A 56,465-nucleotide genomic window follows, 5' to 3' on the forward strand; every position below is an offset into this window, starting at 1 on the left:
AGGCCCGCGCCCGCCCCGTAGACCTCGGGGTGGTGCATCGCCAGCTTCAGCGCGCAGTAGCCGCCCGTGGAATTGCCTATGACGCCCCAGCTCCCGGGCCCCGTGTTCACCCTGTAGCGGGCCGCCACGGCCGCGGGCAGGTCCTCGGCGAAGAAGGACTCGGTCTGCGGCCCCCCGGGGACGTCCACGCACTCCGTGTCCCGCGGCGGGGCCACCGTCGGCCGCATCATCACCAGGATCATCGGCTGCGTGCGGCCGTCCTCGGCGAGCTCGCGCGCGGTGCGCGGGTAGTCCAGCTTGCCCAGGAGGGCCTCCGCCGTGCCCGGGTAGCCCGTGAGGACGACGACCGCCGGGAACGTGCGCGTGCTGTGCCGCGGGTCGAAGTACTCCGGCGGCAGGTACACGAAGGCGGACGAGGCGATGCGCGTGGTACGGCCGTCAACAGCGACCTCCTGGATCTGGCCGCCGAACTCCGGCCGCCCGCCGCCGCCCTCCACGCGCCGGGTGTCGACCACCCGCAGCGGCCCACCGCCCGCGTGGTCGACGACGACGCCCTGCTCGGTCTCCTGGCCGAACAGGTCCGCCCAACTGGCGTAGAACCCGAAGGCCTGGTTCGCGGCGAGCCCCACGGAGGCGAAGAGGGCCAGCTGGGTGGCCAGCAGCAGGGCGACGCGCGCGCCGACGGCCCGCCAGCCCCGCCCGGCCAACCGCGGCCACTGCCACACGGTGCCGGCGAACAGCAGTACGGCGGAGAGAACCGCCAGCGACAGCACGGTCGTGCTCGTGAGACCCATCGGTGTTCCTGCCTGCGCTCTCCGTCCGGGTTCCCGTGGCCCCCGCTCCCCGCGAGGGCTCGTCCCGGACTTTCCCTGGCCTTTCCGGCGGCTTTGAGGAGAGTGAGTGAACCTCTCCCCCCGAGACACCGTCCTAGAGGGCGCAATGTCGCCGGATGCCCGATCGGCACCGGATTTCAAGGTCTCTCGCGGAACTACGGGATGCGATGTCTGTCAGGGAAGATGAGGAAATGTCGGTCGGGGTTCCGAAACGGGCGGGCCGGGTCCGGCGGTTGGTCAAGGGGCCGCGCCCCGAGGCCGTGCCCCTCCTCGTCGGCCGGGCCTGCGCCCTGGTGGGTCTGCTGGACGTCGCCGCCGGAGTCTTCCCGCGGTTCCGCCACAGCCGTATGCACACCATGGCCGAGGTGCTCCCCGGTGCGCTCGGCCCGTTCGCCGCGGCGCTGTCGCTGAGCGCCGGCGTCCTGCTGCTGCTCCTCGCACACGGCCTCAGGCGCGGCAAGCGGCGGGCGTGGCGCGCGGCGGTCGCCCTCCTCCCGGCGGGCGCCGTCGCCCAGTTCACCTACCGGCACTCGCTCGTCGGCGCGCTGATCTCCGTCGCCCTCCTGGTACCGCTCCTGCGCCACCGCGACCAGTTCGCGGCCCTGCCCGACCCGCGCAGCCGCTGGCGGGCGCTGGCCAACTTCGTCCTCATGGGCGCCGGTTCCCTCGGTCTGGGCCTCGTCATCGTCAGCGCCCATCCGCGGCGCATGGTCGGCGACCCGAGCCTCGCCGACCGCATCACCCACGTCCTGTACGGCCTCTTCGGCTTCGAGGGCCCGGTCGACTACCAGGGCAACACCTCCTGGACGGTCGCCTTCTCCCTCGGTGCCCTCGGTCTGCTCACCGCCATCACCACCGTCTACCTCGCGTTCCGCCCGGAACACCCGGCCGCGCGCCTCACCGAGGAGGACGAGGTCCGGCTGCGCGCCCTGCTGGCCAAGCACGGCCGCCGGGACTCGCTCGGTCACTTCGCGCTGCGCCGCGACAAGGCCGTCGTCTTCTCCCCCAGCGGCAAGGCGGCCGTGACCTACCGTGTCGTCTCCGGCGTGATGCTCGCCAGCGGCGACCCCATCGGCGACGTCGAGGCCTGGCCCGGTGCCATCGAGCGCTTCATGGACGAGGCCAGGGCCCACTCCTGGACGCCCGCCGTCATGGGCTGCTCGGAGACCGGCGGCGAGGTGTGGACCCGCGAGACCGGACTGGACGCCCTGGAACTGGGTGACGAGGCGGTGGTGGACGTCGCGGATTTCTCGCTGGCCGGCCGCGCGATGCGCAACGTGCGCCAGATGGTCAAGCGCATCGAACGCGCCGGTTACGAGACCCGGGTCCGACGTGTCCGTGACCTCGGCGAAGGCGAACTGGAGCGGATCCGGCGCGCCGCCGAGGACTGGCGCGGCACCGACACCGAGCGCGGCTTCTCCATGGCACTCGGCCGCATCGGCGATCCCACCGACGGGGACTGCCTGATCGCCACCGCCCACAAGGCCGACGTCGAGCCGGGTCCCTACGGCGACCTCAAGGCGATCCTGCACTTCGTGCCCTGGGGACCGGACGGCGCCTCGCTGGACCTGATGCGACGCGACCGCTCGGCCGACCCGGGCATGAACGAACTCCTGATCGTCGCCGCCCTCCAGGCCGCCCCCAAGTTCGGCATCGCGCGCGTGTCGCTGAATTTCGCGATGTTCCGCTCGGCGCTGGCCCGCGGCGAGAAGATCGGCGCCGGCCCGGTACTGCGCGCCTGGCGCGGACTGCTGGTCTTCCTCTCCCGCTGGTTCCAGATCGAGTCGCTGTACAAGTTCAACGCCAAGTTCCAGCCCCGCTGGGAACCCCGGTTCGTCGTCTACCGCGCCTCCGCCGACCTGCCCCGCATCGGCTTCGCCGCCATGCAGGCGGAGGGCTTCGTCGACCTCGCCCTGCCCCTGCCGCGCTTCCTGCGCGGCCGTACGTCCGCGGCACGCGCGTGTGCCCACATGGTGGCCGAGCGCACGGTGGCCGAACGGGACGTACGGGCGGCGTAGGCGGACCTCCCGCGGGAGGACGCGAACCGGAAGACCCGTCGAGACCGGCCCGGGCGGCAGCCCCGCCCCCTCAGCCCTGGGGCTGCCGCCGGGCCACCCGGCATGGCGGTCCCCCGCTGGGCCTACGCTGAACGTATGAGCAAGCAGAGCGGACGAGGGCGCGTCGTCGGCCTTCCGGACTGGGACCGCTGCGCGGTCATGGGGGTCGTCAACGTGACCCCCGACTCCTTCTCCGACGGCGGCCGCTGGTTCGACACGACGGCCGCCGTCAAACACGGCCTCGCACTGGTCGCCGAGGGGGCCGACCTGGTCGACGTGGGCGGCGAGTCCACTCGTCCGGGCGCCACCCGCGTCGACGAGGCCGAGGAACTCCGGCGTGTCGTCCCCGTCGTCCGCGGCCTCGCCTCCGAGGGCGCCGTCGTCTCCGTCGACACCATGCGCGCCTCCGTCGCCGCCCAGGCCCTCGCCGCGGGCGCCGCCCTCGTCAACGACGTCAGCGGCGGCCTCGCCGACCCCGAGATGATCCCGGTCGTCGCCGACGCCGGAGCCCCCTTCGTCGTCATGCACTGGCGCGGCTTCCTGGAGGGCGGCAACGTCAAGGGCGTCTACGACGACGTCGTGCGCGAAGTCGTCGAGGAACTGCGCGAGCGCGTGGACGCCGTCCTGGCGGGCGGCATCGCCCCCGACCGGGTGGTCGTCGACCCGGGACTCGGCTTCTCCAAGGAGGCCGGCCACGACCTGTCCCTGCTCGCCCGCCTCGACCGGCTGCGCGGTCTGGGCCACCCCCTGCTCGTCGCCGCGTCCCGCAAGCGGTTCCTCGGCCGGGTGCTGGCGGGGCCGGAAGGCGCGCCCCCGCCCGCACGCGAGCGGGACGCCGCCACGGCCGCCGTCTCCGCGCTCGCGGCACAGGCCGGGGCGTGGGCGGTGCGCGTGCACGAGGTACGCGCGACGGCGGACGCGGTGCGCGTCGCGCGCGCCGTGGAAGGGGCCCGCGCGGACAGCGACGCGCCGGACGCGGTCGCGGTCGCTTCGGACCGGACGTCTCCCGCCACGTACGCACCCGCGACGCAGACGCCCGGCGCGGGCAGGGCAGAAGGGGCGCACGGGACGCCCGACGCGCCTGCCCCTCAGGACACGCGCCCCCCGCACACCTCCCACACCCCACATCCCCCGCACGGCGCAGAAGGAGCCCGGTGAACGCCCCCCACACGGACGTCGAGCAGGTCGAGGCCGCCAACACCTCCTTCTACGAGGCGCTCGAACGGGGCGACTTCGACACGGTGTCCTCGCTCTGGCTCACCCCCGCCGACCTGGGCGTCGACGAGGAGTTCCACGACCCGGCGGACGTGGGCGTGATCTCCTGCGTTCATCCGGGATGGCCGGTGCTCACCGGGCGCGGCGAGGTGCTGCGGTCGTACGCGCTGATCATGGCGAACACCGACTACATCCAGTTCTTCCTCACCGACGTGCACGTGTCCGTCACCGGCGACACGGCCCTGGTGACCTGCACCGAGAACATCCTCAGCGGTGGTCCCGCCCCGGAGGCCGGCGAGGAGCTGGGGCCTCTCGTGGGCCAGCTGGTGGTCGCCACGAACGTGTTCCGCCGCACCCCCGACGGCTGGAAGCTCTGGTCGCACCACGCGTCCCCGGTGCTGGCCGAGAACACCGAGGACGGCGAGGACACCGAGGACGGCGAGGACCCGGACGAGGAGAACCCCTCCTGAGCGGGTAGACGACAAGGGCGCCGGTGGACCACCGGGGCCGGGACGTGGTGGGGATCACGACGCCGGGGCGAGGCCGGCCACCAGCCCGTGAGCCACCGGGTTCCCCGGGGGAAACACCCGGTGAATCCTCCCGGCCCCGACCCGGCCGACGCCCCCGCGGCCCGGCCGTGTCGGTGCTCGCAGGTAGATTCGTCCGAGGCCGGTGTGCCGTCCGCACACGGTAGGGACCGGCCGTTCCCGACGATTGCAGGAGTGATTCGCGTGGATCGTGTCGCGCTGCGCGGCCTCAAGGCCCGCGGGTACCACGGTGTGTTCCCCCGGGAGCGCGAAGAGGGCCAGACCTTCATCGTGGACCTCGTCCTGGGCCTGGACACCCGACCGGCCGCGGCCGACGACGACCTGACGAAGACCGTGCACTACGGCATCGTGGCGGAGGAGGTCGTGGCCGTCGTCCAGGGCGAGCCGGTCGACCTCATCGAGACGCTCGCCGAGCGCATCGCCCAGGCCTGCCTGAAGCACGAAGAGGTCCAGGAGGTCGAGGTCTGCGTCCACAAGCCGGACGCACCGATCACGGTCCCCTTCGACGACGTGACCGTCACCATCACCCGGAGCCGAGTATGACCGCGTTCTTCACCGAGGGTCAGAGCGACCCGACCGTACAGCCGGTGCCCGCCTCCGTCGTCGAGCAGGTCGACGCCGCCGACACCACGCTCCACAACCCCAAGCGGGCCGTGATCTCCATCGGCTCCAACCTCGGCAACCGTCTGGAGACCCTCCAGGGCGCCATCGACGCCCTGGAGGACACCCCCGGCGTGCGCGTCAAGGCGGTCTCCCCTGTGTACGAGACGGAGCCGTGGGGCGTGGAGCCGGGCAGCCAGCCCTCGTACTTCAACGCGATCGTCGTCCTGAAGACCACGCTGCCCCCGTCGTCTCTCCTGGAGCGGGCGCACGCGGTCGAGGAGGCCTTCCACCGCGTCCGGGACGAGCGCTGGGGCGCGCGCACCCTGGACGTCGACATCGTCGCGTACGCCGACGTCGTCTCCGACGATCCGTCACTGACCCTGCCCCACCCGCGCGCCCACGAACGCGCCTTCGTGCTCGCCCCGTGGCACGACGTGGAGCCGGGCGCCCAGGTGCCCGGGCGCGGCGCGGTCGCCGAGCTGCTCGGCACCGTCACCCGCGAGGGAGTGGCCGCCCGCAAGGACCTGGAACTCCGGCTGCCCGAGTAGTCGTTAAGGTCGAGACGACGTAGTCGTTAAGGTCGAGACGACGACCGTCCACGGCCACGGGCCGTGGAACCCGGGGGAATCGAAGGGACACCGTGAGAGAGCTGCGCATCAGGATGCTGGCGGGCGTCTTCGTCGTCGCGGGCGTTCTGTCGTGGGCCGGCGCCCGCCTCTGGAACTCGATCGGGACCCTGCCGAGCGTTCCGCTGGCCGCCCCCGTCGTCCTCGCCGTGATCGCCGTGGTGCTGCTGGCCACAGCGCTCTCGATCCGCGCCCGTCTCAAGGCACAGCGCGAGCGCCGTCCCGAGGCGAAGGGCGTCGATCCGCTGATGGCGGCCCGCGCGGTCGTCTTCGGCCAGGCCAGCGCGCTGGTCGCCGCCCTCGTCGCCGGGATGTACGGCGGTGTCGGCATCTTCCTGCTGGAGTCCCTCGACATCCCCGCCCGCCGCGACCAGGCGATCTACGCCGGGTTCTCGGTCCTGGCGGGTATCGGTGTCATAGCGGCGGCCATCTTCCTGGAGCGCGTCTGCAAGCTCCCCGAGGACGACGACGACAACTCGGGAGCGGCCTCGGCGGCGTGAAGCCGGGCGTGGAGGCGCCGCCGATCGCCTCACCCGCCTCACCGCGTCCCAGCCCGCCTCGGCGGCCGTCGTGAACGGTCTCAGCGCGCCATGATCAGGCTCATCGCCTCGTTGCGCGTCGCCGCGTCCCGCAGCTGTCCGCGGACCGCCGACGTGAGGGTCTTGGCACCGGGCTTGCGGATCCCGCGCATGGACATGCACATGTGCTCGCACTCCACGACGACGATGACTCCGCGCGGCTCCAGGATGTCCATCAGGGAGTCCGCGATCTGCGTGGTGAGACGTTCCTGCACCTGGGGGCGCCGGGCGTAGACGTCCACCAGACGGGCCAGCTTCGACAGACCGGTGATCTTTCCACTGGTGGCCGGGATGTACCCGACGTGAGCGACACCGCGGAACGGCACCAGATGATGCTCACAGGTGCTGTAGACCTCGATGTCCTTCACGAGCACCATCTCGTCGTGCCCCAGGTCGAACGTCGTCGTCAGCACGTCCTCGGGCTGCTGCCACAGGCCCGCGAAGATCTCCCGGTAGGCGCGGGCCACCCGCCCGGGCGTCTCCCGCAGCCCTTCCCGGTCAGGGTTCTCGCCGACCGCGATCAGCAGTTCGCGTACGGCGTTCTCGGCCCGCTTCTCGTCGAACTCGCCGACGGGGCCCTCGCCGTCCAGCGTCACGGGGTCGGTCATCCTGGTGCCTCGTTCCTGTGCGGGTCGCGTGTGGTGGACGCGTGATGGTGCGGCCACAACCGAAATGCCGCGCCCCCCAGGCTAGAACCTGGGGGGCGCGGCATGCATTCCGGGCCTGGTGGGAGCACCGGGACCCGGAGCGTCAGCTCTCCGGACGCTCCTCGGGGGCCGGCTCGGCCACCGAGGCGGGGTCCACCACCGAGGACTTGGCGGTGCTGATCGCGGGCGTCGCGCCGTTGGCCCCGTTGGTCAGTGCCAGCTCCCGGGGGGAGAGCACCGGCGGACGGGTGGACGGCGTGCGCCGCGAGGAGCCGGTCCACGCGGGCCGTGCCGGGCGCTTGACGATGGCGGAGAAGATCTCGGCGATCTCCTCCTTGTTCAGCGTCTCCTTCTCCAGCAGCCGCAGCACCAGGTTGTCGAGGACGTCGCGGTTCTCGACCAGGATCTCCCAGGCCTCGTTGTGCGCGTTCTCGATGAGCTTCTTGACCTCTTCGTCGACCAGCGCGGCGACCTCTTCCGAGTAGTCGCGCTGGTGGGCCATCTCACGGCCGAGGAACGGCTCGGTGTTGTCGCCGCCGAACTTGATGGCGCCGAGACGCTCGGTCATGCCGTACTGGGTGACCATCGCGCGGGCCGTGGCAGTGGCCTTCTCGATGTCGTTCGCGGCACCGGTGGTCGGGTCGTGGAAGACCAGTTCCTCGGCAGCGCGACCGCCCAGCATGTAGGCGAGCTGGTCGAGCATCTCGTTACGGGTGGTCGAGTACTTGTCCTCGTCCGGGAGCACCATCGTGTAGCCGAGCGCGCGGCCGCGGGACAGGATGGTGATCTTGTGCACCGGGTCGGAGTTGGGGGAGGCCGCCGCGACCAGGGCGTGGCCGCCCTCGTGGTACGCGGTGATCTTCTTCTCCTTGTCCGACATGATCCGGGTCCGCTTCTGCGGGCCCGCGACCACACGGTCGATCGCCTCGTCCAGCATGTGGTTGTCGATCAGCTTCTTGTCCGAGCGGGCCGTGAGCAGCGCGGCCTCGTTCAGCACGTTGGAGAGATCGGCACCCGTGAAGCCGGGGGTGCGGCGGGCGACGGCGGCCAGGTCGACGTCGGGCGCGACCGGCTTGCCCTTCTGGTGGACCTTGAGGATCTCCAGACGGCCCTGCATGTCCGGGCGGTCGACCGCGATCTGACGGTCGAAGCGACCGGGGCGCAGCAGCGCCGGGTCGAGGATGTCGGGCCGGTTCGTGGCGGCGATGAGGATCACGCCACCCTTCACGTCGAAGCCGTCCATCTCGACGAGCAGCTGGTTCAGCGTCTGCTCACGCTCGTCGTGACCGCCGCCGAGGCCGGCGCCGCGATGGCGGCCGACCGCGTCGATCTCGTCGACGAAGACGATCGCAGGGGCGTTCGCCTTGGCCTGCTCGAAGAGGTCACGCACTCGGGAGGCACCGACACCGACGAACATCTCGACGAAGTCGGAACCGGAGATCGAGTAGAAGGGGACGCCCGCCTCGCCGGCGACGGCGCGCGCGAGCAGGGTCTTGCCGGTGCCGGGAGGCCCGTACAGGAGCACGCCCTTGGGAATCTTGGCGCCGACGGCCTGGAACTTCGCCGGTTCCTGGAGGAACTCCTTGATCTCGTGGAGCTCCTCGACGGCCTCGTCCGAGCCGGCGACGTCCGCGAACGTCGTCTTCGGCGTGTCCTTGGTGATGAGCTTCGCCTTGGACTTGCCGAAGTTCATGACCCGGGAGCCGCCGCCCTGCATCTGATTCATCAGGAACAGGAAGACGACGACGATGAGGACGAAGGGGAGCAGGGACAGCAGGATCCCGACGAAAGCGTTCTGCTTCGTCGGAGAGACCGTGTACCCGTCCGGAATCTGCTTGTCCTGGTACTTGGTCTGCAGCGTATTGGCGATGGTCACGCCCTGATCGCCGATGTAGCTCGCCTGGATCTTCGAGCTGCCCTCGACCTTTGTGCCGTCCTTGAGCGTGACCTTGATGGTCTGCTCGTCACCGGTGGTGAGCTTGGCCGACTCGACCTTGTTGTCGTTGATCGCTGCAACGACTTGGCCGGTGTCCACCGTCTTGTGGCCGCCGGACGAGCCGACGACCTGCATCAACACGACCACGGCAAGGACGGCCAGCACGATCCACATGACCGGCCCACGGAAGTATCGCTTCACGTCCATCCATACGGAGCGGTGCCGCCCCGTCCCTCCTGCCATAGTGAGTTTGATAAGACAGTTCTTCTGACGGTACCCCAGCATCGTCGCGCGAAGCCGCACGGGGAAGCCTGGCGAACCCGTCTGCATGCTTCAACGGCGCGGAACCCGCTGGGGTTCCCGATCGTCCTACAGAGGACGCTCTTGTGGCTCAGCCGCCGTAGACGTGGGGCGCGAGCGTACCGACGAACGGCAGGTTGCGGTACTTCTCGGCATAGTCGAGGCCGTACCCCACGACGAACTCGTTGGGGATGTCGAATCCGACCCACTCCACGTCGATCGCGACCTTGGCCGCCTCCGGCTTGCGCAGCAGCGTGCACACCTTGAGGGAGGCGGGCTCGCGCGAGCCGAGGTTGGACAGCAGCCAGGACAGGGTCAGCCCGGAGTCGATGATGTCCTCGACGATCAGGACGTGCTTGCCCTTGATGTCGGTGTCGAGGTCCTTGAGGATCCGCACCACACCGGAGGACTGGGTGCCCGCGCCGTAGGAGGACACGGCCATCCAGTCCATGGTGACGGGGGTGGACAGCGCCCGCGCGAGGTCGGCCATGACCATCACCGCGCCCTTGAGGACGCCGACGATGAGCAGGTCCTTGCCCGCGTACTCCGTGTCGATCTTCGCCGCCAGCTCCGCCAGCTTGGCGTCGATCTCTTCCTTGGTGATGAGCACCGTCTTGAGGTCGGCACCCATGTCTTTCGCGTCCACCCGCATCACTTTCGGTCGTCCTACCGGCCGCCGCCCCTCCGAATGGAGGGTCGGGATTCAGCCTTGCCGAATGACCAGTCTGCCACCCTGCCGCTGGGCGACGACTTTGCCGGGGAGGTTGATGGCTCCCTGGCCGCGCCAGCCGGTGATCAGCCGGTCGATCTCCTCGATGTGCCGGGCGAAGAGCGAACCGGCCGGGGCGCCCGCCTCGATGGCGGCGCGGCGCAGGATGCGGCGGCGGACGGCGGGCGGCAGGGCGTAGAGCTTGGCGCACTCCAGCAGACCGGCGTTGTCCCGGACGGCGGCCTCGGCCCGGCCGGCCCAGGCGTCGAGGGCGTCGGCGTCGTCGCGGGAGAGCTGGGCCGTACGGGCGAGGGCTTCGACGACGCCCTTGCCGAGGGCCTTCTCCAGGGCGGGCAGCCCCTCGTGGCGGAGCCGGGAACGGGTGTAGGCCGGGTCGGCGTTGTGCGGGTCGTCCCAGACGGGGAGGGACTGGACCATGCAGGCCTTGCGTGCGGTCTGCCGGTCGAGTTGGAGGAAGGGCCGGCGGTAGCGGCCGCCGGCCCCCGAGACCGCGGCCATTCCGGAGAGGGAGCGGATGCCCGAGCCGCGGGCGAGGCCGAGGAGAACCGTCTCGGCCTGGTCGTCTCGGGTGTGGCCGAGGAGGATCGCGGCGGCGCCGTGGCGGTCGGCGGCGGCGTCGAGGGCGGCGTAGCGGGCGTCACGGGCGGCGGCCTCGGGGCCGCCTTCGCGGCCGACGGTGACGGCGGCGGCCTCCACCGGGTCGAGGCCGAGTTCGCGCAGGCGCAGGACGACCTCGTCGGCGCGCAGGTCGGAGCCGGCCTGGAGGCCGTGGTCGACGGTGACGCCGCCGGCCCGGACGCCGAGCTTGGGAGCCTCGAAGGCGAGGGCCGAGGCGAGCGCCATGGAGTCGGCGCCGCCGGAGCAGGCCACGAGCACGAGCGGCGATGACGGACGCTCGCGTGCGAGGTCGTCAGGGGTGCTGTGGTGGTCGGTGAGGATGTCGTGGAGGACGCGGCGGACCGCCAGGCGTATCGCCGCGACCGCAGGATGGGGACCCATGTCCGGTTCCCTTCATGAAATTTTCGGGGTTTGAACCCGAGGTCGGTCACGCAGAGTGTGTAGATGGTGACAGAACCGGGCCGTTCCCCGAGCATTGCACGCCTGATGGGGACTCACGGTCCCTCGGACGGGTGATTGCGAAGGCATTCTCCTGCCGTCGGCCGATTTTCGGTTCCCGTCCGCCGTCGTGCTCACCACCGGCTCAGCGGTTCAGGAGTCCGCCTTGCGGTGCACCCGGGCGACCCAGTCCGCCGGTTTCGCGATCTCGGCCTTGGTGGGGAGGGTGTTCGGCGAGGTCCACACACGGTTGAAGCCGTCCATGCCGACCTGGTCGACGACGGCCCGCACGAAACGCTCACCGTCCTTGTACTGCCTGAGCTTGGCGTCCAGGCCGAGCAGCCTGCGCAGGGCCATGTCCAGCCGCGAGGCGCCCCTGGCGCGACGCTGCTGGAACTTCTCGCGGATCTCGGCGACGGTCGGCACGACCTCCGGGCCCACCCCGTCCATGACGAAGTCGGCGTGGCCCTCCAGGAGGGACATCACGGCGGTGAGCCGGGCGAGGATCTCCCGCTGGGCGGGGCTCTGGACCAGCTCGACCAGGGAACGGCCGCCGTCGTCCTCCTCCCCCTCGGGTCGTCCGCCGACGAGGGACTGGGCCGCTTCCCTGATCCGCTCCAGGAACGTCATGGGGTCGACGTCCGTCTCCGCCAAGAACGACTGGATCTCGCCCTCCAGGTGGTCGCGGAGCCAGGGCACCGCGGAGAACTGCGTGCGGTGCGTCTCCTCGTGCAGGCACACCCAGAGGCGGAAGTCGTGGGGGCTCACGTCGAGTTCGCGTTCGACGTGCACGATGTTCGGCGCGACGAGGAGCAGCCGCCCGCCGCCGTCGGCACCCGCGGGCAGCTCGCGGGTGGCGGGGGCGAAGGTCTCGTACTGGCCGAGGACGCGGGAGGACAGGAACGACAGCAGCATGCCGAGTTCGACGCCCGTGACCTTGCCGCCGACCGCGCCGAGGACCGCGTTGCCGCTGCGGCGTCCCTCCACCTTGTCGAGGAGGGGCTTGAGGAGCTCCCGGAAGCCGGCCACGTTCGCCCGGATCCAGCCGGGACGGTCGACGACCAGGACGGGGGTGTCGTGCATCTCCTCGGTGCCCAGACGAGTGAAGCCCCGGACGTGTCCTTCCGAGACCTTGGCGTGCCGGCGCAGTTCCGCGACGACGGCGCGGGCCTCGTCGCGACTCACCTCCGGGCCTGGCCGTACGAGGCGGGTCGCGGTCGCGACCGCGAGGTTCCAGTCGACCATCCCGGAAGAGGCACCACCGATGCTCGTCATGCGTCAACCGTACGTGAGGGGTGCCGTTGCGGGCAGGGCGTGGGGTGGGAGTGGGGGATGCCTCAGGGTCGGCGTCCGGGTCGGCGTGGCCCTCGGTCGGGGGCGGGCGGGCGGTGACCGGACGCCGGACGGGCCGGCTTCAGCCGCAGCCGCAGGCGGCCAGGGCCGTGGCGGCCCGGTCCAGGGCCGTCTGGGCCGCGGCCGGGTCGGTGGTGTTCGCGGTGAGGACGGCGAAGGCCAGGAGGTGGCCGTCGCGGTCGACGACCGTGCCGGCGAGGGTGTTGACGCCGGTCAGGGTGCCGGTCTTGGCGCGGACGACACCGGCCGCGCCGTCCGTGTAGCGGGTGCTGAGGGTGCCGGTGAAGCCGGCGACGGGCAGGCCGGTGAGGACGGGGCGGAGGTCGGGGCGCGCGGGGTCGCCGGCCTTGACGAGGAGCGCGGTCAGGAGGTTCGCGGTCAGTCTGTCGTTCCGGTCGAGGCCGCTGCCGTCCCTGAAGTCGACGCCGTCCAGCGGCAGTCCGAGCCGTCCCAGCTGGGTGCGGATCGCCTTGCCCGCGCCGGCGAAGTCGGCGCGCACCCCGGTCGCGAGGGCGGTCTGGCGGGCGAGCGCCTCGGCGATGTCGTTGTCGCTGTTGGTCAGCATCCGCTCGACGAGCGAGGCCAGCGGGGGCGAGGCGACCGTGGCCAGCGTCTGCGCACGGGCGGAGGCCTTCGACGGTCCGGGCGCGGACGTCTTGATCCCGTACGCCCCCAGGAAGTCCGCGAACTTCCTCGTCGCGTCCGCCGCCGGGTCGGGCACGCGGGTCGCCGGGCCGCTCGTCGAGCCGTCCGCGCGGCCCTCGTCGGCGGTCAGGGCGGTGACCCGGGCCAGGTTCGGGTTGACTCCGATCGGGTGAACTTCGGTGCCGGCGTACAGGGTGGTGTCGTACGACAGCGTCGCCCGGGTGATGCCGCGTTTCTTCAGGGCCGTGGCCGTGGAGGCGGCGAGGGTGTGCAGGTCGGCCCAGCCCTCGGGGGTCTCGCGGGCGGTGAGGGTGGGGTCGCCGCCGCCGACGAGGACGACCTCCCCGGTGCCGGGTTCCAGGGCGGTGCGGGTGGTGAGACGGTGGTCGGCGCCCAGCGCGGTGAGCGCGGCGACCGCGGTGGCGATCTTCGTGGTGGAGGCCGGGGTGAGCGCGTCGTCGGCTCCGCTGCCGTAGAGCCGCTTGCCGGTGGTCACGTCGACGACGGCGGCCGTACGACGGGTGCCGAGGGCCGGGTCGGCGAGGAGCGGGCCGAGGACGCGCGTGAGGGCGGCGGAGCCGGGGGCCGACTTCACGGCGGTCGTCGCGCCGCCGAGGCCGGCCAGGACGGACGCGGCGCTGGGTGCGGGCCTCGGCGCCCCGGCCGCCGTGCCGGACGTATCGGACGCTTCGGTCCCGCGGCCGTGATCTGCGCCACCCACCCGCTCCAGTGCGGCGGCCCGGTCCCGCTCGGCCGTACGCTGGCCGGAGGAGTCCCAGGGGCCGGCGGCGGTCGCCACGCCGACGGCCAGGGCCAGTCCGGCGGTCGTCGCACCCGCGGTGTACTGCCAGGTCCGGCCGGGCCTCGGCCTCGTGATCAGCGTGAGCTGCGGTTTCACCGCCTGCCTGAGCCGTGCGACCCGCGGCCCGGCGGCCGCCGCCGCGCGCGCGAGACGGGGCCGCACGGCCCCGGCGACCCGCGCCAGACGTGGTCGTACGGCGTCCGCGACCCGCACCACGTGCGGTCTCGCGGCCCGCCAAGGCCTCAGCTCGGGCACGATCACCAGCCCCTTTCGCGATCACACACCTGCGTGAGGGACACTTAACCACCAGAACTATGTGCTGATCATGGAGGAGCCACCGGTGGAGTTCGACGTCACGATCGAGATCCCGAAGGGTTCGCGGAACAAGTACGAGGTGGACCACGAGACCGGTCGGATCCGCCTGGACCGTCGACTCTTCACCTCGACCGCCTACCCGACCGACTACGGCTTCGTCGAGAACACTCTCGGCGAGGACGGTGACCCGCTGGACGCGCTGGTCATCCTGGACGAGCCGACCTTCCCGGGTTGCCTCATCCGCTGCCGCGCGATCGGCATGTTCCGCATGACCGACGAGGCCGGCGGCGACGACAAGCTGCTCTGCGTCCCGTCGACGGACCCGCGCGTGGAGCACCTGCGGGACATCCACCACGTGTCGGAGTTCGACCGGCTGGAGATCCAGCACTTCTTCGAGGTCTACAAGGACCTGGAGCCCGGCAAGTCCGTCGAGGGCGCCGACTGGGTGGGCCGCACCGACGCCGAGGCCGAGATCGAGCGGTCGTACAAGCGCTTCAAGGACCAGGGCGGTCACTGAGTCGTTCGGCCCCGAGGGGCCGTGGAGGGCCGCACGCACGCGTGCGGCCCTCCCGCGTGTCGGGCGCGGATGTCGGTAAGCGCGCGTTCCCGGGCATACGTCAGTCGCACCCGTGGGTACGCACATGTCGGTACGCGTACGTCGAGGCGTGTACGTCGGTGCTCATACCGAGGTCTACGGAATGTGTCGTTCAGGGAGCGTTGCCCAGTGACGGAGGCGGAGGACCGCAAGCCGCAGTCGGACGAGGCGAGGGGCACGTTCGATCCGGAGATCACCTCCGAGTTCGCGATCCCGCGGGGACTGGCCGTCCCCAGGGGCGGGGGCGAGTCGGAGACCACGTCGGAGTTCGCCGTTCCGGTCGGACTGGACGTCGCGCAGCCGGCCGGGGGTGAGTCCGAGGGGTCGGCGTTCAGCCCGCCGAGGACGTACAGCTCGCGGCACGCCCCGCCCGCCTTCACGCCCGCCGAGGGCTTTCCCGTGGTCAGTCTGACCAAGGACGTGCCCTGGCAGGACCGGATGCGGACGATGCTGCGCATGCCGGTGGCCGAGCGGCCCGCGCCGGAGCCGCCGCCCAAGGCGGAGGAGGGCGGCCCGGCCGTCCCGCGGGTGCTCGACCTGACGCTGCGCATCGGCGAGCTGCTGCTGGCGGGCGGGGAGGGCGCCGAGGACGTGGAGGCCGCGATGTTCGCGGTCTGCCGCTCCTACGGGCTCGACCGCTGCGAGCCGAACGTCACCTTCACCCTGCTGTCGATCTCGTACCAGCCCTCCCTGGTGGAGGACCCGGTGACGGCCTCACGGACCGTGCGGCGCCGGGGCACCGACTACACCCGGCTGGCGTCCGTCTTCCACCTCGTCGACGCCCTCAGCGACCCCGAGACGCACATCTCGCTGGAGGAGGCGTACCGGCGGCTCGCCGAGATGCGGCGCAACCGGCACCCGTATCCGACCTGGGTGCTGACCTCGGCGAGCGGGCTGCTGGCCGGCGCGGCCTCGGTGCTCGTCGGCGGCGACCTGACCGTGTTCGTGGCGGCGGCGATCGGCGCGATGCTCGGCGACCGGCTGGCGTGGCTGTGCGCCGGACGCGGGCTGCCGGAGTTCTACCAGTTCCTGGTGGCCGCGATGCCGCCCGCCGCGATAGGCATCGCGCTGACGCTCGGGCACGTCGACGTGAAGGCGTCCGCCGTCATCACCGGTGGGCTGTTCGCGCTGCTGCCCGGGCGGGCCCTCGTGGCGGGCGTCCAGGACGGTCTGACGGGCTTCTACATCACCGCCGCCGCCCGCCTGCTGGAGGTCATGTACTTCTTCGTCGGCATCGTCGTCGGCGTGCTGGTCATGCTCTACCTCGGCGTGCAGCTGGGCGCCCATCTCAACCCCGACGCCTACCTGGGCATCACCAAGCGGCCGCTGTGGCAGATCGGTGCGTCGATGCTGCTGTCGCTGACCTTCGCGGTACTGCTCCAGCAGGAGCGGTCCACCGTGCTGGCCGTGACGCTGAACGGGGGCGTCGCCTGGTCGGTGTACGGCGCGATGCACTATGCCGGTGACATCTCGCCGGTGGCCTCCACCGCCGTCGCGGCGGGGGTGGTCGGGCTGTTCGGGCAGCTGCTGTCGCGGTACCGGTTCGCGTCCGCGCTGCCCTACACGACCGCGGCGATCGGGCCCCTGCTGCCCGGTTCGGCCACGTACTTCGGGCTGCTGGCCATCGCGCAGAACGAGGTGGACGCGGGGCTGGTCTCCCTGACCAAGGCGGCCGCGTTGGCGATGGCCATCGCCATCGGCGTGAACCTGGGGTCGGAGATCTCGCGGTTGTTCCTGCGGATCGGGTCCGCGGAGAAGCGGCGGGCCGCCAAGCGGACACGGGGGTTCTGACGCCGGGGCCGGCCCCGGCGGACCTCCCGTGCCCGCGGTCGCGTTTCAGTAGCCCTGGTTGTGCGGGTACTGGCCGTTCTGCTGCTGCTGCGGCTGGGACTGGGGCTGCCAGTCCTGCTGGGGGTACTGCTGCTGCGGGTACTGCTGTTGCTGGGGGTACTGCTGCTGCTGGGGGTACTGCTGCTGGTACTGCTGACCGTAGTAGTCGCCCTGGTACTCGCCCTGGTACTGGTCCTGGTCCTGGTCGCTGCCCTGGTACCGGTTCTGGTCGCTGCCCTGGTACTGGTTCCGCCCCTGGTCGCCGTACGGGTCGTGGTCCTCGATGCGGCGGAGTCGGGTGGTGGCGTCGTCCATGGCCGGGGCCGGGGTCGGGGTCGGCTGCGCGGAGGGCTCGGCCTGCGGGGGGTTCTTCTTGGACTGGGAGCGGGCGCGGAGGAACTCGACGATGATCGGGACCACCGAGAGAAGGACGATCAGGAGCAGGATCGGCTCGATGTTCTTCTTGACGAAGTCGATGTTGCCCAGCCAGGAACCGAGCAGGGTCACGCCCGCGCCCCACAGGACGCCGCCGAGGACGTTGAAGATCAGGAAGGACCGGTACCGCATGCCGCTGACGCCGGCGATGATCGGCGTAAACGTGCGCACGATGGGCACGAAGCGGGCCAGGACCAGGGACTTGGGGCCGTACTTCTCGAAGAAGTCGTGCGCCTTGGTGACGTTCTCCTGCTTGAAGAGGCGGGAGTCCGGGCGGGTGAAGAGGGACGGCCCCACCTTCTTGCCGAACATGTAGCCCGCCTGGTCGCCCAGGATCGCGGCGACGCAGATCAGGACGATGGCCGCCCACAGCGGGAAGTCCAGCTGGCCCGACGTGATCAGCAGGCCCGCGGTGAACAGCAGCGAGTCACCCGGCAGGAAGAAGCCGATGAGCAGGCCCGACTCCGCGAAGACGATGAGCAGCAGGCCCCAGATGCCGAAGCTGTCCAGCAGGTAATCGGGATCCAGCCAGCTCGGTCCGAGGGCAAGGGTCGTCACGGTTCCGGGCTCCTGACGGGGGTGAGGGAGTTCAGCGTCCTTCTACGGCCGCACAAAGCTATCAACGTCATGTGTCCGCCCCAGGTTCCATGGGGGTCCCCAGGATGCACTGTGAGCCCGCTCGGGCAAACCTGTGAGCATGGGTATAGAAGATTACGGCGGCGGCCAGGGGCCCCAGCCGGACGTACTGGTCGTCACCACCAACGACGTACCCGGACACCGGGTCGAGCAGGTCATCGGTGAGGTCTTCGGACTGACGGTGCGTTCGCGGCACCTCGGGAGCCAGATCGGAGCGGGGCTGAAGTCGATGATCGGCGGCGAGCTGAAGGGCCTCACCAAAACGCTCGTGGAGACCCGCAACCAGGCCATGGACCGGCTCGTGGAGCAGGCACGCGCGCGTGGCGCCAACGCCGTCCTCGCGTTCCGCTTCGACGTCACGGAGGCGGCCGACGTGGGCACCGAGGTGTGCGCGTACGGGACGGCGGTGGTCGTGGCCCGGGAGTGACCCCGGGCCGGGGCCCTACGCGGGCGTGTGCCGGGCCGCGTTGGCGGTGATCGCCTCCTTGAGGTGCTCGGCGAGACCCGGGCGGGTGGAGTCGTAGAAGGCCTTGAACCGCTCGTCGGTGACGTACATCTCGCCCAGGGACCGGTGGAGCGCGTGGGAGCACGCGTAGAACCAGCCGCTGATGTGCTGCCGGTGTTCCTCGGCCATGTCCATGGCCCGCTCGCCGGTGGGTGGTTCACCGGCCGCCACGAGCGCGTCGTAGCGTCCGCTCCAGTCGGCCGCCTCCGCCTGCATGCGCCGCCAGTCGTCCTTGGTGTAGCGGGCGGTCCTGCGCCGTGACTCCGCGTACGGCTCGGTGCCGCCCCAGCGCCGCTCGGCCTCCTCGGCGTACTGCTCGGGATCCTTGTCCCCGAAGACCTCGAAGCGTTCCTCGGGGGTCAGTTCGATGCCCATCTCACGTGCCTCCATGGCGTGTTCCACGGCCGCGGCCATCTTCTGCAGCTGCTCGATCCGGGCGTTCAGCAGGTCGAGCCGGCGGCGCAGGTGCGCGCGCGGGTCGGCCTGCGGATCGTCGAGCAGGGCGGCGACCTCGTCGAGCGGGAAGCCGAGTTCCCGGTAGAACAGGATCCGCTGCAGCCGGTCGAGGTCGGCGTCGCTGTAGCGCCGGTGGCCCGCGTGGCTGCGCTCGCTCGGGGCGAGCAGGCCGATGCCGTCGTAGTGGTGCAGGGCACGCACCGTCACCCCGGCGAAGCCGGCGACCTGTCCCACGGAGTAGCTCACTTCGTCCTCTCCCTTCCGGGTTCGTCCTCCACGATGGGCCCTCACGCGGCGTGAGGTGCAAGCCCGCCCCTCCCTCGCCGTCGGCGGCGCCCCCTCCCCCGGCGGCACTCCCCGGGCAATGCCCCTTTTGCCCGCTTATCGTGAGCCCGTGGCTCACGACACCGCGCGGCAGGCGCCCCCCTCTCCGGCGAGCTCCGCGCGCGCGTTGCTGCCCTCGATCCTGCCCGCCCTGGTCGTCGGTGTGCTGGCGAGCCTGCTCCTGCTGCTGGTGAGCGCACTGGCCGGACAGTTGCAGAACGTGCTGTGGGAGAACCTGCCGGACGCCCTGGGGGTGGGCCGCTACTCGGTGCTGTGGATGTTCGTCGTCCTCACCGCCACCGGCATCGCGGTCGGTCTGGTGGTGTGGAAGGTGCCGGGGCACGCGGGCCCCGATCCGGCGACCACCGGCCTGGACGCCCCCGTGTTGCCGCCCGTGGTGCTGCCGGGGCTGCTGCTGGCGACCATGCTGATGCTGGCGGGCGGGCCGAGCCTGGGCCCGGAGAACCCGGTCATCGCGGTGAACGTGGGGCTGGCGTACTGGCTGGGCCGTCGGCTGCTGCCGCGGGCGCCGGACCGGGTGTGGCCGGTGCTGGCGGAGGCCGCGACGATCGGGGCGCTGTTCGGCACGCCGGTCGCGGCGGCGCTGCTGATCTCCGAGGCGCTGGCCGGGCGGCAGACCGAGGGGCCGCTGTGGAACAACGTCTTCGCGCCGCTCGTCGCGGCCGCGGCCGGCTCGATGACGACGACCCTCGTGGCCCGGCCGAGCTTCGACCTCGGGCTGCCGTCGTTCGGGCAGCCCGACTGGGACGACCTGCTGTCGGCGATGGTGGTCGCCTCCGTGGGCGCGCTGCTCGGCATGACCGCCGTGCGCGCCTTCCCGTACGTCCACGGCGCCTTCGCGCGGCTGCGGCACCCCATGCTGGTGCTGCCGGCCGGCGGGGTCGTGCTGGGACTGCTGGCGGCGCTGGGCGGCCACCTGACGCTCTTCAAGGGGCTGGACGAGGTCGATGAGCTGGCCCACGATCCCGAGGGCTGGACGGCCGGGGAGTTCGCCACGATGACGGTGGTGAAGCTGGCCGCGCTGCTCGTCGCCGCGTCCTGCGGCTTCCGTGGCGGACGGATCTTCCCGGCGGTGTTCGTGGGCGCCGCCCTCGGGCTGACCGCCCACGCCCTCGTGCCCGCCGTGCATCCCGCGGTGGGGGTCGCGACGGGCGTGCTCGGGGTGCTCCTCGCCATCACCCGGCAGGGCTGGGTGAGCCTGTTCGTCGCCGCCGTCCTGGTCTCCTCCCCCTCGATCATCGCTCTGCTGTGCATCGCCTCGCTGCCGGCCTGGCTGCTGGTGACCGGCAGGCCGCAGATGCGGCTGCGGGAGGACGGGACGGCGATCCGGTGAACCGATCAGACCCTTCGATCCGATGAAGGAGCGGGGAGGACGCCGACCCCGCAACCGCAGACCGCCAACCGCAGACCGCTACCCCCGAGCCCTGAGCCCCGAGCCCGAGCCCGAGCCCGAGCCCGAGCCCCGACAGGAGAATCCCATGGCCCTGCACAAAGGCCTTGCCAAGGCCGACGAACGCTCCCGCTCCGTGAATCCCTTCTACGGCGAGGCGGACCCGGTCGGCGGTATGACCGAGGCACCGCCCAAGCACCGGCTGCCGGACGGCCCGACGCCGCCCTCGACGGCGTATCAGCTGGTGCACGACGAACTGATGCTGGACGGCAACTCCCGGCTGAACCTGGCCACCTTCGTCACCACGTGGATGGAGCCGCAGGCAGGGCTGCTGATGGCGGAGTGCCGTGACAAGAACATGATCGACAAGGACGAGTACCCGCGCACCGCGGAGCTGGAGCGCCGCTGCGTGGCCATGCTCGCCAACCTGTGGAACGCGCCTGATCCGTCGGCGGCCGTGGGCTGCTCGACGACCGGGTCGAGCGAGGCGTGCATGCTGGCCGGGATGGCCCTCAAGCGGCGGTGGAGCAAACGCGCCGCCGACCCGGCCGCCAGGCCGAACCTGGTCATGGGGGTCAACGTCCAGGTCTGCTGGGAGAAGTTCTGCAACTTCTGGGAGGTCGAGGCCCGCCTGGTGCCCATGGAGGGCGAGCGCTTCCACCTGGACCCGCAGGCCGCCGCCGACCTGTGCGACGAGAACACCATCGGGGTCGTCGGCATCCTCGGCTCCACTTTCGACGGGTCCTACGAGCCGATCGCCGAGCTGTGCGCGGCCCTGGACGCCCTCCAGGAGCGGACCGGCCTGGACGTGCCGGTGCATGTCGACGGGGCGTCCGGCGCGATGATCGCGCCCTTCCTGGACGAGGACCTCGTGTGGGACTTCCGCCTCGCGCGCGTGGCGTCGATCAACACCTCCGGGCACAAGTACGGACTGGTCTACCCCGGTGTCGGCTGGGCCCTGTGGCGCGACAAGGACGCCCTGCCCGAGGAGCTGGTCTTCCGCGTCAACTACCTGGGCGGCGACATGCCGACCTTCGCGCTGAACTTCTCGCGGCCCGGCGCCCAGGTCGTCGCGCAGTACTACACGTTCCTGCGGCTGGGCCGCTCGGGTTACCAGGCCGTGCAGCGCTCCACGCGGGACATCGCCCGGGGGCTGGCCGACCGAGTGGAGGCGCTCGGCGACTTCCGGCTGCTGACCCGGGGCGACCAACTGCCCGTCCTCGCCTTCACCACGGCCCCGGATGTCGAGTCGTACGACGTCTTCGACGTCTCCCGGCGGCTGCGTGAGCACGGCTGGCTGGTGCCGGCGTACACCTTCCCGCCGAACCGCGAGGATCTGTCCGTCGTGCGGATCGTGTGCCGCAACGGCTTCTCGTCGGACCTGGCCGACCTGTTCGTCGACGACCTGACGCGGCTGCTTCCGGAGCTGCGCCGGCAGCCGCACCCGCAGACCCGGGACAAGGGGGCGGCCACCGGCTTCCATCACTGATGTCAGCGGCTCATGCGCCCGAACCTGTGCACCGCCGCCGGGAAGAAGACGGCGAGCAGGACCAGCGGCCAGACCACGGCCGGCCAGAGGCTGTCGGTCACCCCCGCCTGGCCGAACAGGTCGCGTACGGCGGTCGCCGTCCTGGACATCGGGTTCCACTCGACGACCGTGCCGAGCCAGCCGGGCATGGACGCGGGGGTGGCGATGGCGTTGGAGAGGAAACCGACCGGCCAGATGAGGATCTGCACGGCCTGGACCATCTCCGGTTTCCCGGCCACCAGGGCCAGCAGGATGCCGATCCAGAGCATCGCGAAGCGGAGCAGCAGCAGGAGACCCACGGCGCCCAGGAAGGCACCGGCACCACCCTGGGCGCGCCAGCCGAGGGCGTACCCGACGCCGATCAGCACCGCGAGGCCCAGCGTCGACTGCAGCATGTCGGCGGCCGAGCGGCCGACCAGGACCGCGCCGTCGGCCATCGGCAGCGAGCGGAAGCGGTCGATGACGCCCTTGTCGAGGTCCTGGGTGACGGCGAGCATCGTGCCCTCGAGTCCGAAGGCCATGGTGAGCGCGAGCATGCCGGGGATCAGGTAGTCGAGGTAGTCGCCGTTCACCTCGCGGCCGCCACCGACGAGGTAGGCGAACATCAGCAGCAGCATCACCGGGAAGACGAGCCCGACGACCAGCCGGCCCGGCTGCCGTGCCCAGTGGGCGAGTTCGCGCCGGGTCATGGTCCAGGAATCGGTCAGCGCGTACGTACTCACACGGCCTCCTTCGTGCGGTCGTCCTGCCCGGTCAGGTACAGGAACACCTCGTCCAGCGTGGGGCGACGCAGGGCCACGTCCTCGGCCTGCAGGCCGGCCTCCTCCAGGGCGCGGACGACGGTGGAGAGGGCGGCCATGCGGTCGGTGACCGGGGCGCTGAGCAGCCTGCGGTCGGGATCGACGGTGATCTGCTCCCTGGCCATGGGCAGCAGGGCGAGCGCGGCACCCAGCAGGCCCGCGTCCCGCAGGACGACGTCGATGCGGTCGCCGCCGGTGAGCGCCTTCAGTTCGTCCGCGGTGCCGTCGGCGACGACCCGGCCCCGGTCCACGACCGAGATGCGGTCGGCGAGCTGGTCGGCCTCCTCCAGGTACTGGGTGGTGAGCACGACCGTCGTGCCGCCGCCGACCAGGGAGCGGACCGCGGACCACACCTCGGCGCGGCCGCGCGGGTCGAGCCCGGTGGTCGGTTCGTCCAGGAACAGCACCTCCGGTTCCGTGATCAGGGACGCGGCGAGATCCAGACGGCGCCGCATGCCGCCGCTGTAGGCGCGCACCGGCTTGCGGCCGGTGTCGCCGAGTTCGAAGCGCTCCAGCAGTTCGTCCGCGCGCGTGCGCGCGCGGCGGGCGCCCAGGTGGTGGAGGCGGCCGAACAGCTCCAGGTTCTGGCGGCCGCCCAGCCCTTCGTCCAGTGCCGCGTGCTGGCCGAGCAGACCGATGCGCAGGCGGACCTCGCGGGCCCGGCGCACCACGTCGTACCCGGCCACCTCGACCCTGCCCGAGTCGGGCCGCAGCAGCGTGGACAGGATCCTGACCAGAGTCGTCTTGCCGGCACCGTTGGGGCCGAGCACTCCGCGCACCGTGCCGCGGGCCACGGTGAGGTCGAGCCCGCCCAGTGCCTGCCGGTCGCCGTACCTCTTGTGTACGTCCTCGACGGTGATCGCCGCGTCGGTCATGTCACGAGCCCCCGCATCCCCTCGTCTAGTCAAACTTGACTACCACTCCAACGTAACGCGCCCGATCACACTCGTCAAACTTGATCAGCGATTGTCCCCGGGGTGCCGCTCCCCCGTCGCGTACGGGTTCTCCGCGTCGTCCGCGAGGACACCGACGAACGGCTCGCCCTCGCCGGAGAACGTGTACGCTCCGCCCTCGATCCGCGTGATCAGGCCCAGGGTCCATTCCGCCTCGGCGTCCGCCGTGTGGATCCAGAGGTTCATGATCTCGCCGATGTGCCCGAGCTGTTCCGGGCCCTGCTCGGGCACGTAGTGCTCGGTGACGGCCGAGCGCCACTCCTCGATGCGCCGGATCCGCTCCCTCAGCAGCGACACCGCCTCGGCGCGCGGAAGGTCCACCATGAAGCCGATGGCGGCCGACTTGACGTCCATCTTCTGGTCGTAGGCGGTCAGCGACTCGCGCACCAGCCGGAAGTACTCCTCGGTGCCCCGCTCGGTCATCTCGTACTCGGTGCGGGGCGGGCCGCCGGCGGTGGACGGGGCGATCTCGTGCGCGTGCAGCAGTCCCTGCTTCGCCATCTGCTTCAGGGCGTGGTAGATCGAGCCCGGTTTGGCGGTGGACCACTCATGGGCGCCCCAGTACTCCAGGTCGTTGCGCACCTGGTAGCCGTGGGCCCGCCCGTGCTGGCGCACCGAGCCCAGCACGAGGAGACGGATCGCTGACATGGCGTCCAGACTAGGCCGCCCGGAACCCGCCGGGGGAACCGGCCGGAACTCGAGGGGAACCGGCCGGAACCCGAGAAAGGGACCGGCCGGAACCGGGAGACGGGGCTCCCCGGCACGCCGGGAGGCGGCCTGCGGCATGCCGGGAGTGCGGCCGGAAGGGTCTAGAAGGGGAACCCGCTGCGCCCGTGCTGCACCGAGATCCACTTCGTCGTCGTGAAGGCCTCCAGGGTCGTCTCCCCGTTGAGGCGGCCGACGCCGGAGTTCTTCTCGCCGCCGAACGGCACGATCGGCTCGTCGTGCACCGTGGCGTCGTTGACGTGGAACATCCCGGTGACGATCTGCTGGGCGAAGGCGACGCCCCGCTCGATGTCGCCGGTGTGGACGGCGCCGCTGAGCCCGTAGGGGGTGTCGTTGACGAGGCGTACGGCCTCTTCCTCGCCGTCGAAGGTGTCGAGGAAGACGACCGGGCCGAAGACCTCCTGCTGGAGCAGGGCGGAGTCGGCGGGCAGACCGCTCAGCACGGAGGGCTCGACGAGGTTGCCGGTCGTCGTGCCGTGCAGGAGGGCGGTCGCGCCCTCGCCGATGGCCTGCTCGACGACGCCGGAGACGGCCTCCGCCTGCGAGGAGTTGATGACGGGGCCGATGAGGGTCTGCGGGTCGCGCGGGTCGCCGGCCTTGAGGGTCTTGACCTTGGCGACGAACTTCTCGGTGAACTCGTCGGCGAGCGAGCGGTCGACCAGGATGCGGTTGGCGGCCATGCAGACCTGGCCCTGGTGGACGAAGCGGCTGAAGACGGCGGCGTCGACCGCGTAGTCCACGTCGGCGTCGTCGAGGACGACGAAGGCGCTGTTGCCGCCGAGCTCGATGATGGACCGCTTGAAGTGCGAGGCGGCGACGGTGGCGACGTGCCGGCCGACCTTGTCGGAGCCGGTGAAGGAGATGACCCGCGGGACGGGGTGCTCCAGGAAGGCGTCGCCGATCTCGGCGATGTCGGTGACGACGACGTTCAGCAGGCCCGGGGGCAGACCCGCGTCCTCGAAGAGCTTGGCGATGACGGTGCCGCCGGAGATCGGGGTGTTCTGGTGCGGCTTGAGCACCACGCCGTTGCCGAGGGCCAGCGCGGGGGCGACCGACTTCAGCGACAGCAGGAAGGGCACGTTGAAGGGGCTGATCACGCCCACGACGCCGACCGGCTCGCGGTAGACGCGGTTCTCCTTGCCGTCGATCGGCGAGGGAAGGATCCGGCCCTCGGGGCGCAGCGACAGGTGGATCGACTCGCGCAGGAACTCCTTGGCCAGGTGGAGTTCGAAGGCGGCCTTGCCGAACGTGCCGCCCGCCTCGTCGACGAGGATCTCGCTGATCTCCGCCTCGCGCTCCTCCACCAGCCGCAGCACCTTCTCGAAGACCGAGCGGCGGGCGTAGGCGTTGGTCGCGGCCCACTCCTTCTGGACGCGGGCGGCGGCGCGGTAGGCCTCGTCGACCTCGTCGACGGTGGCTATCGTGATCGACGCGATCTTCTCGCCGTCGTAGGGGTTGAAGTCGATGATGTCCCAGGACCCCGTCCCTGGACGCCACTTACCGTCGATGTACTGCTGGGCCAGGTCGGTGAAGTACGACGACATGTGATCCCTCAATCCCCTGCTGCCACCGGCTGCGATCGGCTGCGATCGACACAACGATCTGATCACACGTCATCGTATGTGTGTTTCAACGGAGTTGGGGTCGCAGTGGGACAGTTGGCGCAGTCATGGGGTTGTCCGGGGGAACACCCCATGCGCGCGGCGCGGACGCTAGGAGAGCTGGAGCAGTCCGCGCAGCAGGTCCCGGCTCTCGTCGGGTCCGGGGCTGTCCTGCTGGAGTTCCTTCAGCGCCTGCTCGTACTGGGCGACGTCCTCGCGCTTGTCCAGGTAGAGGGCACTGGTGAGCTGCTCCAGGTAGACGACGTCCGACAGGTCGGACTCCGGGAAGCTCAGGATGGTGAAGGCACCGGACTCGCCGGAGTGCCCGCCGAAGCTGAACGGCATGATCTGCAGCCGCACGTTGGGACGCTCGGAGATCTCGATCAGGTGCTGGAACTGCTCGCGCATGACCTCGCGGTCCCCGTACGGCCGCCGCAGGGCCGCCTCGTCGAGGACGATGTGGAAGTCGGGGGCGTTCTCGGCGACGAGGTACTTCTGCCGCTCCAGGCGCAGGGCCACGCGCCGGTCGACGTCGGCCGCGCTCGCACCCTTCATCCCGCGCCGCACGACCGCGTGCGCGTACGCCTCCGTCTGGAGCAGGCCGTGCACGAACTGCACCTCGTACGCCCGGATCAGGGCGGCGGCGCCCTCCAGGCCGACGTAGGTGGGGAACCAGTTGGGCAGGACGTCGGAGTAGCTGTGCCACCAGCCGGCCACGTTGGCCTCGCGGGCGAGTCCGACGAGCGCCTGGCGCTCGGCGTCGTCCGAGATGCCGTACAGCGTCAACAGGTCTTCCACGTCACGTGTCTTGAAGCTCACCCGGCCCAGCTCCATCCGGCTGATCTTCGACTCCGACGCCCGGATCGAATATCCCGCCGCCTCGCGCGTGATGCCACGGGCTTCACGCAGTCGCCGTAGTTGCGAGCCGAGCAGCATCCGCCGCACCACCGATCCGGGCTCTCCCGCGCTCACGTTCGCCAGCCTCCCCAGCCGTCCTCAGAGCCGCAGTCTGCCACTAAAACACTTCGAGCAGTACTCGCCCGATTACAGAGATGGAAAAAAGCCAAAGGACACCCCCGGCGCGACACCGGGGAAGGCGGGGAGAAAGCGAGGGAAGGGCCCGCCAACTGCAAGAAGATGGCGGAAAAAATGGCCAAGAAGCGGTACGGGCGGGTCGATTTCGGTCACGTGCACGTGCATCTGCCCTTGCATCTGCCCTTCGCATCGGAAACCATGGTCCCGCGCCACCGCTGCATCGCAACGACCGCGAATCCCGGGAGTGCCTCGCATGGGGACGAATGGATCGACCATGCTCGAGCCGTTACGGCAGGGCCTTCCGCCGCTTGATCCCGCGGCCGTGTCCGACGCGGCCTCCTGTGCTCTGCCGGCCCGCCTCGAAGCGGTGCGCGAGGCAAGGCAGTTCACCAGGAGGACCCTCGGCCGGTGGGAAGTGGGCGAGCGGTCCGACGACATATGTCTGGTCGTCTCGGAACTGGTGACCAACGCCCTGCGGCACGGGATGTCGTCCGACGCCGCCCCGGGCCCGTCCGGGGAGCAGCCGCTCGTGCGGTTGCACCTGCTGCGGTGGACCGGGCGGCTGGTGTGCGCGGTGCGCGACCCCGGCCTGGACAGCCCCCTGCCGCGCGAGGTGGACGACTTCGCGGCGGAGTCGGGGCGCGGGCTGTTCCTCGTCGACTCCTTCACCGAGGGCTGGGGCTGGCAACCGCTCTCCCCGAACCTGGGCGGCAAGGTCGTCTGGGCGCTGTTCCGGCTGCACAAACCCGCCGGATGACGAACCGCGGCACCTTCCGGTGCCGCGGTTCTACGCGCGTCGCAGCCCGTTGTGCGTCGATTCTTCCGGCGCGTCCCACGCCGGGGCGGACCTCCGTCAGCCGACGATCAGATGGTCGAACTCGCCGTCCTTGACGCCCAGGAGCATCGCTTCGATCTCGGCCCGGGTGTAGACGAGCGCGGGACCGTCCGGGAAGCGCGAGTTGCGCACGGCCACGTCGCCGCCGGGCAGCCGCGCGAACTCGACGCAGGACCCCTGACTGTTGCTGTGCCGGCTCTTCTGCCAGGCAACCCCGTACAACTGTGTGGCCGCCATGCCGTTGTACACGTCGTGCCCCCCGTCAACGTCGTGGTCCACAGGTCGCTCCCTGATGGTGCACTGGCTCGTGTGGCCATAGATGCCATGGTCAACTGTTCCGGATCATAGCCCCGTTCACGTGCGCCTGCATGAGCAGATGCACGTGCACGGGCGGTGCCCACGTGGTTACAGCCGTGACGCCTGCTTTACCGGGCCCGGACAGTTCTGGGGCCTGTTCCCGCGTCTGCCCCGCAGCCCTATCCCCACGCGCCGCCGGCACTTTCGCGTGGTCCGCGGCAGTGCGGGCACGAGAGGTAGTACGGATCGAACCACTCGTGCACAGGAAGAGACGCACCGGGTGGCCTCGATGTTCCGCCGCCCCGGCCGCTGTTCGGCACACCGGCTCCGGAGCGGGCCGCGGCGCACGGCCGGATCGTCCCCGCCCGGGCGGACGCCGACCGTCCGCTCGGTCCGCCGGCCGGCCCGCGGGACACGTCCACCGGTCCCGGCTACGGGGCCGCGGAAGCCGCCGCGCCGTCGCCACCCTCGCCGCGAGCAGGCCGGGGCCCCGGCTTCCGCCTCCCCCGTGTGAAACGGACTCGCCCCCGTGGACGACGCGAGTGTCATCCACGGGGGCGAGAGCCGGCACCTGTCCGGCAGGCCCACGAAGGCGGTCGGCCGACGGACATCCGGGCGGTGCGTGCCGTCGGCCCGACGGGACGCCCGGCGCACGTCCCGTCGTCCGAAGGACGATCGGACCGTACGGCGAAGGGGGGAGGCGTCGTACGGCGGTGGCCGGGGTCCGCCGGGGTGTCAGCGGGTGCCGTACGGCAGGAGCGCCATCTCGCGGGCGTTCCTCACGGCCCGTGCCAGACGGCGTTGCTGCCGGGCCGAGACGCCGGTGACCCGGCGGCTGCGGATCTTGCCGCGGTCGGAGACGAACTTCCGCAGCAGGTCGGTGTCCTTGTAGTCGATGTAGGTGATCCCGGCCCGGTCCAGCGGGTTGGGCCGGTTCCTGGCGGGCGGGCGTTCGCTCTTGCGGGGCACGGGGTCAGACCTCCAGGAGGGTGTCGAAGGCGGGCGGCAGCCGCTTCCAGGCGTCGCGTCCGGCGGCGTACTCGGCATCGGTGAGCAGGCACGACTCCAGCAGCTCGTGGAGTCCGTCGCGGTCGAGGCCGGGCGAGGTGAACACCAGGTGCTGGCGGCGGTCGCCGTGCTCGGGGTGCCAGTCCAGGGCGGCCGCGGCGCGGCGCACCGGCGGGAACGTCTCCCAGGCCGCGTCCGGCAGGGAGGCCAGCCAGGGGCCGGCGGACTCCACGCACAGGGCTCCGCCGGCGGCGTCCCAGTGGAGCAGCGCGTCCGGCTTGTCGGCGAGCCAGAACCTGCCCCGGCTGCGGGCGGCGGCACAGGTCAGGTCCTCCAGCGCCGCGTACAGCCGCTCCGGGTGGAAGGGTCGGCGGCGGCGCCAGACGAAGGTGGTGACGCCGTGCGCGTCGGCCTCGGCGGGCAGCAGGGCGCAGGCCGGGTGCTGGGCCGCGGCGGCGGCCTCGACGTCGAAGCCGGCGAAAGCGGCGGCGGCGAGCGGGGAACGCGGCTCCGCCCCCGGTTCCGGTGCACCTGCACGTGCGGAGGTACCCGCCGGGTCCTCGAGTCGACCGCCTCCGACGGGGACCCGGCGGGCCGTCGGATGGAGCTGGGCCAGCAGCTCGCGGTCCTCGTCGTCGGCCTCCGGGGAGTCGGCCACGGCCAGGACGGGGGCGTACTCCAGTTGCCGCGCGAAGGTGTCCGCGACCGTGCGCCGGTCGGTGGCGGCGGCGGCCAGGCCGCGCTCGGCGAGGTCGTCGCCGTTGCCGAGGCAGGGCAGCAGGAGCGCCGGGTCGACCGCGGTGATCACGCCGGTGACCGTGAGGCCGCCGGCGACGACCACCTCGGCCATCGCCCCGGGCTCGACGGAGTCCCACAGCTCGACGACCGCGAGCCGGGTGGCGGGGTCGTCGGCGAGGCGGAGCAGCTCGGGCACGAGGTCCTCGCGCAGGGCACAGCAGGCGCAGTCGTTCACCAGTGGCACCTCGCCCGCGAAGAGGACGCCCTCGGCGTCCCTGATCGTGCGGACGACCGTGCCGGCTGCCGCCGTCGCCAGGTCGTGGTGGAGCGCCACGCTGCCGGGGACGTCGGCGAGCAGCCGCGCGACCGTCGTCCGGCGGGCCTCGGCGTGCAGCCCTGCGACGATCACCACCGACAGACTCACGCGCCGCCCCGCTTCCCGAACCGGCGCTCGAAGCGCTCCACGCGGCCGGCCGTGTCCAGGACGCGGGCGGTACCGGTGTAGAAGGGGTGGCTGACGTACGAGATCTCGACGTCCACGACGGGGTAGGTGTTGCCGTCCTCCCACTCGATCGTCTTCTCGCTGCTCATCGTGGAGCGGGTGAGGAAGGCGTGGTCCGCGGCGCGGTCGCGGAAGACGACGGGGCCGTACGACGGGTGGATTCCCTTGCGCATGGCTGGTCAGCGCTCCTCTCGGAAGTCGACGTGGCGGCCGGCGACGGGGTCGTACTTGCGCAGGGTCGTACGGTCCGGGTCGTTGCGGCGGTTCTTGCGGGTGACGTACGTGTAGCCGGTCCCCGCGGTGGAGCGGAGCTTGACGACCGGGCGCAGTTCGTTGCGTGCCATGCCGCCACCTTACTGAAAATGAATTTCATTAGCATCAAGCTTCGAGGAGAGGTACGTCACCCATGTCCGCGCACTGCATGCCGACCGGCACTCGGCCGGGCTTCGGCAACCGCGTCTCCCACTCCCACCGGCGCACCCCGCGCCGCTTCGACCCCAACATCCAGACCAAGCGGTACTGGCTGCCGGGTGAGGGCCGTCAGGTACGGCTGCGGCTCGGCACGAAGGGGATCAGGACGGTCGACGCGATCGGCGTCGAGGCGGCCGTCGCCCGGATCCGGGCGCGGGGGGTGCGGGTCTGACGGCGAAGAAGAGCAAGATCGCGAAGAACGGGAAGCGGCAGGAGGTCGTCGCCCGGTACGCCGGGCGGCGGGCCGAGCTGAAGGAGATCGTCCGCCGGCCGTCGTCCACGGACGCGGAACGGCTGGCCGCCCAGCGGGAACTGCGCCGGCAGCCGCGGGACGCCAGCGCCACGCGCGTGCGCAACCGGGATCAGGTGGACGGGCGGCCGCGCGGGTACTACCGGGCGTTCGGGCTGTCCCGGGTGAGTCTGCGGGGGCAGGCGCATGCGGGGTACCTGCCGGGGGTGCGCAAGGCTTCCTGGTGAGGTCGGGGCGGAGCGGGACCTTCCGGTGAGGGCAGGGACGGGCCCTCACTTCCCTCGGAGTTCCCTCCGAGGCGGGCGGAGGGCTTCCTGGTGAAGCCGGGGCGGGTCCTCCTTGTTTCCCTCCGGGGCGGGTCCTCCTTGTTTCCCGGCTGGTAGCTTGCTGCCGGTCCTTCCGGTTCTCACCGGTTCCTCCGGTCGACCCGGCCGTCCGGCTACAGCTTGGGAGCCCGCAGTGACTTCGGCGAACTTCTCGCGCCCCTCGCCCACCCCGCGTCCCGCGCGCGGGGCGCCCCGCCGGGGAGTGCGGGCCGCAGCCGTGGCCGGCGCGCTGGCGGGGGCGCTCGCACTGACCGCGTGCAGCGACGACGGCGGGTCCGGCGGCGGGTCCGGCGGCTCAGGGAGCTCGTCCCCTGCCACGCCGCGTGTCACGTCCGGCGCGGGCAGCGGCGGCGGTACGGCCGGTTCGGTGACGGCCTCCGGCGAGCTGGAGGGCAGCTGGCTCACCACCGCTGACGGCCGGGCCGTCGCCCTGATCATCACCGGTGAGCAGGCCGCCCTCTTCGCGACCGGCGGGACCGTGTGCAGCGGGACCGCCGGCAAGGAGTCGGACATGACGATGATCCGGCTCACCTGCCCGAGCGGGAAGAAGGACCGGACGACCGGCATGGTCGACTCCGCCGACGACAAGAGCCTCAAGATCACCTGGGACGGGGCGGCCGGCGGGGAGACGTACACCAAGGCGGAGGGCGGGCAGTGGCCGTCCGGACTGCCGACGGCCGGTCTGGGGTAGCGAGGCGGCCACCGGGGCGGGGGCCGCGCACCGGAAGGGGGCGTTCATGCGTGATGATCCTCCCGAGCACCGTCACGTCACCGTAGGGACCACTCATGCGCGCCGTTCCGATCACCGTCACCGCCCTCGCCGCCGCCTTCCTCCTCACCGCCTGCGGCGGCGGGGACGACAGCGCCTCCGGCGACGGCAAGAGCACCGCCTCCTCCGCCTCCGGCACCGCCTGCGCCGCCGGTGACCTGACCATGGCGGCCGGTGCCGTGAACGCCGCCCCCGCCGTCGGCGACACCGGCAACGTGACCGTCACGGTCACCAACGGCGGCAAGGAATGCACGCTGGAGGGCTTCCCGAAGGTCGAGCTGGAGGCCGAGGGGACCACCGTCTCCGTCCCCCACGACGAGGCCGCCGAGGCGCAGTCGATGCCCCTCGCCGAACAGGCCACCGCCTCCTTCACGATCACCTACGTCCGCGGCGAGGACGGCGAGGGCAGCCTCGCCGCCAAGACCCTCACGTGCGGCCTCGCGGACGCCTCTGCCACCGGGAGCCTGGACTGGTCGTACGGCGCGGTCGCCCTCAAGGACGGCGACAAGCCGGACGCTTCGGTGAGCGCGTTCCAGGCGGCGGGGGACTGATCGCGTCCGGGGCCCGGCGGCAGGGCGGCGAGGTCGTGGGCGGACAGTCCGCCGTCCCGGTACGCGGAGCGGCCGCCGCCCCGGTACGGCGACGCGGCCCGGTGCGCGGCCCTGACCGGCGACGCGACGCCGACCCGCGGCCGCAGTCGCAGTCGCGGGATTTCGGGAGCGGGCGGGTCGTGGCGAGCGGGGCGTGAGGACGCCGGGCGGGCGCACGGGATCGTGGGGTCGCGGGCGCGTCGGGGCGGGCGCCCCCGGTCACGGGAGATGTGGTCGTGAGTGGACTTGCGCCCGGTCCGCCGCTTCCGCGCCCTCGGTCCAGCCCGCTTCGTCGGTGATGCCGCGCAGGCGGGTGGTGGTCGTCCGGGGAAAGAGGCGGTCCGTGGCCGCGGTGACCGCCACCTCTCGGGAGGCCAGGACCGGGAGGAGGTCGGCGCTGACCGGCGTCTCGGCCGCGGCGGCCAGGCGGCTGCCGACGCGGTGGGCGTAGGCGGCCAGGAAGGACTGGCGGAAGGTCTTCGTGCGGCGGCGCCCACCCGCCCGCTGTGCCGCCTCCGCCTTCGTCATGGCGGTCCCGGCCTGCACGAGGAGCGAGGTGTAGAGCAGTTCCACCACCTCGAGGTCGGCCTCGAAGCCGACGACCGTGGAGAAGCAGAAGGGTTCGTTCCACACGGCCCGGCAGTGGTTCGCGCCGGCGACCGCGTCCAGCAGTACCGCCTTGGCCTGCTCGTACGGCGGCTCGACGCCGATCCGGCGGGCGCCGGGGGCGTCCGGCACCGGAGCCGCCGCGTCGAGCAGCGCCTCGTCGACGCTGTGCCGGGCCATCAGCTCCTGCGCCTTCGCGGTGAGCGCCTCCGCCTCCTCGGGGAACCCGGTCGCCTCGGCCTTGGCGAGCAGGGCGCGGATGCGGGTGAGCATGCGGGAGTCGGAGCGCGGCTGTCCGCTCGCCTCCTGGAGGGGTTCGAGGGTGGGCAGCCGCAGCAGCAGCCGGTACAGCTCCAGGACCGCCGTCGCGTGGGAGAAGCGGTCGCCGGTGCGGGGGGCGGGGCCGGTGGGCAGTTCCTCCAGCTGGGCCGACCAGCGCCGGCCGCGCGCCCGGTCGTGCGGCGCCTGCGCGCGGATCAGCGCCACGAGCAGCCGTACGTGCGTGTCCTCCAGGTCGCGGCGCACGAGCCGTACGAGGTCCGCGGGCTGCCAGCCGCGGCGCCAGGCGGCCGCCAGGAACTCCTGTCCGCGCCGGTCGAGTTCGGCGTCCGCGGCGGGGTCGGCGGCCAGCAGGGACGCGCCGGTGTCGAGGGCGGTGTCGGTGTCGTCGTAGAGGGCCGCCCGGAAGGCGCGTTCGACGGTGCTGGACATGCTGCTCACCCATGGATCCTGCCACGCGCGCGCAGCGATCCGACATCGTCAACCATGTGTTGACAGTCACCAAGTGTCAACTTATGGTTGACACATGACCTCGCGACAGGACCCCACCTCCGCCATCCGTCTCGACGACCTCATCGACGCCATCAAGAAGGTCCGCCCCGAGCCCCTCGAACAGCTCCAGGACGCCGTCATCGCGGCCGAGCACCTCGGTGACGTGGCCGACCACCTGATCGGCCACTTCGTCGACCAGGCCCGGCGCTCGGGGGCGTCCTGGACCGACATCGGCCGGAGCATGGGCGTGACGCGGCAGGCCGCGCAGAAGCGGTTCGTGCCGAAGGAGTCGGCCGACCTCGACCCCAGCCAGGGCTTCAGCCGGTACACCCCCCGCGCGCGGAACACCGTCATGGCCGCCCACAACGCCTCCAAGACGGCCGGCAACTCCGAGGGCCTGCCCGCCCACCTGGTCCTCGGCCTGCTCGCCGAGCCGGAGGGCCTCGCGGTCAAGGCGCTGGCCGCGCAGGGCGTCACCCCGGAAGCCGTGCACGAGGCGGCGACCGCCACGCTGCCGCCCGCCGCCGACGAGGTGCCCGAACTCGTCCCCTACGGCTCGGGCGCCAAGAAGGTCCTCGAACTCACCTTCCGCGAGGCCCTGCGCCTCGGCCACAACCACATCGGCACCGAACACATCCTGCTGGCCCTGCTGGAGTTCGAGAACGGCGCGGGCGTCCTCAGCGGGCTCGGCGTCGGCAAGGCAGGCGTCGAACGGTACGTAGAGGAGACACTGGCCCGGGTCCAGGGGCTGCGGGATCGGGAGGACGCGCAGGGGCCGGAGGACGTACCGGAGGCCTGAGGACGTGCCGGAGGTCTCAGGACGTGACAAGGGTCTCAGGACGTGCCGAAGGTCTCAGGACGTGCCCGAGGTCCGAAGACGTGCCCGAGGTCCGAAGACGTGCCCGAGGTCCGAAGACGTGCCCGAGGTCCGAAGACGTGCCGGAGGTCCGAAGACGTGCCGGGGCTTCGCGGACAGGGCGTACCGGGGACGGACGCATCCGCCGTCCTCAGGCCGTTGTCAGACCCCCCTGCGACACTCGCAGCATGGCCGAACGCTGGGCACTCGTTCCGGCCGAGGGCGGCGGCGCGGAGCTGGCCGCCCTCGGTCCGGACGGGCTGCCCGCGGGCCCCGTCGTCCGGGAGCCGGACCTGGCGGCGGCGGTCCGGGCGCGGCCGGACGTGAGCCGGTGGGTATGGCGCTCCACGGCTGAGGTGTACCCGCGGCTGCTCGCCGCGGGGGTGCGGGTCGAGCGGTGCTACGACGTCGAGGACGCCGAGACCCTCCTCCTCGGCCACGAGGGGCGGCACGGCGAGCCCCGCTCGGCCGCCGCCGCCCTGGCCCGGCTGCGCGGCGGCCCCGTCCCGCCGGACCCCCCGCAGCGCGCCGCCGAACCCGGCGCGCAGTCCCCGCTCTTCGAGCCGCAGGCCACCGTCCTCCCCCTCGCCGACCTCCTCGCGGTCTACGCCGATCAGCAGCGGCGGCACGACCGGGCGGAGCACCCGGAGCGGATCCGGCTGCTGACGGCGGCCGAGTCGGCGGGGATGCTGGTGGCCGCGGAGATGAACCGCGCGGGCCTGCCCTGGAGCGCCGACGTCCACCGCGAGGTGCTGCACGACCTGCTCGGCGAGCGGTACGCGGGCGGGGGCGAGCCCCGGCGCCTCGCGGAACTCGCGGACGAGGTGTCGGCGGCCTTCGGGCGCCGGGTGCGGCCGGACCTGCCCGCCGACGTGGTCAAGGCGTTCGCGCAGGCCGGCATCAGGATCAGGTCCACCCGCCGCTGGGAGATCGAGTCCCTCGACCACCCGGCCGTGAAGCCGCTGGTGGAGTACAAGAAGCTGTACCGCATCTGGGTCGCGCACGGCTGGTCCTGGCTCCACGACTGGGTGCGCGAGGGCCGTTTCCGGCCCGAGTTCCTGGCCGGGGGCACCGTCACCGGCCGCTGGGTGACCAATGGCGGGGGCGGTCTACAGATCCCCAAGGTGATCCGGCGGGCCGTGGTCGCCGACCCCGGCTGGCGGCTCGTCGTCGCCGACGCCGACCAGATGGAGCCCCGCGTCCTGGCGGCGATCTCCCGCGATCCGGGGCTGATGGAGGTGGCCGGCCGGGAGAGCGACCTCTACCAGGCCGTCTCCGAACGCGCGTTCTCCGGCGACCGTGCCCAGGCCAAGATCGCGGTGCTCGGCGCGGTCTACGGCCAGACCTCCGGCGACGGGCTCAAGAACCTCGCCGCGCTCCGCCGCCGCTTCCCGCGCGCGGTGGCGTACGTCGACGACGCGGCGCGGGCCGGCGAGGAGGGCCGGCTGGTGCGGACCTGGCTGGGGCGGACCTGCCCGCCCGCGGCCGGCGCCGGGGAGGACGCGGCGGAGGAGGCGGGCATCCCGGCCGGGGAGGAGAACCCGTCCGAGGCCCGGCAGTGGGTGCCCGGGTACGCCTCCGGCGACGCCCGCGCGCGGGGCCGCTTCGCCCGCAACTTCGTCGTCCAGGGCAGCGCGGCCGACTGGGCCCTGCTGCTGCTCGCCGCGCTGCGGCAGACCTGCGCGGGCATGGCGGCCGAGCTGGTCTTCTTCCAGCACGACGAGGTGATCGTGCACTGTCCCGAGGAGGAGACCGAGGCGGTCGTCGCCGCGATCCGGGAGGCGTCGGAACTGGCCGGGCGGCTGACGTTCGGGCCGACACCGGTGCGGTTCCCGTTCACCACGGCGGTCGTGGAGTGCTATGCCGACGCCAAGTGATCACTCCGCCCCGGCGAGCAGTTCCCGCGGCTCCCCCGCGACGGCCCTGTCGTCCGTGCCGGCTCTGTCTTCGTCACCCTCGCTCTCCGCCAGCTCGCGTGCGAAGTCCCGTACGAGATCGTGGGGGGCGTAGCGGCCGTACGCCGTCTCCTCCAGAAGGGCCACGTCGACGAGGCGGTCGAGGGCGGCCTCGGCGCGGCGCTCGTCGGTGCCGGTGAGACGGGCCAGCAGCGGCACGCCGTATGCGGGCAGGTCGAGGGCGCCGACCTGGCGGAGCGCGAGGGCGGCGTCGCGGTCGGCCTCGCGGTCGGAGGCGGCGAGCGCGTCGTGTGCGACCGCGAGGGAGCGGCGCACGCTGAGGTCGTCGTACTCCAAATGGTGCAAGCGGCCTTCGGTATCGGCCAGTTGGCCCGCCAGGACGTCCGGGGTGAGGGCCTGGCGGGCGGCGAGGCGGGCGGCGACGACGCGCAGGGCGAGCGGCAGGCGGCCGGTGAGGCCGACGAGGGGATGGCCGGGGCCGAGGCCGTCGCGTCCCGACGCGGCGCGGAGCAGGGCCGCGCTGTCCTCGTCGGACAGGGGCGCGAGGGGAAAGCGGTGGGCGCCGTCGAGGGCGGTCAGCAGGGAGCGGCTGGTGACGATCACCGCACAGCCCGGACCTGCCGGCAGCAGCGGGCGTACCTGCGCGGCGTGCGCGGCGTCGTCCAGCACCAGGAGCGTGCGGGTCGGCGCGAGCAGAGTACGGAGCGACGCGGCCGCCGCGTCCGGGTGCTCGGGGATGTGCCGCGGGTCGGCGCCGAGGTCGCGGAGGAGCGCGGCGAGGGCATGGCCCGCGGTGAGGGGGGTCATGCCCGGGGTGGCGCCGTGCAGGTTGATGTAGAGCTGCCCGTCGGGGAAACGTTCCTTCAATGTGTGGGCCACGTGCAGGGCCAGGGCGCTCTTGCCCACGCCGGCCATGCCGCTGATGACGGCGAGGGGTCCCACGCCGGCCGGCGACTCAGCGGTGAGGGTGCGGCGCAGCGAACCGAGGGTGGCGGTACGACCGGTGAAGTGCGCTGGTGCCGGCGGTAGTTGGGCGGGGCGGCGAGTGTGGGCGGGGGATGGGGTGAGAGGTGGGGGCGAGGCCGGGGCGGGGGTCCGGGCCGGGGTCCGGGCCGGGGTCCGGGTGTCCGTTCCCCGGCCGCGCAGGATCTCCACGTGGGCGTCACGTACCGCCGGGCCCGGTTCGATGCCGAGTTCCTCCACGAGGCGGGTGCGCAGGTCACGGTGGATGGCGAGGGCCTCCGCCCGGCGGCCGCTGCGGTGCAGGGCGAGCATCAGCTGACGGTGGTACGCCTCGCGCAGCGGGTACTCCGCGGCCAGTGCGGTCAACTCCGCTACGAGACAGCCGGGTTCGACTCCGGGCCCGGACCCGGAGCCGAACCCGGCCCCGGGACGGGTCCCGGCCGCAGGGTCGGCTCCGGATCCGGCTCCAGGTCCGGTTCCGGTTCGCGTTTCACCGAGGCCGAGTTCGGCGTCGTAGCGCCATTCCAGGAGCAGGAGGCGTGCCTCCTGCAGGCGCTGGGTGAAGGCGTAGCCGCCCAGTTCGGCGGGGAGTCCGCCGAGAGGGGTGCCCCGCCACAGGGCGAGCGCCGCCGCGCACGCGTCGATCACACGCTCCCAGTCGTGGACGGCATGCGCGCCGCGGGCGGTGGCGAGGTGACACTCGAAGACGTGGACATCGAGTTCGCCGTGCTCGATCCGCAACTGGTATCCGGGAGACACCGTCCGCAGCCGCGCCGGGTCGTCGAGCATGCGCCGCAGCCGCGTGACGTGGTTGTGCAGCGAGGCCTGCGCGGAGGCGGGCGGCGCGCCGCCCCACAGCACCTCCTTGAGCGACTCGGCCGGGACGATCCGGCCGGCGTCGAGGAGCAGCGCGGCCAGCAGCGTGCGCAACTTGGGACTGCGGACGCCGTGGACGCCGAAAGGAACAACGGGAGCAGTGGTGCCGTGCGGGTCCGGGACGGTGTCGTACAGGACCGGTGGGCCCAGCAGTCCGAACCGCAGCCCGCACCGCCGCATCACGCCGACCCTCGCCCTTCCGCGCGCCCGCCCCGGACGCGCCCTCGGCGGGATCCCGCCGCTCTCGCGGGTTTCCGCCCCCGGCACGACGGTGTTCCGCCACCCTGTGCCCGACGGCTTCCGCAGGCGTCCGCCGCCGTTCCTGCCGCCTCTCGCGCTCGCCCAGCGGATTCACCCCGGACGACCTGCGACGACGGCCCTGACCCCCGCCGAGAACCGTTGGCCACATGTTAGCGATTCGTTGGTGGAGCCTGATGTGATCACAACATCGGGTCCGGCCCGACGGCGCGCGCGTACTACGCGTTTCTCGGGGGAGTGTCGCCGCCGTGGCCGGTTCCGTACGCGCGTGTGGTCCCCGGTCGGCGGAGGTGAACGGCCGGGGCCCGCACCACGGTTTCCGGCCCGGTCCGGCGTCGGCTCGCGTACGGAGGCGACTCCCGTACAGCGTCGGCTCGCGTACGGAGGCGACTCCCGTACGGACGAGAGGAAACGACGAAGGGACACAGGGAGGGTGACCGGAGCTCTCCCCGTCGGACGCCGTCGGACGCTCCGCGCCGGTCGCGCTCACCGGCCGTACTCGTCAGCCGTCCCGCCGGTTCCGGCCGCCGCAGCGCAGCGCGCGGGAACACCAGCCGATGACCACCGCGTTGAGCAGCGCGCCGAGCACGACGGCGAGGACGAACATCGCGGCGCCGTCCGGCAGCGCGAGGAACAGCAGACTGCCCGGGACGGTGGCGAGCAGCGGGATGACGCCCGCCATGGACTCGCCCGACTCGTCGGTCACGCTCGCCACGATCGCCCACACGAGCAGGGCGGCGCAGGCCGTGAGGTAGACGAGGGCGACGACGTCGCCGAGGGCGTGGCCTAGCCGGCGGGGAAGGGATCGGCCGGTACGGGTACCGGTATCGGGCACGGGTGAACTCCTCGGTCGGCGGGCCCTCGGCGGGTGGGCAGGCGGTCGGTAGGCGGTCGGTGGGTGGGCAGACGGTAGGTAGGCAGACGGTCGGTAGGTGGGCTCTCGGTGGGTGGTCGGTCGGCCGGTGGGCCCTCGGCGGGCGGCGGTCGGCGGTCGGTCGGTCAGACGGGGGAAGCGGGCGGGTTCGGACGGGCGAGGCCGAGGTCGTAGGCGAGGATCGTCGCCTGCACGCGGTCGCGCAGCCCGAGCCCGTCGAGGAGCGCGTCGATGCGGGCCCTCACGGAGCCGACGGTGAGGCCGAGTTGCCGGGCGATCTCCGCGTCGTCGAGCCCGGAGGCGATCAGGGTGAGGAGGTGCCGCTCGCGGCCGCCCGGGCCGGCCGGTTCGCGGGGGCCGTTCCGGGACCGGGACCCGGCGCCCGCCCCGAAGGCGTAGTGACCGATGAGGCGGCGGGTCGCGGACGGGGCGAGCACGCCCTCGCCGGCGGCCACCACCCGGATGCCGTGCAGGAGTTCGGCGGCGGGCACGTCCTTGAGGAGGAAGCCGGAGGCGCCGGCGCGCAGTGCGTCGAAGACGTGGACGTCGAGGTCGAAGCTGGTCAGTACCAGTACCCGGGGCGCGTTCTCCCGGCCGGTGATGAGCCGGGTCGCGGCGATGCCGTCCGGGTCCCGCATCCGCGAGTCCATGACGACCACGTCGGGCGCCAGCTCCCCGGCGAGCCGCACCGCCGTCGCGCCGTCACCGGCCTCGCCGACGACCGTCATGTCCGCCTCGGCGTCGATGACGGCGGCGAGCCCCGCCCGCACGACGTCCTGGTCGTCGACGACCAGCACCCTGAGGCTCATCGCTCCCCCTCCTCCTCGTCGTCCCGCTCGCGAACCGGCGCGCCCGCGAGCGGCAACCGGAGGCGCAAGGGGCCCTGTCGTTCCGCGGTCAGGGTGCCGCCCAGCGCCGCGATCCGCTCCGCCAGCCGCTCCCGTACGGCAGGAAGGCCGGTGCCGGGCACCCCGGTTGCCGTGAGTGTCAGCACGTCGTCGTCGGCGTCGAGTTCGAGCACGGCGGGCTCCTCCCCGCCGGCCGCGAGCATCGTCTCGGCGGCGTGGTAGGCGGCCAGGTCCACAGCCGTGGGAAGCTGCCGCGGCACGCGGTCGGTGAGCCGTATCTCCACCTCGCGGCCGGTGGCCCGGCACTGCTGGGCGAGCAGGTCGAGGGCCTGGAGGGTGGGCTGCGGCCGCAGTTCGGGCCCGGCCGGGTCCGGCTCCCCCTCCCGGACCGTGTCGAGCAGCGCGCGCATCGCGGCCAGCGCCTCACGGGCCCGGTCGGCGGTGGCGTCGAGCCGGCCCGCCTCCGCCTCCGCGACCATGTCGGCGGCGCGCGCCAGCACCGTGCTCTCCAGCCCCGCGGCGATCCGGCGCCGTTCCGCCCAGGCTTCCCGTACGGCCTCCTCGGTCCAGGCGGCGAGACGTTCCCCCTGCGCACCGCGGTCGGCCCGGTCCCGCCGCCCGCGCACGGCCCCGACCCACCGGGCCACACCGGCCGGCAGGGCTGCCCCAGCCGTCGCCGCCCCGGCGACCACCCAGCCGGCCAGGTCCGTGCCGCGGTCCAAGACGGCCGCACTCACCGCGACGGCGTGCACGGCGACGGCGGCCAGGGGGACGAGTCCGGGGCGCGGTCCGGGCCCGTCGGGGGACGGCGTGGCGGCACGGCGGGCGGCATCGGCGGCGAGCGCCACGCAGGTGGCGGCCATGCTCAGCAGGGGCGGCACGACGACGGGACCCGTGTACTCGCCCACCGCCATCGCCACCGGCCACAGCAGGGCCAGACCGAGCAGCACGCCCAGGGCGGCGCGGGGCGTCCGCCGCAGCCACAGCAGCGCGACGGCCTGCGCCGCGGCCAGCAACGCGAAGAGCACCCCCGCCGACACCTGCGACCCGCTCGACGTGGCCTGCGACCGGACGACCAGCACCGGCAGCAGCGGTTGCAGGCACAGCCCGACCGCGGCCGTCACCTGCGCGAGACGGTAACTCCACGGCACGGACGCCTCCACCGGCACGGCGGTACGGCCGGGCAGGACCGCGCGCACCTCCCAGCCGCCGTCCGCCGTCGGGCCGCTGGTCAGCGTGCCGCCCGCCTCCCGCGCCCGGGACCGCAGGAAGCCCTGGCCGCGCCCCGAGCCGAGGCCCGCGCCGTGCGCCGGGGCACCGGCCGGCGGTGCCGCGCTCGTGACCACGACGTCGGTGCGGGTGTCGCCGTACCGGCAGCGCACCGTCGTGGCGGCGCCGGGGGCGTGCCGGGCGACGTTGGTCAGCGCCTCGCGCACGATGCCGTACGCCGCGTCCGCGACGGCGCCGTCCGGCAGCGGACCGATCTCGTACTCCACCTGCTGGTCCAGCCGGCGGAACCCGACGACGAGGGCACGCAACCGCTCCTGCGGGGACGGCAGTTCCTCCCGCGAGGGGGTGGGTGCCCGCACCGCGCCGAGCGCGCGGGTCACCTCACGCCCGGTCTCCGCTGCGAACTCCAGGGCTTCCTCGGCGAGTTCGGGACGACGCTCACGCAGTCCGAGCGCCGCGCCCGCCGTGACCACCACGGCGGTCAGATGATGGGCGCTGACATCGTGCAACTCCCTTTCCATACGGCGCCGTTCGACCACCGGCAGTCGGTGGCGCTCGGCCTCGGCGCGCCGGAGCACCTGCTCGTCCGTCCGCCGCAGGCGACGGGTGCGCCGCACCAGCAGACCGGTGCCGCAGGCGGTGGCGTACAGCAGGGCGGTCAGGACGAGGTCGAGCCCGTCGCGGTCACTGAGCCCGTGCAGGCTGATGTTCATCAGCAGTTGCCAGACGGCGAGGGCGACCACGCACAGGACTGCGGTGAAGGTGTCGCGTTCGGTCGCCACCGTGTACAGCGCCAGCGCGACGCCCGCGGTGCCGAGGACCGCCATCGCGCCGGCGGGCAACGGCCCGGCGCCCAGCGCACAGGCGGCGGCGACGAACAGGAGGGCGACGACGGGGCGCGCGCGACGGAGCGAGAGGGCGGCCGTCACCGGTCCGGCGACCAGCACGGCCACGAGGAGGGCGGACGCGGACGGTACGTCCCCGCGCACCAGCGCCGCCCCGGGCCACACCACGGCCTGGACGCAGATCAGCAGGACCGGAACCAGCCGGTCGTCGGTTCGGTTCATGACGCACCAAGGCTATGGTCGCGGCCGGTCGGCGCCCTCGGGCTGGAGGCGGATCCGGCTCTCCACCCTGGGATACAGGAGAGGGGGGTGGCGTGGAGCGGCCCTCTACCTCCGGTTCGACCGGGCAATCATCCTGCCGCCCGAGGACCGCGCACCGCCCCGCCCATAGGCTCGATCACATCGAGAAGGCGCTCCGCAGCCGACCCGCTCGGGCACCTCTCCAGTTGTGTCCACCTCTCCTGCACGACCGATCCCAGGGGGATTTCCATGTCCAAGCGCGTCATCGTGTCGTCGATCGTCGGTGTCGTCGTCCTCGGCGGAACCGCCGCCGGTCTCGCCGTGGCCTCGACGCAGTCCGGGAAGCTGACCGTCGAGAACGCCTCGACCCGCTACGTCCCCCCGACCGACGCCAAGGCCGGCTCGCTCACCTTCACCGCGGACGTGAGCGACGACTCCGGCGTCCGGGGCCTGAAGGTCCTGGCCTGGCCGGCGAGTTCCGACCTGGACCCGACCGAGGCGGAGATGAGGTCCGTGGAGAGCGCGACCTGCCGAAGCACCTCGGACGACACGTCCCGCTGCACCTACACCCTGAAGGTCACGAAGGCGGAGGCGGCCGAACTGGCGCCGGGCACCTGGCACGTCTCGACCCTGGCGACGGCCAAGGACGGAGACACGAAGTTCACCCCGCGCACGTCCGAGTTCACCGTGCCCCGCTGACCGCGAGCGGCGGGCACCGGGCCACGGCTTCCTGCCAGGTCCTGCCGACGACGGCGCGCCTGCGTGACGCACCTCCACCAGGCGCGCTCCTCAGGAGGTTCAGCCCAGCCAGGCGAGCGGGTCCTCCTCGTCCTCCCCGGGCTCCCGGACCGTCGTGAAGGTGAGAGGGACTCCCAGCTCTGCGAGCCCCGCAAGAACGCCCGGCGAGATGTGGAGCTCCGATCCCGACCCGGCAACGCCGACACGTCGACCTTCACCGACGCCCCCGCCTTCCGCAGCGCGTCGAGTGCAGCGCGTCGAGCACCGGCTTGCGACGCCTGAGGAATCCAATGAGCTCCGCGGTCCGCTCGTCGCCACACGGCACGGTCGCAGCGGAGCCGCCACATCCGGTAAAAGCAAAAGCCCCAGGTCACGGCGAGTGAGTCCTGGGGCTTTCACAGAGCCGCCTTCGGGATTCGAACCCGAGACCTACGCATTACGAGTGCGTTGCTCTGGCCATCTGAGCTAAGGCGGCGCGCCGTGCGCACCTATGGTGCGATCAGCAACGTCGGTAAGTCTACACAGTTTCCGAGAGTGCTCCGAACCACCCCGCGAGGCCTCCGTCCCGAGGTGGCCGCGGGGCTACGAGCAGCGCTTTCCGTCCGCCGGAGGGGTGCCGCGGACGAGGTAGTCGTTGATCGCGGAGTCGACGCAGGTGCTGCCGCGGCCGTAGGCGGTGTGGCCGTCGCCGCGGTAGGTGAGCAGACGGGCCGAGGAGAGCTGGCGGGCCAGGGACTGGGCCCAGCGGTAGGGGGTCGCCGGGTCGCGGGTGGTGCCGACGACGACGATGGGCGCCGCGCCCTTCGCCTCGATGCGGTGCGGTTCCCCGGTGGGCGCGACCGGCCAGTAGGCGCAGTTCAGGGAGGCCCAGGCGAGGCCCTCGCCGAAGACGGGAGACGCCTTCTCGAAGGCGGGCAGCGCCTTGCGTACCTCGTCGGGGCCGTTGAACGCGGCCGGCAGATCCAGGCAGTTCACGGCCGAGTTGGCGAACATCAGGTTGGCGTAGCCACCCTCGGCGTCCCGTTCGTAGTAGCTGTCGGAGAGGACGAGCAGACCGGCGCCGTCGTTCTCGCGCATCGCCGCGTTCAGCGCCTCGCGCAGCTGCTCCCAGGCGCTCTCGTCGTACATCGCGGCGATCACGCCGGTGGTGGCGAGGGACTCGGTGAGCCTGCGGCCGTCCGCGTCGCCGGTGGGCAGCGGGCGGGCGTCGAGCCGGCCGAAGAACGCCTTGAGGTTCTTGCCGACCTCCCCGGCCTTGGTGCCGAGCGGGCAGTCCGGCTGCCGCACGCAGTCCTTCGCGAAGGACCGGAACGCCGTCTCGAACCCCGCCGTCTGGTCCAGGTTCATCCGTCGGGCGGGCAGCGACGGGTCCATCGCACCGTCCAGCACGAGCCGCCCCACCCGCTCCGGGAACAGCCCCGCGTAGGTCGCCCCGAGGAACGTCCCGTACGACGCCCCCACGTACGTCAGTCTCCGGTCCCCGAGGGCCGCGCGCAGGATGTCCATGTCGCGGGCCGCCTCGACGGTGGAGACGTGCCGCAGCAGCCTGGCCGACCGGGCGCCGCAGCCCTCCGCGAACTTCTTGTAGGAGCCGACGAGCCGGTCGGTCTCCCGCCGGTCGTCGGGAGTGACGTCGGTCTGCGTGTACGCGTCCATCTGGCGCCCGTCGAGGCACTTCACGGGTTCGCTGCGGGCCACGCCGCGGGGGTCGACGGCGACCATGTCGTAGCGGGCGCGGACCTGGGCCGGGTAGCCGATGCCGGCGTACTGCTGGAGGTAGCCGACGGCCGAGCCGCCCGGGCCGCCCGGGTTCACCAGCAGCGAGCCGAGCCGCTTGCCCGGGCCGGTCGCCTTCTTGCGGGCGACGGCGAGCCGGACGTCACCCGCGCCGGGCCGGGCGTAGTCGAGCGGCGCCTTCATCGTGGCGCACTGGAAGCCGGGGACGCCGCAGTCCCGCCAGCTCAGCTTCTGCCCGTAGTACGGCGCCAGCGCGGACGGCGTCGCCCGCGGAAGCGCGACCAGGGCCGCACGGGCGGTCGCCGGGCCGGCCGAACTCGTCGAGCCCCCGGGGGAGCAGGCCGACACCAGCAGGGCGGCGAAGGAGAGGAGCGTGACGCCGGTGCGGAACCGGTGGGGGGAGCGCCTGGTGTGCATCCAGCGAGCGTAACCGTGAGCAACCACGCAAAAGCGGAGCGTGCGCCAACTGCCACGGACGAGTGACCCCGTCAACCGCCCTGCCCGCCCCACCCGGCCACCGGCCCCTCGGCCCCGCCCTCAGGCACCCACCGATCGCCCCTCAACCCGGCGCCGGTCGTTCCGCGCCGCCCTCAGCCCGCTCTCAGCGCCATCGTCATCGCCTCGACCGCGAGCAGCGGAGGCACATTCCGGTCGAGGGCCTCTCCGCAGGCGGCGATCGCCTCGATACGGCGCAGGGTGGACTCGGGGGTACCGGCGCGGGCCAGCCGCTCGAGGGTGTCCTCGGCGTCCACGTTGGCGAGGGCGATGCGGGAGCCGAGCTGGAGGGCGAGGACGTCACGGTAGAAGGCGGTGAGGTCGGAGAGCGCGACGTCGAGGCTGTCGCGCTGCGTCCTCGTGCGCCGCCGCTTCTGCATCTCCTCCAGGTCCTTCATCACGCCCGCCGTGCCGCGCGGCATCCGGCCGCCCTGCACGGCGCCCATCGCCGCCTTCAGCTCGTCGGTCTCCTTGCCGTCCCGCTCCTCGGCGAGCTGCTTGGCGTCCTCGGCGGCGGCGTCGACGAGTTCCTGCGCCGCCCTGAGACAGTTGCCGACGTCCTGGACGCGCAGCGGCAGCTTCAGCACGGCGGCGCGGCGCTCGCGGGCCGCCGGGTCGGTGGCGAGGCGGCGGGCCCGGTCGACGTGTCCCTGGGTGGCGCGGGCGGCGGCCGCGGCGACGGCCGGATCGACGCCCTCGCGCCGTACGAGCATGTCGGCGACCGCGTCCACGGAGGGGGTGCGCAGATTAAGGTGCCGGCAGCGGGAGCGGATCGTCGGCAGGACGTCCTCGATGGACGGCGCGCACAGGAGCCAGACGGTGCGCGGCGCCGGTTCCTCGACGGCCTTGAGGACGGCGTTGGCCGACTTCTCGTTCAGCCGCTCGGCGTCCTCGACGAGGATGACCTGCCAGCGTCCGGTCGCCGGGGCGGTGTACGACTTGCGGACCGTGTCCCGCATGTCCTTGACGAGGATCTCCGCGCCCACGGCGGCGACCGTCGAGACGTCGGCGTGCGTGCCGACGAGGACCGTGTGGCAGCCGTCGCAGAAGCCGCAGCCGGGGACCCCGCCGAGCGCCCGGTCCGGGCTCACGCACTGGAGCGCGGCGGCGAACGCCCGGGCCGTCTGGATCCGGCCGGCGCCGGGCGGCCCCGTGAACAGCCAGGCGTGCGTCATGCTCGACGCCTCGGGCGGCGCGGTGCCGGCCGCGGCCGCGGTGACGAGCGCGTCGGCGTCCCGGGCGGCGGCGGCGAGCTGCTCGCTCACCTTCTCCTGCCCGACGAGGTCGTCCCACACGGTCATGGCCCACGCCGCCCTTCCGTCACGTTCGCGTCCCGCGGCGCCGGCCGGTCCGCGCCGCGGATCACCCTGCGCCTTGCCGGTTCCATTGTGCGGGCAGCCACTGACAATGCGGTCCGGCGCTCACGGGCGTCAGCGGCGCCGGCCCCGTCCGGGGCAGGGACGGCAGCGCCGCCGGCCCCGCCCACGGCACCGGCGTCAGCGCCGCCGGCCCCGCCCGCGGCCCTCGTCGGAGTCGTCGTCCCGGTGCGGGCCCAGCAGCTCGTCCGCGAGCGACGGCAGGTCGTCCAGCGGCGTCTCCTCGGCCCAGTCCGAGCGCGGCCGCTGACGGGGCGCGCCCGTCTCGTCGACCTGCGGCAGCTCCCGCGTACTGTCCTCGGTCCCGTCCGGCCGCGCCGCGCGCTCGTCACGGAAGTACCCCCGCGGCACCCGGCCGTCGGGCTGCTCCGCGGAGACCGCGGGCAGTACGGCCGTCTCGTCCTCGGTGCTCCCGCCGCGCACCGGCGGCAGCACGGCCGTCTCGTCCGCGGCCCCGGCGGGCGCCGGCGGCTGCGGCAGCTCGGTCGTCACCTCGGCGTCCGACACCCGCGCCGCGGACTTCCCGGCGATCGGCGGCGTCGTGTCGGCCGCGTTCTCGACCGGATCCTTGTCCATCCGCACCGGGGGCAGCACGGCGGTGTCCTCGACCGGCCCGCCCGACGCGTTCGTCGGGGTGACCACCGGCGTGGGCTCGGTCGGCGCGTCCGGGGCGACCGCGGGCGTGGCGGGCGGGGCGGGCCGGAGCCGGGTCTGGGCCGCGGCGGCGGCCTGCTCCGCCGCGCGCCGCGCCTCCTCGGCCCGCAGCAGCGCCTCCTCGGCCTTGCGCTGCTTCTCCAGGCGCTGCGCCTCGGCCTCGGCGCGCAGCCGGGCCTCTTCCTCGGCCTGCTTGCGGCGCCGCTCCTCCTCCGCCTTGCGGCGGGCCTCCTCCTCGGCGCGGGCCTTCTCCTCCGCGAGGAGCCGCACCCGCTCCTCCTCGGCGCGCCGGCGCGCCTCCTCGGCACGCTGCCGGGCCTCCTCGGCCTGCCGCTCGGCCTCGCGCCGCTGCGCCTCCTCCAGCTCGCGCCGCTTGCGCTCCTCCTCCTCGGCGCGCAGCTTGGCGAGCTGCTCCTGACGCTCCCGCTCCAGGCGCTCCTCCTCGGCCTTGCGGGCGGCCTCCTCCTCGGCCTTGCGGCGGGCTTCCTCCTCGGCCTTGCGCCGCGCCTCCTCCCGGGCCTTGATCTCGGCCTCGGAGAGCGGCAGCACCCGGTCGAGCCGGTGGCGTACGACGGTGGTCACGGCCTCGGGCTCCTGGCCGGCGTCGACGACCAGGTAGCGGCCCGGGTCGGCGGCGGCCAGCGTGAGGAAGCCGGAACGCACGCGCGCGTGGAACTCGGCCGGCTCCGACTCCAGGCGGTCCGGCGCCTCCGTGAAGCGCTCGCGGGCGGTCTCCGGGGAGACGTCGAGCAGGATCGTCAGATGCGGCACGAGGCCGTTCGTCGCCCAGCGCGAGATCCTCGCGATCTCGGTCGGGGACAGGTCACGGCCGGCTCCCTGGTAGGCCACGGACGAGTCGATGTACCGGTCGGTGATGACGACCGCGCCGCGCTCCAGGGCGGGCCGGACGACGGTGTCGACGTGCTCCGCGCGGTCCGCCGCGTACAGCAGGGCCTCCGCCCGGTGCGACAGACCGGCGCTGGAGACGTCGAGCAGGATCGACCGCAGCCGCTTGCCCACGGGCGTGGCGCCCGGCTCGCGCGTGAGGACGACCTCGTGGCCCTTGGCCCTGATCCACTCGGCGAGGGCCTCTGCCTGGGTGGACTTGCCGGCGCCGTCGCCGCCCTCCAGGGCGATGAAGAAACCGTTCGTCGTGGGTGCCTGCACCGGGTCGTCGCCGCCGAGCACCGCGTCCCGCAGGTCGTTGCGCAGGGGGACGCCGGAGCGGTCGTCGACCTTGGCGAGCACCAGCGCGGCCACCGGCAGCAGCAGCGCGCCGACCAGCATGAGCGTGAAGGCGGCTCCGCCGTGGGCGAAGACGAACTTGCCGTTCTCCAGCCGGTGCGGCCCGATCAGCGCCGCCACCAGCGGGGCGATCAGGGCGCCGAGCGCCACCAGCACCCGTACGACCGTGTGCAGGTGCTCCGTGAAGCGCGTGCGGCGCTGGTCCTCGGTCTCCTGGTCGAGCAGCGCGTGCCCGGTGTTGGCGGCGACGCCCGCGCCGGCACCTGCCAGGGCCGTGATCAGCAGCACGGTGGTGACGTCCGGGACCAGTCCGGCCGCGAGCAGGGCCACGCCGGTGAAGGCGATCGCCAGCGCGAGCAGCCGGCGCCGCGACAGCGTCACCAGCACCTTCGGCGCCGTACGGACGCCGACGGCGACGCCGCCGGTCAGCGCGAGCACGAGCAGCCCGTACAGCACCGGGCCACCGCCCAGGTCCGTGGCGTGCAGCACCGCCACGGCGACGGCGGCGGAGATCGCCCCGGCCACGGCGGCGCAGGCCAGGACCAGTACCGGAATGGCGCCGGTGCGCCCCGCGTCGGCACCGGTGGCCGTCCGCGGACGGCGCAGCCCCTCGAGCGGGGACCGCGCGCGGGGGGTACGGGTGCCGGGCAGTTCGAGGAAGACCACGACGGACAGGGAGCCGGCGAACAGCCCGCCCGCGACGTACGAGGCGAGGGCCGCCTGGTGCTGGCCGAACCAGTCGATGCCGGCGCCCAGAAGGTTGTTGAACAGTGCGGCGACGACCAGGGTGACGGCCGCCAGCGGGATCGCGAGGAAGGTGGTCCGCAGGGACAGCCGGCGCAGGGCGTCCATGTGGTCGGGCAGCGGCCGTACCGTCGCGCCCTCCAGCGGCGGGGCGGGCAGCAGCGCGGGGGCGGCACCCTCGCGGGCGACCGTCCAGAAGCGCTCGGCGACACCGGTCACGAAGACGGTGACCAGCAGCAGCGCCAGGGCGTCGTCGGGCGTCCAGTCGATCCACAGGGGCGCGACGATCAGCAGGGCGGCCCGCACACCGTCCGCGCCGACCATGGTCCAGCGGCGGTCCAGCGGTCCGTCCGGCGAGGTGAGGGAGGTCAGCGGACCGAGGAGGACGGCGCCGAACAGCACGGTGGCGAGCACCCGGACCGCGAAGACGATCGCGACCGCGAACGCCACGCCCCGGTAGCCGCCGCCGAACGCGCCCTCGGCGATGGCCGCTTGGAGGGCGAGGAGGACGAGCACCAGGAGGGCGAGGGCGTCACCGACGCCGCTCACCAACTGTGCGCTCCACAGCCGCCTGAGCTGCGGCTCACGCAACAGTGCGCGTACGGCGCGCTCTCGGGAGTCCGCCACCAGGGCGTCGTCCGGGGCCGGCGGGTGGGCCGTTGGCTGCTCGGCTCGCGTCATGCTTTCAGCCTATCGGCAGCCACCGACGGCCCGGAGAGCCCGTCCACACCTACGTCCGCCCCGACACCAAAGTGATGCCGGGGCGTGCGTTTTGTGAACGGCTTCCGGGGAACCGCGGCGCGGCTCAGTCCTCCGGAGCCGCCGTCGAGGCCGCCTTGGACGCCGTCGCCTTCTTCGTCGCGGTCTTGGTCGCGATCTTCTTCGCGGCCGTGGCCGTCTTCGCGGCGGTCTTCTTGGCAGCCGTCTTCTTGGCCGGCGCGGCCTTCTTCGCGGGCGCCTTCTTCGCCGTCTTCTTGGCGGGCCCCTTCGCCCGCTTCTCGGCGAGCAGTTCGTAGCCGCGCTCCGGGGTGATCTCCTCGACGCTGTCGCCGGAGCGCAGGGTCGCGTTGGTCTCCCCGTCGGTGACGTACGGCCCGAAGCGACCGTCCTTGACGACGACCGGCTTCTGGCTGACCGGGTCCTGGCCCAGCTCCTTCAGGGGCGGCTTGGCCGCGGCCCTGCCGCGCTGCTTGGGCTGGGAGTAGATCTCCAGCGCCTCTTCGAGCGTGATCGTGAAGAGCTGGTCCTCGCTCTGGAGCGACCGCGAGTCCGTGCCCTTCTTGAGGTACGGGCCGTAGCGGCCGTTCTGCGCGGTGATCTCCACGCCCTCGGCGTCCGTGCCGACGACGCGCGGCAGCGACATCAGCCTGAGGGCGTCCTCCAGCGTGACGGTGTCCAGCGACATCGTCTTGAACAGCGAGGCCGTGCGCGGCTTGACGGCGTTCTTGCCCGTCTTCGGGGTGCCCTCGGGGAGCACCTCCGTGACGTACGGGCCGTAGCGGCCCGCCCGGGCGATGATCTGACGGCCCGTCTGCGGATCGGCGCCCAGCTCGAAGTCGCCGCTCGGCTTGGCGAGCAGTTCCTCCGCGTACTCGACGCTCAGCTCGTCCGGGGCGAGGTCCTCGGGGACGTCGGCCCGCTGGTGGTTCTCGGAGTCCTTCTCGCCGCGCTCGATGTAGGGACCGTAGCGGCCGACCCGCAGCACGATGCCGCTGCCCACGGGGAACGACGACACCTCGCGCGCGTCGATCGCGCCCAGGTCGGTCACCAGTTCCTTGAGGCCGCCGAGGTGGTCCCCGTCACCGTTGCCCGCCTCGGCCGCTCCGCCGGTGCCCGTGCCCTCGCCGAAGTAGAACCGCTTCAGCCACGGCACGGCCTGTGCCTCACCGCGGGCGATGCGGTCGAGGTCGTCCTCCATCCTGGCGGTGAAGTCGTAGTCGACGAGCCGCCCGAAGTGCTTCTCCAGGAGGTTGACCACGGCGAAGGAGAGGAACGACGGGACGAGCGCCGTGCCCTTCTTGAAGACGTAACCGCGGTCGAGGATCGTGCCGATGATCGACGCGTACGTCGACGGGCGGCCGATCTCGCGCTCTTCCAGCTCCTTGACCAGCGAGGCCTCGGTGTAGCGGGCCGGGGGCTTGGTGGCGTGCCCGTCGACCGTGATCTCCTCGGCGGTGAGCGCGTCGCCCTCGCCGACCTGGGGGAGACGACGCTCGCGGTCGTCCAGTTCGGCGTTCGGGTCGTCGGCGCCTTCGACGTAGGCCTTCAGGAAGCCGTGGAAGGTGATCGTCTTGCCGGAGGCGCCGAACTCGACGTCCCGGCCGTCGGCGGCGGTGCCACCGATCTTCACCGAGACGCTGTTGCCGGTCGCGTCCTTCATCTGGGAGGCGACGGTCCGCTTCCAGATCAGCTCGTACAGCTTGAACTGGTCGCCGGTCAGGCCGGTCTCGGCAGGCGTGCGGAAACGATCACCCGAGGGGCGGATCGCCTCGTGCGCCTCCTGCGCGTTCTTGACCTTCCCGGCGTACGTCCGCGGCTGCGCCGGCAGGTAGTCGGCGCCGTACAGCTGCGTGACCTGGGCGCGGGCGGCGTTGACCGCCGTGTCCGACAGGGTCGTGGAGTCCGTACGCATGTAGGTGATGAAGCCGTTCTCGTACAGCTTCTGAGCCACCTGCATGGTCGCCTTCGCACCGAAGCCCAGCTTTCGCGAGGCCTCCTGCTGGAGCGTCGTCGTACGGAACGGGGCGTACGGCGAGCGCCGGTACGGCTTCGACTCGACGGACCGCACCGAGAACCGGGTGTTCTCCAGGGCGGCGGCCAGCGCGCGGGCGGCGGCCTCGTCGAGGTGGAGGGTGTTCGCGCTCTTGATCTGTCCCAGGGAGTCGAAGTCACGGCCCTGCGCGACCCTCCTGCCGTCGACGCTCTGGAGGCGGGCCACCAGCGACGACGGGTCCGACGAGTCTCCCGCCCGGCCGGTCAGGAAGGTGCCCGTCAGGTCCCAGTACTCGGCGGAACGGAAGGCGATGCGCTCGCGCTCCCGCTCCACGACGAGTCGGGTGGCGACGGACTGCACCCGGCCCGCCGACAGCTTCGGCATGACCTTCTTCCACAGGACCGGCGAGACCTCGTAGCCGTAGAGACGGTCGAGGATGCGGCGGGTCTCCTGGGCGTCGACCAGCTTCTGGTTCAGCTCGCGAGGGTTGGCCACGGCGGCCTGGATCGCGGCCTTGGTGATCTCGTGGAAGACCATCCGCTTGACCGGGACCTTGGGCTTGAGCACCTCCTGGAGGTGCCAGGCGATCGCTTCGCCCTCGCGGTCCTCATCGGTGGCGAGGAACAGCTCGTCGGAGTCCTTCAGCAGGTCCTTGAGCTTCTTGACCTGGGCCCTCTTGTCGGCATTGACCACGTAGACGGGCTGGAAGTCGTGATCGACGTCCACGCCGAGGCGGCGGACCTCACCGGTGTACTTCTCCGGCACCTCCGCGGCACCGTTGGGGAGGTCGCGGATGTGCCCGACGCTCGCCTCGACAACGTATCCGGGGCCGAGATAGCCCTTGATCGTCTTCGCCTTGGCAGGCGACTCGACGATGACGAGTCGGCGGCCGCCCTTCGCGGTCTCGCTGGTCGGGGACAACTTCGCTCTTCTCTCCGGTCGACTCTGGGGCCTCCCCAGGCCTTGCTCCCGGGGTCGGGTCATGGTGACGCTGCGGAGTGTGACGGTACATCCCGCCCCCGTGTCAAACGGGAAAAGCCCGCAACGGCCACTCGAACGGTAACCCGACTACCGCCATTCCTGCCGCCCGGAGTGTCCACCGGCTCTTTTCCGCGCACCGGAGCGGCGTCTGTCGGTTATCCTCCGCCGACCCCTTGCGCGGATCTCACCAGGGCATGGACTAGATCCCCGGAAGCGGTTCAGACGCGGGCGAGGCACCAGGCGCCGACGGCGAGCGCGACGACCGCGGTGAGCGTCGCGACGGTCGCCGATGCGACAGGGCTCACCCCCTGGGCGACGGGCTGCCGCTGCCGCACGCGCACCGCGGTCCACACGAGCAGACCGCCCCCGAGCAGCGCGAACACCATCCCGGTGAAGATCGCCGGTCCACTCTCCATGATCGCCCGCGCTCCTTCTCTCCCACCCGCGCGTGTCCCGTCGCCCGGAGACTGGCACGCACGGGCAGCGCCCGGACGAACCCGAGGTGAACGCCGGGCCCACGGACGGGGGCGACGGGTCGCCGGCGGGTCGTACGGCGGCCGGGGCGAGCGGCGGGCACGAGCGGCGGGCACGAGCGGTGGGCGCGAGAAGCAGCTGCGAGGAGCGGGCGTGAGCGGCACATGCGACGGTCCTCACATCCGTCCAGGACGCGCGGCCCTCTTTGTCCGGGCGGCCGGGCAGAGAGGCGATCGGTCGGGCGACCGGGCGGCGACGGCCTCCGCGCCGGGTGAGCACCCGTGGCACCTCGAATTCGATGCCGCGGATCCCGGTCTTCCCGGTGCCGCCGTTCTCCCCCGCCGTTCTCCCCCGCCGTTCTCGTCCCACCGCTTTTCCGTGATCCGTGAGCACGGTTCGGCCGCCGGTGATCGCGAAGTGCCGGTGAGAGAAAGATGTTGACCTGTTTAGCTCCCAGGCGGCTCAGGCCGGCTCGAGGAATCCCTGTTCCACCAGCAGTCTGATCTGCGCGGGCGTACGGTCGCGGAGCAGGACGGGGTCCTCGCCGACGAGCTGCGCGATGGCGTCCAGGATCCGGCCCGCGCTCAGCGAGCCGTCGCACACGCCGGCGAACCCGGCGCCCACCGTGTCCACCTTGGTGGCGCGGCGCATGCCGCGGTGCTGGCGCAGCACCACGTGCTCCGGGTCCTCGGCGCCGGGCAGCCCGACCTGCTCCTGCACGACCTCCGCGGCGAGCCGGAAGTTCCCCGCCAGCAGGGCCGCGTCGTCGTGCCCGCGCAGGTAGTCGACCCGCTCGAAGTGGGCCCTGACCGTGTCGCCGAGCGGCTGCTCGATGGAGTGCGGCCACTCCTCCACGGTGATGACGGGCTCGTCGGACGCCGTCCTGCGCAGGGTGATCCAGCCGAAGCCGACGGCCTTCACCTTGCGCGCCTCGAACTCCTCGAGCCACGCGTCGTACCGCGCGCGGTACTCCGCCGGGTCGCCCTGGTGGTCACCGGCGTCCCTGAGCCACAGCTCGGCGTACTGCGTGACGTCCTGCACCTCGCGCTGCACGATCCACGCGTCGCATCCGCGCGGCACCCACGACCTGAGTCTGTCCTGCCAGTCCTCCCCTTCGACGTGCTGCCAGTTGGCGAGGAACTGCGCGAACCCGCCCACGTTCAGCCGTTCCCCCGCTCCCTGAACGAGCGAGCGGCACAGATCGTCCCCGCTCATCCCGCCGTCGCGGTACGTCAGCCGGGCCCCCGGAGAGATCACGAACGGCGGGTTGGACACGATCAGGTCGAACGTCTCGTCGTCGCGGACCGGTTCGAACAGCGAACCCTCGCGCAGATCGGCGGCGGGCGCGCCGGACAGGGCCAGGGTGAGCGCGGTGATGTGCAACGCGCGCGGGTTGAGGTCCGTCGCCGTCACGCGCGTGGCGTGCCGGGCGGCGTGCAGGGCCTGGATCCCGGAGCCGGTGCCCAGGTCCAGCGCGGCGGAGACCGGGGTGCGGACGGTGATCCCGGCGAGCGTGGTGGACGCCCCGCCGACGCCCAGGACGACACCCTCGGCGCGGCTGCCGACGCCGCCGGCCCCGCCGACGGCGCAGCCGAGGTCGGACACGATGAACCAGTCCTCGCCGTCCGGCCCGCCGTAGGGGCGTACGTCCACGGTCGCGGCGACGTCGTCCGCGCCCGCGCGCGTCAGCCAGCCGGTCTCCACGCACGCGTGCACGGGCAGCACGTCCTCCACGCGCGCGTACGGCACCGGCTGCTGGAGCAGGAAGAGACGGACGAGCGTCTCCAGTGGCGTGTCCCCGCGGGTCGCGCGCAGCGCGGGCACGGTCTCGCTGCGCGCGAGGGCCGCGTACGCGGGGGCGCCGAGCAGGTCGAGGAGGCCGTCGGCGGTGAAGGAGGCCGCGAGCAGGGTCTCGCGCAGCCGGGCGGCGACGTCGGGGTGGCCGGCGGAGGGCAGGGGGGACAGGGTGGCGTTACTCACGCCCCCATTGTGTCCCGCGGGCGGGCCGCGCGCCCCGCCCCGGCCGGCCCCGGCCGTCAGCTGGTCGTGGCCCCGGCCGACGACGAGGCCGCCACCTTCTTGCAGCTGTCCTGCTGGGCCATGGCGGACTTGACGTCGCCCTCCTCGAGTTTCTTCAGCGCGGTGTTGCCGCTCTTGCTG

General features: G+C 72.6%; 49 protein-coding genes, 1 tRNA gene and 1 pseudogene (2 of these 51 cut by a window edge). 19 read left to right on the top strand and 32 right to left on the bottom strand.

Annotated features, from left to right (window positions below; all coding sequences use genetic code 11):
* A protein-coding gene (locus ACGFQC_RS09270; protein WP_363092822.1) for an alpha/beta hydrolase-fold protein crosses the window boundary here: on the bottom strand, window positions 1-794 show its 5' portion. It extends 331 nt beyond the left edge of the window; 794 of the gene's 1,125 nt are visible here — the first part of the coding sequence; it begins with the start codon at window positions 792-794; the stop codon falls past the left edge of the window.
* A gap of 230 nt (window positions 795-1,024) precedes the next feature.
* Here ACGFQC_RS09270 and ACGFQC_RS09275 point away from each other — a divergent pair, with 230 nt between their 5' ends.
* The 6 genes from ACGFQC_RS09275 (at window position 1,025) to ACGFQC_RS09300 (ending at window position 6,382) form a co-directional block, all read left to right on the top strand.
* Window positions 1,025-2,851, top strand: coding sequence for a phosphatidylglycerol lysyltransferase domain-containing protein (locus ACGFQC_RS09275; protein ID WP_363092823.1), 1,827 nt, complete (start codon window positions 1,025-1,027; stop codon window positions 2,849-2,851).
* Between the two features lie 135 nt (window positions 2,852-2,986).
* On the top strand, window positions 2,987-4,048 hold the full coding sequence (gene folP, locus ACGFQC_RS09280; RefSeq protein ID WP_363092824.1) for a dihydropteroate synthase: 1,062 nt from the start codon (window positions 2,987-2,989) through the stop codon (window positions 4,046-4,048).
* A complete protein-coding gene (locus ACGFQC_RS09285; RefSeq protein WP_363092825.1) occupies window positions 4,045-4,575 on the top strand; it encodes a nuclear transport factor 2 family protein in 531 nt (176 codons plus the stop codon). Before folP ends, ACGFQC_RS09285 begins: the two co-directional genes overlap by 4 nt.
* A gap of 261 nt (window positions 4,576-4,836) precedes the next feature.
* Window positions 4,837-5,196, top strand: coding sequence for a dihydroneopterin aldolase (folB, locus tag ACGFQC_RS09290; RefSeq protein WP_363092826.1), 360 nt, complete (start codon window positions 4,837-4,839; stop codon window positions 5,194-5,196).
* Entirely contained in the window at window positions 5,193-5,804 is a 612-nt protein-coding gene (gene folK, locus ACGFQC_RS09295; protein WP_363092827.1) for a 2-amino-4-hydroxy-6-hydroxymethyldihydropteridine diphosphokinase, read from the top strand. The genes folB and folK overlap by 4 nt, the downstream gene beginning before the upstream one ends.
* A gap of 92 nt (window positions 5,805-5,896) precedes the next feature.
* A complete protein-coding gene (locus tag ACGFQC_RS09300; RefSeq protein ID WP_363092828.1) occupies window positions 5,897-6,382 on the top strand; it encodes a DUF3180 domain-containing protein in 486 nt (161 codons plus the stop codon).
* 80 nt (window positions 6,383-6,462) lie between these two features.
* Here ACGFQC_RS09300 and folE read toward each other — a convergent pair whose 3' ends face one another.
* The 6 genes from folE to dacB form a co-directional block, all read right to left on the bottom strand.
* On the bottom strand, window positions 6,463-7,068 hold the full coding sequence (gene folE, locus ACGFQC_RS09305) for a GTP cyclohydrolase I FolE (RefSeq protein ID WP_363092829.1): 606 nt from the start codon (window positions 7,066-7,068) through the stop codon (window positions 6,463-6,465).
* Window positions 7,069-7,210: 142 nt separating this feature from the next.
* On the bottom strand, window positions 7,211-9,250 hold the full coding sequence (gene ftsH, locus ACGFQC_RS09310; RefSeq protein WP_363092830.1) for an ATP-dependent zinc metalloprotease FtsH: 2,040 nt from the start codon (window positions 9,248-9,250) through the stop codon (window positions 7,211-7,213).
* 184 nt (window positions 9,251-9,434) lie between these two features.
* On the bottom strand, window positions 9,435-9,995 hold the full coding sequence (gene hpt / locus ACGFQC_RS09315) for a hypoxanthine phosphoribosyltransferase (RefSeq protein WP_363092831.1): 561 nt from the start codon (window positions 9,993-9,995) through the stop codon (window positions 9,435-9,437).
* Window positions 9,996-10,046: 51 nt separating this feature from the next.
* Entirely contained in the window at window positions 10,047-11,072 is a 1,026-nt protein-coding gene (tilS, locus tag ACGFQC_RS09320; protein ID WP_363092832.1) for a tRNA lysidine(34) synthetase TilS, read from the bottom strand.
* Between the two features lie 210 nt (window positions 11,073-11,282).
* Window positions 11,283-12,404 carry a zinc-dependent metalloprotease gene (locus ACGFQC_RS09325; protein ID WP_363092833.1) on the bottom strand — a complete coding sequence of 374 codons (1,122 nt, stop codon included), beginning with the start codon at window positions 12,402-12,404 and terminating at the stop codon, window positions 11,283-11,285.
* Between the two features lie 139 nt (window positions 12,405-12,543).
* Window positions 12,544-14,190 (bottom strand): D-alanyl-D-alanine carboxypeptidase/D-alanyl-D-alanine-endopeptidase, encoded by a 1,647-nt coding sequence (dacB, locus tag ACGFQC_RS09330; RefSeq protein WP_363092834.1) that lies wholly within the window; start codon window positions 14,188-14,190, stop codon window positions 12,544-12,546.
* Between the two features lie 79 nt (window positions 14,191-14,269).
* Here dacB and ACGFQC_RS09335 point away from each other — a divergent pair, with 79 nt between their 5' ends.
* Window positions 14,270-14,761, top strand: a complete 492-nt coding sequence (locus ACGFQC_RS09335; RefSeq protein WP_007452023.1) for an inorganic diphosphatase — start codon at window positions 14,270-14,272, stop codon at window positions 14,759-14,761.
* A gap of 207 nt (window positions 14,762-14,968) precedes the next feature.
* Window positions 14,969-16,630 carry a threonine/serine exporter family protein gene (locus ACGFQC_RS09340; protein ID WP_363087378.1) on the top strand — a complete coding sequence of 554 codons (1,662 nt, stop codon included), beginning with the start codon at window positions 14,969-14,971 and terminating at the stop codon, window positions 16,628-16,630.
* Window positions 16,631-16,675: 45 nt separating this feature from the next.
* Here ACGFQC_RS09340 and ACGFQC_RS09345 read toward each other — a convergent pair whose 3' ends face one another.
* Complete coding sequence (locus tag ACGFQC_RS09345) at window positions 16,676-17,662, bottom strand: VTT domain-containing protein (RefSeq protein ID WP_363087379.1); 987 nt, start codon at window positions 17,660-17,662, stop codon at window positions 16,676-16,678.
* Window positions 17,663-17,801: 139 nt separating this feature from the next.
* Between ACGFQC_RS09345 and ACGFQC_RS09350 the strand changes: the two genes are divergently transcribed.
* On the top strand, window positions 17,802-18,167 hold the full coding sequence (locus ACGFQC_RS09350) for a YbjQ family protein (protein WP_086771861.1): 366 nt from the start codon (window positions 17,802-17,804) through the stop codon (window positions 18,165-18,167).
* A gap of 15 nt (window positions 18,168-18,182) precedes the next feature.
* On the opposite strand, the gene ACGFQC_RS09355 is transcribed toward ACGFQC_RS09350, so the two are convergent.
* Window positions 18,183-18,947: a MerR family transcriptional regulator gene (locus tag ACGFQC_RS09355; protein ID WP_363087380.1), complete on the bottom strand. Its 765-nt coding sequence runs from the start codon at window positions 18,945-18,947 to the stop codon at window positions 18,183-18,185.
* Between the two features lie 148 nt (window positions 18,948-19,095).
* Between ACGFQC_RS09355 and ACGFQC_RS09360 the strand changes: the two genes are divergently transcribed.
* Together ACGFQC_RS09360 and ACGFQC_RS09365 are read left to right on the top strand one after the other, a co-directional pair.
* On the top strand, window positions 19,096-20,379 hold the full coding sequence (locus ACGFQC_RS09360; protein ID WP_363087381.1) for an ion channel protein: 1,284 nt from the start codon (window positions 19,096-19,098) through the stop codon (window positions 20,377-20,379).
* A 145-nt stretch (window positions 20,380-20,524) separates the two neighbouring features.
* Window positions 20,525-21,925 (top strand): glutamate decarboxylase, encoded by a 1,401-nt coding sequence (locus ACGFQC_RS09365; RefSeq protein WP_363087382.1) that lies wholly within the window; start codon window positions 20,525-20,527, stop codon window positions 21,923-21,925.
* Between the two features lie 2 nt (window positions 21,926-21,927).
* Here ACGFQC_RS09365 and ACGFQC_RS09370 read toward each other — a convergent pair whose 3' ends face one another.
* The 5 genes from ACGFQC_RS09370 to ACGFQC_RS09390 all read right to left on the bottom strand — a co-directional run bounded on the left by ACGFQC_RS09370 (window position 21,928) and on the right by ACGFQC_RS09390 (window position 26,980).
* Window positions 21,928-22,686 (bottom strand): ABC transporter permease, encoded by a 759-nt coding sequence (locus ACGFQC_RS09370; protein WP_363087383.1) that lies wholly within the window; start codon window positions 22,684-22,686, stop codon window positions 21,928-21,930.
* Window positions 22,683-23,639, bottom strand: coding sequence for an ATP-binding cassette domain-containing protein (locus ACGFQC_RS09375; RefSeq protein WP_363087384.1), 957 nt, complete (start codon window positions 23,637-23,639; stop codon window positions 22,683-22,685). The genes ACGFQC_RS09370 and ACGFQC_RS09375 overlap by 4 nt, the downstream gene beginning before the upstream one ends.
* 84 nt (window positions 23,640-23,723) lie before the next feature.
* Window positions 23,724-24,365 carry a PadR family transcriptional regulator gene (locus ACGFQC_RS09380; RefSeq protein ID WP_363087385.1) on the bottom strand — a complete coding sequence of 214 codons (642 nt, stop codon included), beginning with the start codon at window positions 24,363-24,365 and terminating at the stop codon, window positions 23,724-23,726.
* Between the two features lie 161 nt (window positions 24,366-24,526).
* Window positions 24,527-25,987: an aldehyde dehydrogenase family protein gene (locus tag ACGFQC_RS09385; RefSeq protein WP_363087386.1), complete on the bottom strand. Its 1,461-nt coding sequence runs from the start codon at window positions 25,985-25,987 to the stop codon at window positions 24,527-24,529.
* A gap of 168 nt (window positions 25,988-26,155) precedes the next feature.
* Window positions 26,156-26,980 carry a helix-turn-helix transcriptional regulator gene (locus ACGFQC_RS09390; protein ID WP_363087700.1) on the bottom strand — a complete coding sequence of 275 codons (825 nt, stop codon included), beginning with the start codon at window positions 26,978-26,980 and terminating at the stop codon, window positions 26,156-26,158.
* Between the two features lie 352 nt (window positions 26,981-27,332).
* Here ACGFQC_RS09390 and ACGFQC_RS09395 point away from each other — a divergent pair, with 352 nt between their 5' ends.
* The gene (locus ACGFQC_RS09395; RefSeq protein WP_363087387.1) at window positions 27,333-27,836 is read left to right on the top strand and encodes an ATP-binding protein; all 504 of its coding nucleotides are present in this window, start codon (window positions 27,333-27,335) and stop codon (window positions 27,834-27,836) included.
* 96 nt (window positions 27,837-27,932) lie between these two features.
* On the opposite strand, the gene ACGFQC_RS09400 is transcribed toward ACGFQC_RS09395, so the two are convergent.
* The 5 genes from ACGFQC_RS09400 to rpmG form a co-directional block, all read right to left on the bottom strand.
* Window positions 27,933-28,193: a DUF397 domain-containing protein gene (locus tag ACGFQC_RS09400; RefSeq protein ID WP_363087388.1), complete on the bottom strand. Its 261-nt coding sequence runs from the start codon at window positions 28,191-28,193 to the stop codon at window positions 27,933-27,935.
* 753 nt (window positions 28,194-28,946) lie between these two features.
* Window positions 28,947-29,180, bottom strand: a complete 234-nt coding sequence (gene rpsR, locus ACGFQC_RS09405) for a 30S ribosomal protein S18 (protein ID WP_363087389.1) — start codon at window positions 29,178-29,180, stop codon at window positions 28,947-28,949.
* 4 nt (window positions 29,181-29,184) lie between these two features.
* Window positions 29,185-30,381: a GTP-binding protein gene (locus ACGFQC_RS09410; RefSeq protein WP_363087390.1), complete on the bottom strand. Its 1,197-nt coding sequence runs from the start codon at window positions 30,379-30,381 to the stop codon at window positions 29,185-29,187.
* On the bottom strand, window positions 30,378-30,632 hold the full coding sequence (locus ACGFQC_RS09415) for a type B 50S ribosomal protein L31 (RefSeq protein WP_363087391.1): 255 nt from the start codon (window positions 30,630-30,632) through the stop codon (window positions 30,378-30,380). Before ACGFQC_RS09415 ends, ACGFQC_RS09410 begins: the two co-directional genes overlap by 4 nt.
* A gap of 6 nt (window positions 30,633-30,638) precedes the next feature.
* Complete coding sequence (gene rpmG / locus ACGFQC_RS09420) at window positions 30,639-30,803, bottom strand: 50S ribosomal protein L33 (protein ID WP_363087392.1); 165 nt, start codon at window positions 30,801-30,803, stop codon at window positions 30,639-30,641.
* Window positions 30,804-30,865: 62 nt separating this feature from the next.
* On the opposite strand from rpmG, the gene rpmB reads away from it, so the two are divergent.
* From rpmB to ACGFQC_RS09440, 4 genes are all read left to right on the top strand, one after another.
* The gene (rpmB, locus tag ACGFQC_RS09425) at window positions 30,866-31,102 is read left to right on the top strand and encodes a 50S ribosomal protein L28 (RefSeq protein WP_363087393.1); all 237 of its coding nucleotides are present in this window, start codon (window positions 30,866-30,868) and stop codon (window positions 31,100-31,102) included.
* Complete coding sequence (gene rpsN, locus ACGFQC_RS09430) at window positions 31,099-31,407, top strand: 30S ribosomal protein S14 (RefSeq protein ID WP_363087701.1); 309 nt, start codon at window positions 31,099-31,101, stop codon at window positions 31,405-31,407. The genes rpmB and rpsN overlap by 4 nt, the downstream gene beginning before the upstream one ends.
* A 232-nt stretch (window positions 31,408-31,639) precedes the next feature.
* The gene (locus ACGFQC_RS09435; RefSeq protein WP_393288004.1) at window positions 31,640-32,197 is read left to right on the top strand and encodes a hypothetical protein; all 558 of its coding nucleotides are present in this window, start codon (window positions 31,640-31,642) and stop codon (window positions 32,195-32,197) included.
* 95 nt (window positions 32,198-32,292) lie between these two features.
* Window positions 32,293-32,826: a DUF4232 domain-containing protein gene (locus tag ACGFQC_RS09440; protein ID WP_363087394.1), complete on the top strand. Its 534-nt coding sequence runs from the start codon at window positions 32,293-32,295 to the stop codon at window positions 32,824-32,826.
* Window positions 32,827-33,084: 258 nt separating this feature from the next.
* Here ACGFQC_RS09440 and ACGFQC_RS09445 read toward each other — a convergent pair whose 3' ends face one another.
* Window positions 33,085-34,182, bottom strand: coding sequence for a DUF2786 domain-containing protein (locus ACGFQC_RS09445; protein ID WP_363087703.1), 1,098 nt, complete (start codon window positions 34,180-34,182; stop codon window positions 33,085-33,087).
* Window positions 34,183-34,276: 94 nt separating this feature from the next.
* Here ACGFQC_RS09445 and ACGFQC_RS09450 point away from each other — a divergent pair, with 94 nt between their 5' ends.
* Both ACGFQC_RS09450 and ACGFQC_RS09455 read left to right on the top strand, forming a co-directional pair.
* Window positions 34,277-35,041, top strand: coding sequence for a Clp protease N-terminal domain-containing protein (locus ACGFQC_RS09450; protein WP_363087395.1), 765 nt, complete (start codon window positions 34,277-34,279; stop codon window positions 35,039-35,041).
* A gap of 245 nt (window positions 35,042-35,286) precedes the next feature.
* The gene (locus ACGFQC_RS09455) at window positions 35,287-36,975 is read left to right on the top strand and encodes a bifunctional 3'-5' exonuclease/DNA polymerase (RefSeq protein WP_363087396.1); all 1,689 of its coding nucleotides are present in this window, start codon (window positions 35,287-35,289) and stop codon (window positions 36,973-36,975) included.
* Window positions 36,976-37,029: 54 nt separating this feature from the next.
* Here the strand turns inward: ACGFQC_RS09455 and ACGFQC_RS09460 are convergent.
* The 4 genes and pseudogenes from ACGFQC_RS09460 to ACGFQC_RS09475 form a co-directional block, all read right to left on the bottom strand.
* Window positions 37,030-39,033, bottom strand: a pseudogene (locus ACGFQC_RS09460) (BTAD domain-containing putative transcriptional regulator); the annotation flags it as partial.
* A gap of 580 nt (window positions 39,034-39,613) precedes the next feature.
* Complete coding sequence (locus tag ACGFQC_RS09465; RefSeq protein ID WP_363087398.1) at window positions 39,614-39,946, bottom strand: SCO4225 family membrane protein; 333 nt, start codon at window positions 39,944-39,946, stop codon at window positions 39,614-39,616.
* 164 nt (window positions 39,947-40,110) lie between these two features.
* A complete protein-coding gene (locus tag ACGFQC_RS09470) occupies window positions 40,111-40,794 on the bottom strand; it encodes a response regulator transcription factor (RefSeq protein WP_363087399.1) in 684 nt (227 codons plus the stop codon).
* Entirely contained in the window at window positions 40,791-43,130 is a 2,340-nt protein-coding gene (locus ACGFQC_RS09475) for a histidine kinase (RefSeq protein WP_363087400.1), read from the bottom strand. Before ACGFQC_RS09475 ends, ACGFQC_RS09470 begins: the two co-directional genes overlap by 4 nt.
* 267 nt (window positions 43,131-43,397) lie before the next feature.
* On the opposite strand from ACGFQC_RS09475, the gene ACGFQC_RS09480 reads away from it, so the two are divergent.
* Window positions 43,398-43,847 carry a DUF5707 domain-containing protein gene (locus ACGFQC_RS09480; RefSeq protein ID WP_363087401.1) on the top strand — a complete coding sequence of 150 codons (450 nt, stop codon included), beginning with the start codon at window positions 43,398-43,400 and terminating at the stop codon, window positions 43,845-43,847.
* Window positions 43,848-44,287: 440 nt separating this feature from the next.
* Here the strand turns inward: ACGFQC_RS09480 and ACGFQC_RS09485 are convergent.
* From ACGFQC_RS09485 to ACGFQC_RS09520, 8 genes are all read right to left on the bottom strand, one after another.
* Window positions 44,288-44,361, bottom strand: a tRNA-Thr gene (locus ACGFQC_RS09485).
* Between the two features lie 107 nt (window positions 44,362-44,468).
* Entirely contained in the window at window positions 44,469-46,040 is a 1,572-nt protein-coding gene (locus tag ACGFQC_RS09490; protein WP_363087402.1) for an alpha/beta hydrolase, read from the bottom strand.
* Between the two features lie 173 nt (window positions 46,041-46,213).
* A complete protein-coding gene (locus ACGFQC_RS09495) occupies window positions 46,214-47,419 on the bottom strand; it encodes a DNA polymerase III subunit delta' (protein ID WP_363087403.1) in 1,206 nt (401 codons plus the stop codon).
* 195 nt (window positions 47,420-47,614) lie between these two features.
* Complete coding sequence (gene tmk, locus ACGFQC_RS09500) at window positions 47,615-50,818, bottom strand: dTMP kinase (protein WP_363087404.1); 3,204 nt, start codon at window positions 50,816-50,818, stop codon at window positions 47,615-47,617.
* 124 nt (window positions 50,819-50,942) lie between these two features.
* Window positions 50,943-53,771 carry a type I DNA topoisomerase gene (gene topA, locus ACGFQC_RS09505; protein ID WP_363087405.1) on the bottom strand — a complete coding sequence of 943 codons (2,829 nt, stop codon included), beginning with the start codon at window positions 53,769-53,771 and terminating at the stop codon, window positions 50,943-50,945.
* Window positions 53,772-54,049: 278 nt separating this feature from the next.
* A complete protein-coding gene (locus tag ACGFQC_RS09510; RefSeq protein ID WP_363087406.1) occupies window positions 54,050-54,247 on the bottom strand; it encodes a hypothetical protein in 198 nt (65 codons plus the stop codon).
* Window positions 54,248-54,767: 520 nt separating this feature from the next.
* Window positions 54,768-56,285 carry a methyltransferase gene (locus ACGFQC_RS09515; protein WP_363087407.1) on the bottom strand — a complete coding sequence of 506 codons (1,518 nt, stop codon included), beginning with the start codon at window positions 56,283-56,285 and terminating at the stop codon, window positions 54,768-54,770.
* A gap of 56 nt (window positions 56,286-56,341) precedes the next feature.
* Window positions 56,342-56,465 carry the final stretch of a small secreted protein gene (locus ACGFQC_RS09520; protein WP_363087408.1) on the bottom strand. Its footprint extends 479 nt past the window's final position, so the window shows 124 of its 603 coding nt (coding positions 480-603); its start codon lies off the right edge, out of view; the stop codon is at window positions 56,342-56,344.

This window comes from Streptomyces sp. NPDC048734 (genome assembly GCF_043198675.1).
In the GTDB taxonomy this organism is placed as follows: Bacteria; Actinomycetota; Actinomycetes; order Streptomycetales; family Streptomycetaceae; genus Streptomyces.

Excerpts from the sequence above, each read along its gene's own strand:
- tmk (WP_363087404.1), bottom strand. The coding sequence starts at position 50,818 with ATGACGCGAGCCGAGCAGCCAACGGCCCACCCGCCGGCCCCGGACGAC.
- ACGFQC_RS09470 (WP_363087399.1), bottom strand. The coding sequence starts at position 40,794 with ATGAGCCTCAGGGTGCTGGTCGTCGACGACCAGGACGTCGTGCGGGCG.
- ACGFQC_RS09390 (WP_363087700.1), bottom strand. The coding sequence starts at position 26,980 with ATGCTGCTCGGCTCGCAACTACGGCGACTGCGTGAAGCCCGTGGCATC.
- ftsH (WP_363092830.1), bottom strand. The coding sequence starts at position 9,250 with ATGGACGTGAAGCGATACTTCCGTGGGCCGGTCATGTGGATCGTGCTG.
- ACGFQC_RS09455 (WP_363087396.1), top strand. The coding sequence starts at position 35,287 with ATGGCCGAACGCTGGGCACTCGTTCCGGCCGAGGGCGGCGGCGCGGAG.
- ACGFQC_RS09365 (WP_363087382.1), top strand. The coding sequence starts at position 20,525 with ATGGCCCTGCACAAAGGCCTTGCCAAGGCCGACGAACGCTCCCGCTCC.
- ACGFQC_RS09375 (WP_363087384.1), bottom strand. The coding sequence starts at position 23,639 with ATGACCGACGCGGCGATCACCGTCGAGGACGTACACAAGAGGTACGGC.
- ACGFQC_RS09415 (WP_363087391.1), bottom strand. The coding sequence starts at position 30,632 with ATGCGCAAGGGAATCCACCCGTCGTACGGCCCCGTCGTCTTCCGCGAC.
- ACGFQC_RS09480 (WP_363087401.1), top strand. The coding sequence starts at position 43,398 with ATGTCCAAGCGCGTCATCGTGTCGTCGATCGTCGGTGTCGTCGTCCTC.
- ACGFQC_RS09495 (WP_363087403.1), bottom strand. The coding sequence starts at position 47,419 with ATGACCGTGTGGGACGACCTCGTCGGGCAGGAGAAGGTGAGCGAGCAG.
- ACGFQC_RS09490 (WP_363087402.1), bottom strand. The coding sequence starts at position 46,040 with ATGCACACCAGGCGCTCCCCCCACCGGTTCCGCACCGGCGTCACGCTC.
- folK (WP_363092827.1), top strand. The coding sequence starts at position 5,193 with ATGACCGCGTTCTTCACCGAGGGTCAGAGCGACCCGACCGTACAGCCG.
- folP (WP_363092824.1), top strand. The coding sequence starts at position 2,987 with ATGAGCAAGCAGAGCGGACGAGGGCGCGTCGTCGGCCTTCCGGACTGG.
- rpmG (WP_363087392.1), bottom strand. The coding sequence starts at position 30,803 with ATGGCACGCAACGAACTGCGCCCGGTCGTCAAGCTCCGCTCCACCGCG.
- tilS (WP_363092832.1), bottom strand. The coding sequence starts at position 11,072 with ATGGGTCCCCATCCTGCGGTCGCGGCGATACGCCTGGCGGTCCGCCGC.
- rpmB (WP_363087393.1), top strand. The coding sequence starts at position 30,866 with ATGTCCGCGCACTGCATGCCGACCGGCACTCGGCCGGGCTTCGGCAAC.
- ACGFQC_RS09385 (WP_363087386.1), bottom strand. The coding sequence starts at position 25,987 with ATGTCGTCGTACTTCACCGACCTGGCCCAGCAGTACATCGACGGTAAG.
- ACGFQC_RS09380 (WP_363087385.1), bottom strand. The coding sequence starts at position 24,365 with ATGTCAGCGATCCGTCTCCTCGTGCTGGGCTCGGTGCGCCAGCACGGG.
- ACGFQC_RS09445 (WP_363087703.1), bottom strand. The coding sequence starts at position 34,182 with ATGTCCAGCACCGTCGAACGCGCCTTCCGGGCGGCCCTCTACGACGAC.
- ACGFQC_RS09450 (WP_363087395.1), top strand. The coding sequence starts at position 34,277 with ATGACCTCGCGACAGGACCCCACCTCCGCCATCCGTCTCGACGACCTC.
- ACGFQC_RS09395 (WP_363087387.1), top strand. The coding sequence starts at position 27,333 with ATGGGGACGAATGGATCGACCATGCTCGAGCCGTTACGGCAGGGCCTT.
- ACGFQC_RS09325 (WP_363092833.1), bottom strand. The coding sequence starts at position 12,404 with ATGACGAGCATCGGTGGTGCCTCTTCCGGGATGGTCGACTGGAACCTC.
- folE (WP_363092829.1), bottom strand. The coding sequence starts at position 7,068 with ATGACCGACCCCGTGACGCTGGACGGCGAGGGCCCCGTCGGCGAGTTC.
- ACGFQC_RS09275 (WP_363092823.1), top strand. The coding sequence starts at position 1,025 with ATGTCGGTCGGGGTTCCGAAACGGGCGGGCCGGGTCCGGCGGTTGGTC.
- hpt (WP_363092831.1), bottom strand. The coding sequence starts at position 9,995 with ATGCGGGTGGACGCGAAAGACATGGGTGCCGACCTCAAGACGGTGCTC.
- ACGFQC_RS09350 (WP_086771861.1), top strand. The coding sequence starts at position 17,802 with ATGGGTATAGAAGATTACGGCGGCGGCCAGGGGCCCCAGCCGGACGTA.
- ACGFQC_RS09475 (WP_363087400.1), bottom strand. The coding sequence starts at position 43,130 with ATGAACCGAACCGACGACCGGCTGGTTCCGGTCCTGCTGATCTGCGTC.
- ACGFQC_RS09510 (WP_363087406.1), bottom strand. The coding sequence starts at position 54,247 with ATGGAGAGTGGACCGGCGATCTTCACCGGGATGGTGTTCGCGCTGCTC.
- ACGFQC_RS09440 (WP_363087394.1), top strand. The coding sequence starts at position 32,293 with ATGCGCGCCGTTCCGATCACCGTCACCGCCCTCGCCGCCGCCTTCCTC.